The sequence below is a fragment of the Micromonospora sp. WMMD730 genome (assembly GCF_049178955.1).
Classification (GTDB): domain Bacteria; phylum Actinomycetota; class Actinomycetes; order Mycobacteriales; family Micromonosporaceae; genus Micromonospora; species Micromonospora wenchangensis.
Genome location: NZ_JBMHML010000002.1, coordinates 2,582,534 through 2,640,204 on the forward strand (window position 1 = coordinate 2,582,534; position 57,671 = coordinate 2,640,204).

The following is a 57,671-nucleotide window of genomic DNA, read 5'->3' on the forward strand; positions in this document are numbered from 1 at the left end:
GCGTCGGTGAAACCGACGGCGAACCGGTGCGCCCCGGCGACCTGCTGCACCCCCTGCATGATGGTCACCGCCAGGTTGCTCTGCATGCCGTAGAAGACCACCTCGATGCTGGCGTGCGGGGTGCCCAGTTCCGGCCGGCGGTAGCCGTGCTCGCGCAGCAGCGCCTCCACCCGGGCGCGGGTCTCTGCGGCGACCCCCGAGCGGCCGTTGAGGACCTTCGACACGGTGGGCGCCGACACGTCCGCCAGTTGGGCGATGGTGGTCAGCGTGGGTTCGCCCCGCCGGCGGCTGCTCCGCTGCGGCCCCGCCGCCCGCCCGGTCGGCGTGCCGGTGGCCGTGGTGGGGACGGGTACGGGCGCGTCGCGGGTGGGGTCGACGGGGGCGGGCCGGGCGTCGTCGGCCGGGGTGCGCGGTGCCGGCGTGCGCGCGTGCTGCCGTCGTACGGTGTCGAGCAGCCGGCTGCGGACGGATTCGGCGTGCCGCGCGGCGGCCGGCCCGGCGGGTACGGTCTCGGTGAGGTAGCGCCGCCGCCCGGACGCCGGGTCGATGCCGGCGTACACCCGCACCCGCAGGGAGCCGCTGGGCAGCTCCTCGATCTCACCACGGGCCCGTCGACCAGGCCTGGAGCCAACTGACATGGAGCTATCGTATTCGATGTCAGGTGCTCCGGTAGCTCCATGATGGCTCCATGATCTGCTGCTCCCGCGTCCGCCGGCCCGGGTGGCCGCCGCCCGCCGGTGCGCTCCGTCCGTCCCGCCGCCGACCCTGCCGGCGGGGCGGGGCGGTGGGGCGACCCGCAGTTGATCGATGTATGGAAGCAGTTGAATACCCCGAAACGCTTCCGTAACATGGGGGACCATTGTTAGCGCTCACACCGGGTGGTCGAGCGGACGGATTCCCGCGTCCCGCACCGGCCCCGGCCGGGGCGGCGCCACTGATTGGAGACCTCGTGAAGCGATTCGTGCGAGCCCGGAGCTGGGGGCGGGCGGCAGCGGCCGGCCTGCTCCTGGCGGGCGTCCTGGTGGGCGTACGCGCCCCGATGGCGCAGGCGTTGGACAACGGTGTGGCGCGGACGCCGCCGATGGGGTGGAACAGCTGGAACACGTTCGGTTGCAACATCAGTGAGGCGTTGATCCGGCAGATGACCGACGCGATGGTCAGCTCCGGCATGAAAGACGCCGGCTACCAGTACGTCGTGGTCGACGACTGCTGGATGAACCCCAACCGCGACTCCGCCGGCAACCTCCAGGGCGACCCCACCCGCTTCCCCTCCGGCATGAAAGCCCTCGGCGACTACATCCACGCCCGCGGCCTCAAGTTCGGCATCTACCAGGCCCCCCTGGACAAAACCTGCGCCCAGTACTTCAACTCCTACCCCGGCGCCACCGGCAGCCAGGGACGCGAAGCACAAGACGCCCGCCAGTTCGCCAACTGGGGCGTCGACTACCTCAAATACGACTGGTGCTCACCCACCGGCACCATCGACGACCAAGTCCGCGCCTTCGCCAAGATGCGCGACGGCCTCGCCGCCGCCGGCCGCCCCATCGTCCTGAGCATCAACAGCAACAGCATCCACTCCAAAACCGGACCCCAACGCGACTGGGGCGACGTATCCAACATGTGGCGCACCACCGAAGACATCACCAACACCTGGAACAGCGGCCAAACCAACGGCTACCCCATGGGCATCCAAAACATCATCGACGTCACCGTCCCCCTCGCCGCCCGCGCCAAACCCGGCGCCTTCAACGACATGGACATGATGGAAGTCGGCCGCGGCGGCATGACCGACACCGAAATGCGCTCCCACTTCGCCCTCTGGGCCATCCTCGCCTCACCCCTCATCGCCGGCAACGACCTCCGCAACATGAACACCGCCACCCAAACCATCCTGAAAAACGCCAACCTCATCGGCATCAGCCAAGACCCCCTCGCCCTCCAAGCCACCCAAATCTCCTTCGACGGCACCCGCCGAGTACTCGCCAAACGACTCGCCAACGGCGACATCGCCGTCGCCCTGTTCAACCAAGGCAGCTCCACCACCACAATCACCACCACCACCGCCGCCATCGGCAAGTCCGGATCGTCCTTCACCCTGGTCGACGCCTGGACCAACGCCAGCACCACCAGCACCGGCACCATCTCGGCCAGCGTGCCGTCGCACGGCACGGTGGTCTACCGGGTCAGCGGCGGTGGGACCGCCCCGCCGACGACGCCGCCGCCGTCCACGGCGAACGCGCTGTCCAGCGTCTCCTCGGGGCGCTGCCTGGACGTGCCGCAGAGCAACACCGCCAACGGCACCCAGCCGGTGATCTGGGACTGCAACGGGGCGGCCAACCAGCGCTGGACGGCCAACGGCCAGACCCTCCAGGCCCTCGGTAAGTGCCTGGACGCGCCGCTCAACGCCACCGCCGGTGCCAAGGCCCAGATCTGGGACTGCAACGGCGGCACCAACCAGCAGTGGACGTTCAACTCCAACGGCACGATCAGCAACGTGCAGTCCGGCCTGTGCCTCGACGTGAACAACAACGGCACGGCCAACGGCACCACCGTGCTCCTGTGGACCTGCACCGGAGCGTCCAACCAGCGGTGGAACCGGATCTGACCGCGACGTCGTCGGCCACCCGGCACCCCGGGTGGCCGACGACCGGTGGTTGCCGGACCCGGACGGTGTGGTGCGGGCACCGTCCGGGCCCGGTCGTCCGACGCCCCCGTCGACGTGGCGGTGGGCGTCGTCCCGCCCGGACGGACGACCGGCCGGTGGTCGGAAACTCCTCAGCCGGTCGCGGTGGCGGCGGGCGTGCCGACCGGGGTCAGCCCGGTGGAGGCCCGGTAGCGGACCGGGATCGGGTCGGTCAGCGCGCCGACGAACTCCCCGTCGACGTGGTCGAGGAACCCGATCAGGGACCAGTCGCCGGTGGGGCCGGCGACCAGCCGGGGCGCGTACAGGTGCGGGTGCGGGAACGGGCGGGCCGTGGCGATGTCCCACGGGCCGCGTACGTCGTGCCCCTCGACCGCCCAGATCCGGTGGCCGTCGCGGCGGGTGCCGGCGGCGTCGGTGGAGAACAGCAGCAGCGGTTGCCCGTCCACGACGGCGACCTGCGGCACCTCCAGGTGCCCGAACCCGGCGGGCACCGACAGCGGCGGCTGCACGGTCCAGTGCAGCAGGTCCGGTGAGGTGGCGTGCCCGACGACGCCCCGGGCCTCGGTCGGCCCGGTGTTCACCCGGGCGGTGACGAGCATGTGCCATCCGTCGCCGTCCGGGTCGGGGAACACCCACGGGTCACGCCAGGCCTGCTCGTACCAGAGGTTCCGGTCGAGCAGCTCGTACCAGGTGGGGTCGGCCTCCACCAGCGGTCCGGTGCCGTGCCGGTGCCAGGTGGTCAGGTCGTCGGAGACGGCCAGGCCGATCCGCTGCACCAGCCCGTCCTCGGCCCGGCCGACCCCGGTGTAGAACAGGTACCACCGCCCGTCCGGGCCGCGCACCGTGCACCCCGTCCAGGTCGCGAGGTCGTCCCAGCTCGGCGCGTCGGCCGGCACGATCGCGTCGGCGACGAGCTGCCAGGTGCGCAGGTCCGTGGAGACGGCGTGGCCGATCGTGGCGCGGCGGTGCCGGCGGTGCGGGTCGTGCAGGGCGCGGGAGGCGCGCAGGAAGAACGCGTGCCACCGGTCGGTGTCGTCCCGGGCGTACCAGCTGTCCCACACCCAGTGGTCGGGTAGACGTAGCATGCCGGGGAAGCTAGCACTAAATCGTTTTAGCGGCCAGGTCGGCACTCCTGCGACGACCGGTGTGGGCGCGGTTCGGCGGGCGGTGGGGAGGGTTAGGCCGGGGCGGCCAGGGAGCGGCGGCGGCGCAGCGGCATGGGTACGAGCGACGGCGCGGCCCCACCCCCGTCGAGCAGGATCTCGACCGCCCGCCGACCCATCTGCTCGTGCGGCAGCGCGGTGGTGGACAGGCCGGGACGCAGCCAGGCGGCGATCGGGTCGTCGTCGAACGAGACCACCGAGATGTCGTCCGGGACGGTCAGCCCCGCCTCGGCGAGCGCCTGGTAGGCGCCGAAGGCCAACCGGTCGTTCATGCAGATGATCGCGGTGGGTCGGGTCGGTCGGCCCAGCAGCGTCCGCATCGCGGCGTAGCCGTGTTCGGGCAGCCACTCGGCGCAGAAGCACTCGGTCAGCAGGTCGACCCCGGCGTCGTCCAGCGCCCGCTGGACGCCGCGCAGCCGGGCCCGCGCGGCGAGCGAGACCTCGGCGTCGTCCTCCTTGAGCCGGTTGCGGCCGATCAGCGCGATCCGGTCCCGGTGGCCGTGGTCGAGCAGGGCGGTGGTGACCGTACGGCCGGCCCGCTCGTCGTCGGGGAGCACGCAGGGCAGCTCGTCGGGGCTGGTGGCGTTGAGCAGCACCACCGGTCCGCCGAGGATGGCCGGGGGTACGGTCAGCCGGCGGGTGGCCATCGCGGCGTAGATCACGCCGTCGACCTGCCGGTCGAGCATCGCCTCGATGGCGTACTGCTCGAAGGTGGCATCGCCCTGCGTCTCGGTGATGAGCAGCACGTGGTCCCGCTCCCGGGCGGCGTCGAGCGCGCCCCGGATGAGGCCGCCGGCGAACCGGGTGGTGGCGACGATGTCGGAGACGAACGCGATGGTGGCGGTCTTGCGGGTACGCAGGCTGCGGGCCGCCAGGTTGGGCCGGTAGCCGAGTTCCTCGGCGGCGGCGAAGACGCGCTGGTGCGCCTCGGCCGACAGCCGGGTGCCCTCCCTGCCGTTGAGGACCATCGACGCGGCGGTCTTGGACAGCCCGGCCCGCCGCGCGACGTCGGCCAGGGTTGCTCTGTTGCGGCCCATCAGTCCTCCGAATCGCCGGCGGCGTCGCGGCCGCGCTCCCGCCCATCATGATGCGTGGTCCGGCCCGGCCCGGTGCCGGCGGTCACCCCGGGTGTGTGTCGGTCACCACCCGCGACGGCCGGTGGAGCGGGTGGCCGAGCGTGAACCGGATGTTTCCGGACCGTTGCCTTTTGGTCCTTGACAGCTCAGGTCGCCGCGCGCATGCTCTGCTAAATCAGTTTAGCGGCTACTTTTGACAGGTCGGGCGGCACCCTCGGTGACCCTCGGCATGGTCATCGGTAACGAAAACGCGTGCTGCGGCGGCACGCCGACGGCGACGTACTGTTGCGGCTGGTCACCCACCGTAACGGTCTGCCGGCTCGGCCCGCACCGCGGCCGGGGCACGCACGGAAGAGTCGAGGAGTCCTCAATTGGCTACACCACTGGCAAGGTTCTCCCGCCGGACGGCGCTCCTGGCCCCCGTGCTGGCGTTGGGGCTGGCCGCCACGGCGTGCAGCGCCCCCGGGGCCGACGACGCGCCGCGCACCGGCGGCGACGCCACCGTCAGCACCGAGCTGGGCAGCGACCCGATCACCCTGGAGATGTACGCCGAGACCGGCTTCCCGCTGGCCAAGGCGCTGGCCGACGAGTTCACCAAGCAGCACCCGAACGTCAAGTTCAACATCCGTGAGGACCAGTTCACGGTCATCGTGGAGAACGCGCCCCGGGTGATGGCCTCGGACAACTCGCCCGACATCATCCGGCTCCCCACGATGGTCGACCTGGTCAAGGACGACCTGCTCAAGAACCTCGACCCGTACTTCACCGCGTACGGCTGGGACAAGTTCCCCGCCTCCCAGCTGGTGCAGCTGCGGGTCGGCGACGGCGGCACCACCCGGGGCACCGGGTCGCTGTGGGGGATGGGCCTCGGCTACAGCGTCACCGGGGTGTTCTACAACAAGAAGCTGGCCGAGCAGGTCGGGATGACCCAGCCGCCGGCCACCATCGCCGAGTTCGAGGAGCTGCTGGCCAAGGCCAAGACCGCCGGCGTGCAGCCGATCATGCAGTTCAACAAGAACACCGCGGGCATCAACTTCCCGCACCAGGCGTTGCAGAACCAGTTCGGCGACCCGGCCCAGGTGGCCGACTGGATCTTCCAGAAGCCGGGCGCGACGTTCGATACCCCGGCCGCGCTCAAGGCCACCCAGACCATCCAGAAGTGGGCCCAGGCCGGCTACTTCCCGAAGGACGCCAACGCGCTGGACTACGCGAGCATGGTGGGCGAGTTCCAGAAGAACAACGGCCTGTTCATGTTCAACGGTGACTGGGAGTCGGCCAACCTCGACAAGACGATGCCGGGCAACGTCGGCTTCTTCCTGTTCCCGACCGAGTCGGCCGGTGGCAAGCACGTGGCGATGTCCGCCCCGAACACCTTCGGCATCGGCGCCAAGGCCAAGAACCCCGACGCCGCGGCGTACTTCCTGAACTGGGCGCACACCAACGCCACCGCCCGCGAGATCGCGGTCAAGATCGGCGGCTCCAGCCCGGGTGGCCCGAGCGACCTGCCCGTGCCGGCCGCCGCCCCCGGCACCGTGCTGGCCGAGACGCTGAAGGCGTCGCAGCAGCTCGGTGAGGAGAACGGCGCGGTGGACTTCACCGCCAACGCCACCGGTGGCATCTTCGCCGCCGCGATCACGCCCGAGATGCAGAAGCTGATCGCCGGTCAGCAGACCCCCGAGGGGTACGTGAAGGCGGTCCAGGCCGAGTACGCGAAGGAACTGTCCCGATGACGTCTGCCCTCGGCAGCGTACCGACCGGGCAGGGTGGGACGGCGCCGTCGCCGGACCGTCCCACCCGCCCGTCGCCCGCGCGGGCCCCCCGGAAACGGTGGGCCCGCGCGGGCGGGACGGGCTGGCTCTTCGTCCTGCCCGCCGTGCTGATGTACGCGGTGTTCGTGCTGCGCCCGCTCGCGCTGACCATCCAGTACTCGTTCTACAACTGGAACGGCATCGGGGTGGCCCGCTGGGCCGGGCTGGACAACTACCTCACCGTGTTCACCGACAGCGACCTGCTGAAGATCATCGGGAACGCGCTCGTCCTGATCGTCTTCTTCAGCTTCGTCCCGGTCGCGCTCGGCCTGCTGGTGGCCAGCCTGGTCCGCCGGATCACCACAGGCGTGTTCGGCACCGTCGTCCGGACGGTGCTGTTCCTGCCCCAGGTCATCCCGCTGGTCGCGGCGGGCATCGCGTGGAGCTGGCTGCTGTCGTCCAACGGGCTGGTCAACCAGGTGCTGCGCGCGGTCGGGTTGGGCGGGGTGGCCCGCGCCTGGCTCGGTGACTTCGACACCGCGCTGCCCGCCGTCGGCGTGATCGGCGCCTGGGTCCTGCTCGGCCTCTGCACGATCCTGCTGGTCACCGGCATGAGCAAGATCGACCCCGCGCTGTACGAGGCGGCCCGCCTCGACGGTGCCGGCCCGGTCCGCGAGTTCTTCGCCGTCACCCTGCCCAGCCTGCGCCAGGAGATCGGCGTCTGCCTCACGGTGACCATCATCGCCGCCCTGGCCAGCTTCGACATCGTCTACATCTCCACCAGCGGTGGCCCCGGCCTGCAGACCACGGTGCCCGGCCTGGAGATCTACCGGCTGGCCTTCTCGCAGCGTCAGGTCGGTCTCGCCTCGGCGCTGGCCGTCGTGCTGATGCTGCTGGTGGTGCTCTGCGTGCTGCCGATCCAGCGACTGACCCGGGGGGACAAGTCATGAACCTCAGCCGGCGCGAGAACCTGACCGGCCGGGTCTTCCTGCTCGTCCTGGTCGTGGGCACCCTGCTGCCGTTCGTCAGCATGCTCTCCGCGGCGCTCCAGCCCCGGGGCACCGTGCCCAGCGGCCTGGCCTGGCCGTCGGACCCGCAGTGGAGCAACTTCGCCGACGCCTTCACGGTGGCGAACATGGGCGCGCTGCTGCGCTCCAGCCTGCTCATCGTGGCCGGGGTGGTGCCGGTTTCGGTGCTGATCGCCACCATGGCCGGCTTCGGACTGGGTCAGCTCCGGGTCCCCGGTGGCCGGATCGTGTTCGCCCTGCTGCTGCTCGGCCTGACCCTGCCGTTCGAGGCGGTGGTCACCCCGCTGTACTACCAGATGCAGGATCTCGGCCTGCTCAACACCCGCTGGGCGATCATCCTGCCGTTGATCGGGCTCTACATGCCGTTCGCGGTGTTCTGGATGCGGGCCCACTTCAGCAACGTGCCGGTCGAGCTGTCCGAGGCGGCCCGGGTCGACGGCAGCAGCACCTGGCAGCTGTTCTGGCGGGTCCAGGTGCCGCTCGCCCGCCCGGCCATCGCGTCGCTGACCATCCTGATGTTCCTCTGGACGTGGAACCAGTTCCTGCTGGCCATCGTCCTGGTCGACGACCCGGCCAAGCGGACGATGGCGGGCGCGCTCGGGGCGTTCCAGGGGCAGTGGGGCACCGACCTGGTGCTGCTGTGCGCCGGATCGCTGCTGATCCTCACCCCGACCCTGATCGTCTTCCTGATCTTCCAGCGTCAGTTCATCAAGGCCCTGATCCAGGGCTCTCTGAAGGGATAGCAGTGGCCCCGCAGATCCACGGCGACGTCGACGAACGGTACGGGCGGGTGGCCGACGTCTTCCGCGCCAACTTCACCGACCGGGGGGAGGTCGGCGCGGCGGTCACCGTCTACGTCGGCGGCCGCCGCGTCGTCGACCTGTACGGCGGGACCGCCGACCCGCGCACCGGCCGGCCCTGGACGGCGCACACCCCGGTCGTCGTCTACTCCTGCACCAAGGGCATCCTGGCGATCTGCGCCTACCTGCTGGTGCAGCAGGGCCGACTCGACCTGGACGTGCCGGTCACCCGCTACTGGCCGGAGTTCGGCCAGCACGGCAAGGCCGACATCCCGGTGCGCTGGCTGCTCACCCACCAGTCCGGCCTGCCCGCGCTCGACCGCCCGTTGACCCTCGACGAGGTGCTCGCCTGGGACCCGGTGATCACGGCGATCGAGGCCCAGGCCCCGCTGTGGCAGCCGGGCACCGCGCACAGCTACCACCCGATGACCTACGGCTGGCTGATCGGCGAGGTGATCCACCGGATCACCGGCCAGCTGCCCGGCGCATTCTTCCGGGACGCCCTGGCCGCGCCGCTGGGCCTGCGTACCTGGCTCGGGCTGCCGGCCGCCGAACGCGACACGGTCGCCTGGAACATCGCCCCGCCGCCCGAGGCGGAGCCGTTCGTCGACCCGGTGGCCGACCGGGGGATCACCATGGGCGGCGCGTTCGCGTTCCCCGCCGACGCCGCCGGTCTGGTCAGTTTCAACGACCCGGCCATCCAGGCCGCCGGCATCCCGGGCGCGGGCGCGGTGAGCACGGCCGACGGGCTGGCCCGCCTCTACGCCGCCTGCGTGTCGCCGGTGGCGGGACCGCCCCTGCTCGACCGGACGTCGGTCGACGACGCGACCGTCGTACGGTCCCGGGGCCAGCAGCGGCACGGTCCGCCGGACACCGGCCAGCGCTGGGGCACCGGCTTCCTGCTGCACTCCCCGCCGGCCCGGCCGCTGCTGTCCGGGCGCAGCTTCGGCCACGACGGCGCGGGCGGCAACCTCGGCTTCGGCGACGACGCCCACCAGGTCGGCTTCGGCTACGTGGTGAACCAGATGCAGGGCATGGGCGACGAACGCGCCAACCTGCTGACCGCCGCGCTGCGGTCCTGCCTGGACGACTGACCGGCCGGACGCGACACCACGCGCCCCGGGCGTCCCGACGACGGGACACCCGGGGCGCGCTGCCGTCCGCCGTCGGGCCGATCCGACGGCCGGGCCTGCGCCGGGTCGGCGCGTCGGCGGCGACCGTCGGAACAGGTCGGGCCCGGACGCGGCGGGACTGCCGGGTGGGACGAACGCCGGCGGGGTGCTCGGTGTAGCCGACCGGGAGGGCCCCGGTGACCAGCCCGGCCATGGTCCACGGCGGTGGCGCTGACGGAGCTGTCGTAACAGGTCGGAAACCTGGCGTGACGATCCCGCCGGGGGCTCCGGGCCGGTGGTCGGACGCCGTGGCGCACGCGGCGAACCGGTTCGCTGGCCAGGGCCCCGGGTGCCGGTCGGACCCGGCGGACGGGTGATCCACGCGGTGTGCCCCGTTACGAGACCGTGACGTCCGGATTTCCGAGGGACTGTTGACGGCGGCGATGTGAGCGCTAACACTACCCCGAAAGGTGACAGGTGGTCCCCGCAGTCGGCGGGAGTTCTGGAGAGGAGAAACCTGTGCGCAGGAAATTCCTGGTCGCGCTCGGCGGCGCGGCACTGGCGCTCAGCCTGGCCGCGTGCAGCGGCGGGGGCGCGGGCAGCGACGGTGACAGCAGCGACAAGAAGCCCGCCGACCTGACCATCGGCGTCTCCATGCCGACCCAGACCTCGGAGCGGTGGATCGCCGACGGCAAGGCGGTCAAGGAGAAGCTGGAGGCCAAGGGCTACAAGGTCGACCTCCAGTACGCCGGCGACGACATCCCCACCCAGTCCCAGCAGGTCGACCAGATGATCACCCAGGGCGCGGACGTCCTGATCATCGCGGCCATCGACGGCACCGCGCTCAGCGGCCAGCTCGACGCCGCCGCCGCCGCGAAGATCCCGGTCATCTCCTACGACCGGCTGCTGCTGGGCAACAAGAACGTCGACTTCTACGTCAGCTTCGACAACTACAAGGTCGGCGTCGCCCAGGCGACCGCCCTGCTGGTCGGCCTCGGCCTGCAGACCAAGGACGGTGGCAAGGGCACCGCGACCGGCCCGTTCAACGTCGAGCTGTTCGCCGGTTCGCTTGACGACAACAACACCCAGTACTTCTGGGGCGGGGCGATGGACACCCTCAAGCCGTTCATGGACAACGGCACGCTGAAGGTCAAGTCCGGCCAGACCCGCATCGAGCAGGCGGCCATCCTGCGCTGGCAGCAGGAGACCGCGCAGAAGCGGATGGAGGACCTGCTCACCTCCGGCTACAACGACGGCACCGTGGTCAACGGGGTGCTGTCGCCGTACGACGGCATCTCCCGGGGCATCATCACCGCCCTGCAGAACGCCGGCTACGGCAAGGGCGCCAAGAAGCTGCCCGTGGTGACCGGCCAGGACGCCGAGATCGCCTCGGTCAAGCTGATCAACGACGGGGTGCAGAGCTCGACCGTCTTCAAGGACACCCGGCTGCTCGCCGAGCAGGCCGTGATCGCGGCCGAGGCGTTCCTGCAGGACAAGGAGCCGCAGGCCAACGACACCAAGACCTACAACAACAAGGTCAAGGTCGTCCCGTCGTACCTGCTGCCGATCGAGACCGTCTACAAGGACGACATCACCAAGGTGCTCGTCGACTCCGGTTACTGGTCGGCCGACGAGGTCGCCGCCGGTCAGGCCAAGAAGTAAGTCGGTCGTCGGGCGCGGCGGTCACCGGCCGCCGCGCCCGACGCATCGCAAGCCCGCCTCAGGCTTCGACGATCAGGACGCTGACCATGGACGACACCATCCTCGAGATGCGACGCATCACGAAGACCTTCCCCGGGGTGACCGCACTGGCCGACGTCTCCCTCGCGGTACGCCGGGGGGAGATCCACGCCATCTGCGGCGAGAACGGCGCCGGCAAGTCCACCCTGATGAAGGTGCTCTCCGGAGTGCACCCGACCGGGTCGTACGACGGCGAGATCGTGCTGGACGGCAAGCCGGTGCACTTCCGGGGCATCCGCGACAGCGAGTCCCAGGGCATCGTCATCATCCACCAGGAACTCGCCCTGGTGCCGCACCTGTCGATCGCCGAGAACATCTTCCTCGGCAACGAGCGGCGTGGTCCGGGTGGCCTCATCGACTGGAACCGGGCCAACGCCGAGGCCGCCGAGCTGCTGGCCTCGGTGGGCCTGCACGAGAATCCGGTTACCCCGGTGATCCAGCTCGGCGTCGGCAAGCAGCAGCTCGTCGAGATCGCCAAGGCGCTGTCCAAGAAGGTCCGGCTGCTCATCCTGGACGAGCCGACCGCCGCGCTCAACGACATCGACTCGGCCCACCTGCTCGACCTGCTGCGCCGGCTGCGCGACCAGGGCATCACCTGCATCCTGATCTCGCACAAGCTCAACGAGGTCACCGCGATCGCCGACGCGACCACGGTCATCCGGGACGGGCGCACCGTGGAGACGCTCTCCCTGGCCTCCGGCGAGGTCACCCAGGAGCGGATCATCCGGGGCATGGTCGGCCGGGACCTGGACAGCTTCTATCCCGACCGGGTCTCGTCGCCGGGGGAGGAGGTGCTGCGCATCGAGAACTGGAGCGTGCGGCACCCCACCCAGGACCGGCTCGTCGTCGACGACGCCAGCCTGGACGTCCGCGCCGGTGAGGTGGTCGGCATCGCCGGGCTGATGGGTGCCGGGCGTACCGAGCTGGCGATGAGCGTCTTCGGCCGGTCGTACGGCCGGGACGTGCGGGGCCGGCTGTTCGTGCGGGGCCGGGAGGTCCGGGCGCACAGTGTCTCCGAGGCCATCGAGCACGGCATCGCCTACGTCACCGAGGACCGCAAGCGCTTCGGTCTCAACCTCATCGACGACGTACGGCGCAACGTCTCGGCCGCCGCGCTGGGGCGGCTGGCCCGCTTCGGCTGGGTCAACGGCAACGAGGAGATCAAGGTCGCCGAGCAGAGCCGGCGCGACATGAACATCAAGACGACCAGCGTGATGGCCGTGGTGGGCAAGCTCTCCGGCGGCAACCAGCAGAAGGTCGTGCTGTCGAAGTGGCTGTTCACCAACCCGGACGTGCTGATCCTGGACGAGCCGACCCGGGGCATCGACGTCGGGGCGAAGTTCGAGATCTACACGATCGTCAACCGGCTCGTCGCCGACGGCAAGGCGGTGATCCTGATCTCCTCGGAGCTGCCGGAGCTGCTCGGCATGTGCGACCGCATCTACACCCTCGCCGCCGGTCGGATCACCGGCCAGGTGCCGGTGGCCGAGGCGACCCAGGAGAACCTCATGGATCTGATGACGAAGGACAAGGAGCGCGTGGGATGACCAGCGTCAAGACCTCATCGCCGCCGTCCCCGCCGCCCACCGGGAAGAGTCCGGGCGTCGCCCTGCACGCCGGCACCAGCGACCTGCGTTCGCTGATCATGAACAACCTGCGGCAGAGCGGTATCTACGTCGCGCTGGTCGTCATCGTGGGGCTCTTCGCCGTGCTCACCGACGGGGTGTCGCTGAGCCCCGGCAACATCACCAACATCGTGCTCCAGTACTCCTACATCCTGGTGCTGGCGATCGGCATGGTGATCATCATCATCGGCGGGCACATCGACCTGTCGGTGGGCTCGGTGGTGGCGCTCACCGGGGCGGTCTCCGCCGTGCTGGTCATCCGGGAGGGCTTCCCGTGGTGGGTCGGCATCCTGGCCGCGCTGGCGGTGGGGGTCGCGGTCGGCGCGTGGCACGGCTTCTGGGTGGCGTACGCCGGCATCCCGGCCTTCATCGTGACGCTCGCCGGCATGCTGCTGTTCCGGGGTCTGACTCTGCGGGTGCTGGACAACATCTCGCTCTCCCCGTTCCCCGCCGACTACCAGCAGGTCGCGGCCGGGTTCCTCAACGGCCTGCTCGGTGGGGAGGGCTTCGACGCGTTCACCCTGCTGATCGGTGCGATCGCGGTGGCCGGGTACGCGGTGAGCGGTTTCCGGACCCGGGTGGCCCGGGTGCGCTACCAGCAGCCGGTGGAGTCGTTCCCGCTGTTCGTGGCCCGGGTGGTGCTGGTTGGCGCGGTCATCATGTACTTCGCCTGGCAGCTGGCGCACGCCCGGGGCCTGCCGATCGTCCTGATCATCCTGGCCGCACTGGTGCTGGTCTACGGCCTGCTCACCCGGCGTACGGTCTTCGGCCGGCAGGTCTACGCGATCGGCGGCAACCTGTCTGCGGCGATGCTGTCCGGCGTGAAGGTGCGGACGGTCAACTTTTGGATGTTCGTCAACATGGGCTTCCTGGCGGCGGTGGCCGGGGTGATCTACTCCTCGCGCTCCAACGGCGCCCAGCCCGCCGCGGGCAACATGTTCGAGCTCGACGCGATCGCCGCCGCGTTCATCGGCGGGGCGGCGGTCACCGGCGGGGTCGGCACCGTGGTCGGCGCGATGGTCGGTGGTCTGATCATGGCGGTGATGAGCAACGGCATGCAGCTCATGGGCGTCGACCAGTCCATCCAGTCGGTGGTCAAGGGCCTGGTGTTGCTCGTCGCCGTGGCCTTCGACGTCTACAACAAGCGCCGCGCCGGCTCCTCCCGCTGACCGGTGACGCGGCACCCGACCGCGTCTACCCCTTCGCCCGGACACCCCGGGCCGCGTCGGACTATGCCGACCCGGCCCGGGGTGTCGGCATCTGCGCCCGTCGATCGTGTCCGCGCCGTTTCAGCTTGACGAGCATCATGTTATCGCTCACAGTCTATGGATAGCTGAAGCCGTTCCCGCAGCGGCTGGTCGGCAGCCCCGACCTGTCGCTGTGCCGCGTCGTGCGCCATCGCGGACGCGCCGCCGAGTGAACGTTGACATCGGCAGGCTTCGAACAATGCGACGACGGTGGCCCCGGGCCGGACCCGGGGCCACCGTCGATCGACCGTTGGTGAGGGAGGGTCATGGTAGCCATGGGAGAGGTGCCGATCGCGGTCCGGCGACGGCGCGGCTGGTGGTCACGGGTCGTCGCCGCGCTGATGACGCTGCTGGTCGGCGGCGGACTCGTCGTGGTCCAGTCGACCGGCGCGGCGGCGGCGACGGTGGACACCACCGCCTGGTACGTGCTGGTCAACCGCAACAGCGGCAAGGCGCTGGACGTGTACAACTTCGCCACCAACGACGGCGCGCGGATCACCCAGTGGACCCGCGGCGACGGCACCAACCAGCAGTGGCAGTTCGTCGACTCCGGCGGCGGCTACTACCGGTTGAAGTCGCGGCTGTCGGGCAAGGTGCTCGACGTCTACAACCTCTCCACCGCCGACGGCGCGGCGATCGTGCAGTGGACCGACGGCAACGGCTCCAACCAGCAGTTCCGGCTCGCCGACTCGGCCGACGGCTACGTCCGGCTGCTCAACCGCAACAGCGGCAAGGCCGTCGAGGTGCAGAACGCCTCCACCGCCGACGGCGGCAACATCGTCCAGTACGCCGACTGGGGCGGCACCAACCAGCAGTGGCAGCTCGTCCGCGTCGACGGCGGCACCACCCCGACCACGCCGCCGCCCACCACGCCACCGGCGAGCGGCTCGTTCACCAACCCGGTGGTGTGGCAGGACTTCGCCGACGTCGACATCATCCGGGTCGGCGACGCGTTCTACCTGTCCGCCTCGACCATGCACTACTCGCCGGGCGCTCCCATCCTGCGCTCGTACGACCTGGTCAACTGGGAGTTCGCCGGGCACTCGGTGCCCAAGCTGGACTTCGGCGCGAAGTACGACATGTCCGGCGGGCGGGCGTACGTCAACGGGATCTGGGCGTCGACCCTGAACTACCGCCCGAGCAACCGCACCTACTACTGGGCCGGCTGCATCGACTTCGCCAAGACCTACATCTACACTGCCGCCGCCGTCGACGGGGCCTGGAACCAGCACGCCACCATCAACAAGTGCTACTACGACGCCGGCATGCTGGTCGACGACAACGACACCATGTACGTCGCCTACGGCAACAGCCAGATCAGCGTGGCGCAGCTCTCGGCGGACGGTAAGAGCGAGGTCCGCAGCCAGCAGGTCTTCTCCACCCCGTCGAGCGTGGGCACCCTGGAGGGGGCCCGGTTCTACAAGCGCAACGGCAGCTACTACATCTGGCTCACCCGGCCGGCCAACGGCCAGTACGTGCTGAAGTCGTCGAGCCCGTTCGGCCCGTACGAGATGCGTCAGGTGCTGCTCAACATGCCCGGCCCGATCTCCGGCGGCGGCGTGCCGCACCAGGGCGGGCTGGTGCAGACCCCGGCCGGCCAGTGGTACTACATGTCCTTCGTGGACGCCTACCCCGGTGGGCGGGTGCCCGCCCTGGCCCCGATCACCTGGACCGCCGACGGCTGGCCGCAGATCCAGACGGTCAACGGCGGCTGGGGCACGTCGTACCCGAACCCGCTGCCGACCCGACCGGTCAAGCCGCTGACCGGCACCGACACCTTCTCCGGCAGCACCCTCGGCCCGCAGTGGGAGTGGAACCACAACCCGGACAACAGCAAGTGGTCGGTGAACAACGGCCTGCGCCTGCAGACCGCCACCGTCACCAACGACCTCTACAGCGCCCGGAACACGGTCACCCACCGCATCCAGGGGCCGACCTCCACCGCCACCGTCGAACTCGACTACTCGGCCCTGCGCGACGGTGACCGGACCGGGCTGGCGGTGCTGCGCAACTCGTCGGCCTGGATCGGCGTCCGCCGGGACAACGGCGCCACCCGGGTGTCGATGACCAACAACCTCACCATGGACGGCAGTTGGCGGACCACCAACACCGGTACGGAGATCGCGTCCGCTCCGGTCAGCGGGGGACGAATCTGGCTACGGGCCACCGCCGACATCCGCCCCGGCTCCGGCCGGCAGGCCCGGTTCTCGTACAGCACCGACGGGGTCAACTTCACCGCGCTGGGCAACGCGCTGACCCTCGACAGCAACTGGCAGTTCTTCATGGGCTACCGGTTCGCCCTGTTCAACCACGCCACCCAGGCCCTCGGCGGCACCAGCACGATCCGTCAGTTCCAGCTCAGCACCCCCTGACCCGACCCGGGTCACGGCAGCGGAGCAACCGGGCCGCCCGTACCGTCGGCACCGCTGTGCGGGCCGGTCGGTGCAGGCGGCCCGCCACGTCGGTGGCGGTCCGGGACCGCCGCCGGCCGGCACGCACACGACGGGGCCGCCCCCGCACAGGGGCGGCCCCGTCCGTTACACCGCCGGTCCCGCACCGTCTCGCCAGCGGTGCGGGACCGGCGGTGGTCCCTACTGGTTGGCGACGAACCGCCAGCGGTTGTCCGCGCTGCCGTTGTCGGAGTCCTGTACGGCCTGCGCACCCTGCGCGGTCGAGCCGTTGAGGATGCCGAGCAGCTTCCCGCTGTTGACATTGCGGATCTTGTAGGTGCCGTCGCCCTGGTTGAGCAGGGTCCACCGGTGGTCGGCGGTGCCGTTGTCCGCCCACTGCAGGACGCGGGCGTTGTCGGCGGTGGACATGTTCTCCACGCCGAGGACCTTGCCGCTGTTGACGTTGCGGAACCGGACGGCGTCGCCGTCGGTCACCACCACCCAGTTGTGGTCGGCGGTGCCGGTGTCGCCCCACTGCAGGGCCAGCCCGCCGTCGGCAGTGGACATGTTCTGGATGCCGAGGACCAGGCCGCTGCCCACGTTGACGATGCGCGTGCTGCCGCCGCCGGTGCTGCCACCGGTGGTGTTCCAGTAGACCGTGTAGTTGAAGCCGTGGGCGTCGTAGAACGGTCCGAGGTTGACGGTGGAGCCGTTCGCGGTGGCGGTGAACGCCAGGGTGCTGGTGCTCGTCCGGGTCACCGACGAGGTGTTCAACGACGGCAGGGCGCTCAGGCCGGTGTTGCCGTAGTTGCCCGCCAGCACCGCCGGGCCGTACGTGAGGGCCGCGACGTTGGCGTTGTCGTTGCTCGGCTGCACGACGACCTTCATCGGCAGCCGTACGGTGACGGTGTCGCCGGCCGCCCAGGTGCGGGTGACCGTGGCGTAGCTGCCGGGGTTGGTGGCGACGTTCTGCGTCTCGCCGTTGACGGCGATCGTCGCGCCGGTGGCCCAGGCCGGGATCCGGACCCGGATGCTCCACGAGCCGCTCATCGACCCGGAGAGGGTGAGCGTGCTGGTGTCGCTCGCCGGGTAGCTGGTGCTCTGGGTGACCGTGATCCCGCGCTGCGACCAGGTCAGCACCGACGGCACGAACAGGTTCACCGTCAGCGTGGTGTCGTTGTAGAAGTAGATCGAGTCCATCAGCTTGGTGTTCGCCTCGATACCGGTGCCCTGACAGCACCAGAACGAGTTGTAGTCGGTGCTCCAGGTGCCGCCGCCCCAGGCCGGGCCGACCCCCCGGCGACCACCCGGCTTGAGGGGGGTGAAGTAGGTGACGTGGCCGTGGCCGTCGGCCGGGTTCTGCGCGCCGACGACGTGGTTGAGCAGGGCACGCTCGTAGAAGTCGAAGTACGCGACCCGGTTCGGGTCGAGCAGCCACAGCTCCCGGGTCAGCTTGAGCATGTTGTGGGTGTTGCAGTGCTCGCAGGTGTCGTTGGTCAGGTACCCGGCGATCGCGTTCGGCGGCCGGAAGTGCTCGGCCTGGCTGTTGCCGCCGATGACGTAGGTGTGCGCGTTGACGGTCATGTTCCACGCGTTGCTGGCGATGTCCCGGTACCGGGTGGTGCCGGTCGCCTTGAACTCCCGCGCCGCGCCGATCCACTTGGGCACCTGGGTGTTGGCGTGCTTGCCGTTGAGCTGGTCGGAGTTGCTGGCGAGCGGGTTGAACACGCCCGCGTGGTCGAACCGCTGGGCGACGGTGAGCCAGCGCCCGTCGCCGGTGTGCTGGTAGATGTCGGTCAGCGCCTCGTTCATGCCGCCGAACTCGGTCTCCAGCATCGCCTGCATCTGGTTGTAGCTCAGCCGCGACGTGCGGGTGTCGACCCAGCCGGCCAACGCCAGCAGCACCGAGCGGGCCTGCGTGTTGCCGATGTAGCGCCACACGTCGAGCAGCCCCATGAGGGTCTTGTGGATGCAGTAGTAGGGCACGTTGCCGTTGGACAGGGTCCGGGCCTCCAGCGCCGAGAAGTCCGACTCCGGGAAGCCGGACAGGTAACCCGCGGTGAATCCGGCCGCGCCGTTGTTGGCCTGGCACTTCGCCAGCTCGGCCACCATGTAGTTGGCCTTGTCCCGGCAGGTGGTGTCGCCGAGCACCGCGTACGCCTGCGCCCACGCGGTGAGGAAGTGCCCCTGCATGTGGGTGCGGAACGGGAAGGACGGCGCGTCCCAGCCCCCGTTGGTCGCGGCCCCGTTGGTGCCCAGCCGGTGGTTGGCCCGGAAGTTGTAGAGCATCCGGTCGACGTCGACGAACCGCAGGTAGCTCAGCGTCCGGTTCTGGTTGTCCAGCAGCCGGCCGGCGGTCAGCCGGACCTGACCCAGTTCGAACGGGTACGCCGAGACGCCCAGGTCGGCCCGGGCCGGGGGGACCACCAGCGCCGCGCTGGCCGGCCCGGACCCGAGCAGGGTGCCACCTGCGGCGGAGGCGAGCGCGGTGGCGCCGGCGGCCTGGAGAAGTTGGCGTCGGTTGAGGGACGGGAAGGACATGGGAACCTCCAGCGGACCGGATCACGGGCGAGCGCCCGTCCGGGTGGGTCGTACGGATGGTGGTGCCGGGTGGTGGGGTGCCGGCCCGCCCCGGTGGGGCGGAGCGGGCCGGCGCGACCGTCAGCCGCGTGACGCGGTCACGCGGGGGTGCAGGTCAGGTCGGTCGGTGGCTGGTTGCTGCCGGTGGTCGAGCTGATGTAGCCGACGGTGGTGGAGCCACCCGCCCCGAGCTGCCCGTTGTAGGCGGCGTTGGTGACGGTCACCTGGTTGCCCTGCTGGGTCAGGGTGCCGTTCCACGCCTGGGCCACCGTCTGCCCGGTGGGCAGGGTGAAGCTCACCCGCCAGCCGGTGATCGGGGTGGACCCGTTGGTGATGGTCAGCTTGCCCTCGAAGCCGCCCTGCCAGGTGTTGACCACGGTGTTGGTGGCCGCGCAGGTCGTCCCGGAGGGGGTCGTCGGAGCCGGCGTCGTCGGGGCCGGGGTCGTCGGGGTGGGGGTGGGGGTCGTGGTGGGCGTCGTGGTGGGCGTCGCGGTCGGGGTGGGCGTCGGGGTGGTGCCGCTGCCGTTGAACTGCCACCAGTTGACGTTGAACAGGGTGCCGCTGCCGCCGGTGAACCGCAGGTACATGTCGTGGGTGCCGGTCGCGCCGGACACCGGGCAGGAGACGGTCTGCCAGTTCTGCCAGCCGCCGGTGACCGGCACGGAGCAGCTCGCCACCCGGGTGCCGGTGGTGCTGTCCAGCCGGACCTCGATGGTGCCGCCGCTGCCGGCCGAGGCCACCCGGGCGTTGAAGGACGTCGCACCGGTACCGAAGCCGACCCCCTTGACCTTGATGTAGTCGCCGTTCTCGATGAAGCCGACGTTCATCCCGCCCTCGCTGGACGCCTCGGTCTCGATGCCGGAGCCCCAGGCGATCGTCTCGGCCTCCTGCCGCACGTACGGGTTGAGCGTGCCGATCTGCGGTGCACCGGTGCTGCTCATGTTGATCGTCGGGATGGTGCCGTTGGTGCCGTAGGTGAACTTCTCCACCGCGACCGACCGGGTGTAGCCGCCACCGCCGGGCAGCGCGCCGTTGTGGTAGAAGAAGTACGACCCGCCGTTGAAGTCGACGATTCCGGCGTGGTTGGTGAAGCTGCCGCCCTGCCGGGGCATGACCGTGCCCCGGTAGGTCCACGGCCCGGTGGGGCCGGGTGCCGTGGAGTAGCCGATGAACTCGCTGCAGCACTCGGCGGCGAAGACGTTGTAGTAGGTCCCGTTGCGCTTGAAGACCCAGGGGCCCTCCTCGTAGAGGGTGGGGCGGGTGGCGTTGCCGTTACGGGTGCCGAAGCCGGCGGTGGTCAGCGGGATCTTGGTGACACTGCCGGAGTACGAGATCATGTCGGCGTTCAGCTTCACGTACCACAGGTTGGGGTTTCCCCAGTAGAGGTACGCCTGCCCGTCGTCGTCGATGAAGACGGTCGGGTCGATCTCGCCGTTGGCCGCCAGCGGGCGGCCGATGGCATCCCGGAACGGGCCGGTGGGACTGTCGCTCACCGCCACCCCGATGGCCATCGAGTTGGTCGACTTCGCGGTCACCGGCACGTACCAGTAGAACTTGCCGTTGCGGGCGATGACCTGGCCCGCCCAGGCGTCCGCCTTCGCCCAGCTGAAGGTGCTGACGTTGAGCGGCGAGCCGTGGTCGGTCCAGTTGACCATGTCGGCGGAGGACCAGACCCGCCACTCCTTCATGGTGAACCAGGTCGAGCCGTCCTCGTCGTGGCCGGTGTAGAGGTACACCCGGCCGTTGTGCACCAGCGGGGCCGGGTCGGCGGTGTAGATGTGCTGGACGATGGGGTTGTCGGCCTTGGCGGTGCCGGTCGGGAGCAGGGTCGAGACCAGGAGCAGGGCCGTCAGCCAGGCGAGGGTGCGCCGCAGTCGGGTCAGCGGTGGCAGTGCGGGTTTCACCAGTACCTCCCAGTGTGGGCGATGCGTGTCGTGGGGCGTCACGCCTCGGTGGCCTGCCCGGACTCCGCCGACGCCCCGGCCGGTGAGCCGGTGCTGTCGGGACTCGTCCGGACCGCCCGCCGTGCGGGTACGCGGGTGTGGCGTCACGGTCGGCGATCGCGCTCCCGGCCGACCAGGGACGGCACCGCGGTCGGCGCGCGGTCGTGTCAGGACCCCACGGTGGCGGTGGACGACGTGCGCCGGGGGATCCGGGCGCGTCGAGGTGTCGATGCGACCCGGCGGCGCGCAGCGTCCACGGAGGTGCCCGGAGGTGTCCCACCGACGTCGCCCGTGCCCGCACTCCGCTCCGCCGCCCGGATCCGGGGGTGGAGCGGGGGAGGCGTGCCCTTCGCTCCCGCGGCCGACGGTATCTTGTTATCGTTAACACCCGCAAGCCATTGACGTTCGTTGGTTACGCGGGCGTCATCGGGGTCCCTCCACCGGCCCGGTCCGCCGGGCGGGAGCGGCGGGTGATCCACCCGCCGCCGGGGGTCAGCGCACCAGCCGCCCGGTGTCCGGTCCGCCGCGCCGGACCAGCCACGCCTCGGTGATGTGGGTGACCATGGCCTCGGCCGCGCCGTCCGGGTCGTGGGCCGCGATGCGCTCGTAGATCCGCCGGTGCCCCCGGTTGGACGCCACGCACAACGCCCGCTCGGACCGGCCCATGTAGCGGGCGGTGTTGACCACCTGGCTCTCCAGCGACCGCACCACGCCCCGGGCGATCCGGTTGCCGGACGCCTGCATGATCACGTCGTGGAACGCCCGGTCGTGCTCGTGGTAGGCGACCTGGTCGTCGACCAGTTCGTCCATCCGGTCGACCAGGGCGCGCAGCCGGTCGACGGCGTCCCGGTCGGCCAGCCGGGCGGCGACGTTGGCCATGTCGGACTCCAGCACCCGCCGGGTGGCCACCAGGTCGTCGAGGATGGTCAGGCTGTCGTCCTCGGCGATGGTCGCGGCGAGCACGAGTTCGTCGAGCATGTCCCACATCGACGGTGGGGTGACGATGGTGCCGCTGCCCTGGCGGACCTGCACCAGGCCCTTCTCCTGGAGGATCTTCACCGCCTCCCGGACGACCGTGCGGCTGACCGAGAACGCCTCGCACAGCGCCGGCTCGGGCGGCAGTGGGGCGCCGGGCGGGTGAACTCCGCGTACGATGCGTTCCACCAGTTCCGCGGTGACCGCCGTGGCGAGGTTGGCCGGTCGCCGTGCCCAGCTCGGCGGCGCCGACGCGTTCAGGGTGACCTCTCGTGCCGTCATGTCCCCTCCAGTGACTCCCGCGGACCGCGCCACGACCTGACTGCCGCGAATTCTACGTCCCACTGTTGACGTCATACGTCATACGAGTTACTTTTTCGTCAATTCATGCGTCTCGATCAGCGCAATCGACCGAGTTCGAAGGTGAGCAGCGATGAAGCAGCGAGCAGTGTGGTCGGCCGTCCTCGTCGCGACGCTGGCGCTGGCCGGCTGCGGGAGTGCCGGCGGGACGCGGTCCCCGTCCGGCGGGGCGGCCGGGAAGCTGGTCGTCTGGGACTGGAAGTCCGGCGAGGCCTCCGCCGCCGCGTACCTGCAGAAGGCGAAGGCCGACTTCGCCCGCAAGCACCCCGGCGTCACCGTCGAGTTCGTCGCCCAGCCCTTCGAGCAGTACTACACGCTGCTGGGCACGGCGATCCAGGCCGGCAAGGGCCCGGACGTGATCCTGTTCAACGGCGGCGGCCAGATCCGGGACCGGGCCGACGCGCTGCTGCCCCTCGACGAATACCTGGCCGAGGACCGGCAGCGGCTCACCGGCTGGGAGGCGTTCAGCAAGGACGGCAAGACCTACGCCGGCCCGGTCACGTTGCAGGGCCACCCGATCTACTACAACCGGACCCTCTACGACAAGGCCGGCCTCGACCCGGCCAAGCCCGCCACCACCTGGCCGGAGTTCGTCGCCAACTGCGCCACGCTCACCCAGCGGACCGGCGCGAAGTGCCTGGCCCTCGGCAACAAGGAGGGCTTCGGCATCCAGTTCTTCCTCTCCGCCTTCGGCACCGGCGTGCTCACCCCGCAGGAGCAGGACGCCTGGATCGCCGGCAAGCGGGACTGGACCTCCCCCCACGTCAAGCGGATCTTCGCGCTCTGGAGGGAGACCCAGGACGCGAAGCTGAACAGCGACGGGGCGAACTCGACGGCCATGTTCAACGACGCTTTCGCGATCTTCCAGTCCGCGAAGGCGGCCCACGTCATCGGCCTGATGTCGGACGTGGGGCACTGGAAGGACTTCAGCGAGTTCGTCCCGGCCGAGAAGCTGGGCGTGATGCGCGCCCCGGTCGTCGAGCCCGGTGCCACCCCGAACCTGCCCTTCGACGGCGGCATCGGGTACGGCGTCGCCAAGTGGACGAAGGACCCGAAGGTCGCCGCCGACCTGGTGCGCTCGCTGACCTCCACCGACGCGCTGAAGTCGTTCTACGCCGACGCCGGGGCGATCGCCGCCGACACCACCATCGACGTGTCCCAGGGCGGCCCGGCGGTGGGCACCATCGTCGCCGACCTCAAGGCCGGCAAGCCCGCCCTGCACGTGGCGCTCTCCTCGAAGACGCTCGACCTGATGGGCCGGCTCTCCCAGCAGCTGCTCAGTGGCTCGATCACCGTCGACGAGGCGGTGAAGCAGCTGGCCGCCTCCGATCAGGCCGGCTGAGCCGTGCCGGTCGACGAGGCGACGCCGGCGGTCCGCCCGGCCGCAGCCGCCGGCCCGCCGCGACGGGTCGGGTCGGGGGCGCGGGTCACCCCGCGTCGCGGTCGCGGCGGCCGGCGCTCCGAGCGCCTCGCCCCGTACGTGCTGCTGGCCCCGGCCCTGCTGATCCTGCTGCTGCTGCGGTTCTGGCCGCTGCTGCTGGGGGTGAACTTCTCCTTCACCGGCGACGGCGACCGCGACGGGCTGGCGGTGGGGCTGGACAACTACCGGGAGCTGTTCGGGGATCCGCTGTTCCTGGGCGCGCTGCGCAACGTCGGGCTGCTCGTGCTGCTGCTGCCGGTGGCGGTGGCGATTCCCGGCCTGCTGGCCACCTTCATCTACCTGCGGGTCCCCGGGCACCGGCTGTACCGCAGCGTCTACTTCTTCCCGGCCGTGCTGTCCCCGGTCATCGTCGGGGCCATCTTCAACCTCCTGCTCGCCTTCGACGGCCCGCTCAACGCCCTGCTCGGCGGGGTCGGCCTCGGGCCGGTGGACTGGCTGGGCGACCCGGACGTGGCCATGTTCGTGGTGGTCGGGGTGCACGTCTGGGCGACCTTCGGGATGGCGCTGGTGGTGTTCCTCGCCGGCTTCGCGACCCTGGACGCCTCCCTGCTGGACGCCGCCCGGGTGGACGGCGCGTCGCTGCCGCAGACCATCAGGCACGTGATCGTGCCCAGCCTCTCCCGCACCATCCAGTTCGTCGTCGTCACCACCATGATCGGGATGCTGACCTCCATGTTCGGCCTGCTCTACGTGATGACCAGCGGCGGCCCGGAGGGCTCCACCTACCTGCCGGAGTACTACATCTGGATCCAGCAGGGGCAGCTCAACCGGCCGGCACTCGCCTCGGCCGCCTCGACGGTGCTCTTCCTCATCATGCTCGTGGTGGGGCTGTTGCAGATCAGCCTGCTCCGGCGGGCGGTGAGGGAGGCGTGATGTCCCACCTGCGGTGGGGGCGGTGGCTGCTCGCCCTCCCGATGGCCGTCCTGGCCCTGGCGACCGTCTACCCCCTGGCGTTCACCCTCAACGTGGCCATGAAGACCCGCCGCGAGTACGTCCTCGACCGGTTCTCCCTGGCCGACGCCCTACGCTTCGAGAACATCGGCGCGGCGTGGAACAGCGTGGGGATGGCCCGCTACCTGGCCAACTCGGTGGGCGTGGTGACGGCCTCGGTGCTCCTGCTGCTGCTGTTCGGCTCGATGGCCGGTTTCGCGTTGAGCCAGCTACGGTTCCGGGGCTCGTCGGTGCTCTTCCTGTGCTGCCTCGCGGCGCTGTTCGTGCCGTTCCAGGTGATCATGGTGCCGCTGGCCCGGGTCATGGCGGACGCCGGCCTTGTCGACACCTACCCGGGGCTCGTGCTGGCCTACGTGGCGCAGTTCCTGCCGTTCACGATCTTCCTGATGACCAGCTACTACAAGACCATCCCGACCGAGATCATCGACGCGGCCCGGATCGACGGCAACAGCGTCTACGGGGTCTACCGGCGGATCATGCTGCCGCTGGGCACCCCGGCGCTGCTGTCGGTCGGCATCCTCGACGCCCTGTTCTGCTGGAACGACGTGCTGATCGCGCTGCTGCTGATGCCCTCGGCCGAGCACCGCACGCTGATGGTCGGGGTGACCTCGCTGCGCGGCCAGTACTCCGACGACATCCCCACCTTCGCCTCCGGGGTGCTGATCGCCGCGGTGCCCGTCCTGGTGATCTACCTCTTCCTCCAGCGTCAGATCGCCGACGGTGTCGCCGCCGGCGCCACGAAGGGCTGACATGCGGATCACCGGATACCGGACCCTGACCACCGTGCAGGAGTGGGGGCGGCCCGTCGGCGACGCCAACGGCGTGTTCGCCGACGGGGTGACCGCCGTGCCGATCATCCTGGTCGACACCGACGAGGGCATCAGCGGCGTCGGCCTCGGACCGCACACCGACCTCGAACGGATCTTCGCCGCGATCGACGGGGAGGACCCCCGCGCGGTGACCACCCTCTACGACCGGATGCTGCGGCAGACCTTCAAGGCGGGCCACGCCGGCTCGGTGTTCGGCACGATCGGGGCGCTGGACACCGCGCTGTGGGACATCAAGGCCCAGGCGGCGGGGCAACCCCTGTGGCGGCTGCTCGGCGGGCGCGACCGGCGGGTGCCCGCCTACGCCTCCGGCCTGGACATCGGCCTCGACGACGACGCGCTCGCCGCCGCGTACACGGTCTACGCCCGGCACGGGCTGCGGGCCGCGAAGATCAAGGGCGGCCTCGACATCGAGCGCGACCGGCACCGGCTGCACGTGGTCCGGGAGGTGCTGACCGAGGCCGGTCGGGGGCAGCGGCCCGGCCTGATGCTCGACGTGAACGAGGCGTGGACCCGCAAGCAGGCCGTGCGGCACGTGGGCGAACTCGAACGCACCCTGGACCTCGTCTGGATCGAGGAACCCGTCCGCCGGTGGGACGCCGAGGGCCTGGCCGTCGTCGGACGCGGGATCCGGGCGTCGGTGGCCACCGGGGAGAACCTCACCGGCCTGGAGCAGTACCGGCCGCTGATCGCCGCGGCGGCGGTCGACGTCGTGCAGATGGCCGCGGTGTGGGGGATCACCCACTTCCTGCGGGTGTCCGCCCTGGCGCACGCCTACGACCTGCCGGTCAGCCCGATCGGCAACCACCCCGTCGGTCTGCTGCACGCCGCCACGTCGGTGCCCAACCACATGGTCAGCGAGTTGCAGGACCTCCACCCGCCGGTCGGGATCACCCGCGACCTGCACGTCGAGGACGGCGCGTTCGTTCTCGGCGACAGCCCGGGGCTGGGCGTCACGGTCTGCGAGGAGGAGATCGGCAGATACCCGCGCCGCTCCGACGTGCCGACGCCGGACGGTCCCAACGTACGGCCGGAACGGGCCGGCCGCCGGCTGCTGGCCGTGGCCGATCCGGCCGCCACCCCGGCGGACCGGTACGGCACCCCGCTGCCCGACGCCCCGACGTACCACCACCACGACGGCCTGCCGTCCGCCGTCCCGCACTGACCCGACCGCGAGGGAGCACGTATGAAGGCAGTGGTCTACCGCAGCGCCCGGCACCTGGAGGTGCAGCGGCGTGCGCCGGAGCCACCGGGGCCGGACCAGCTGCGGATAGCGGTGGCCTACACCGGGATCTGCGGCACCGACCTGCACGTCTACCACGGGGACATGGACGCCCGGGTGGGCCCGCCGGCGGTGATCGGGCACGAGATGTCCGGCCGGGTGGCCGAGGTGGGTGAGGGCGCCACCGGCTACGCCGTGGGCCAGCCGGTCACCGTGATGCCGACCCGGTTCTGCGGCCGGTGCGCCGCCTGCCGGCGGGGCAACGCGCACGTCTGCCACGCGATGGACTTCCTCGGCGTGGACTCGCCGGGCGCGATGCAGTCCTCCTGGACCGTCCCGGCCGACCTGGTGGTGCCGCTCCCCGACTACCTGCCCCTGGACCGGGCCGCCCTGGTCGAACCGGTCGCGGTGGCCGTGCACGACGTGCGGCGGGGCCGGGTGACCGACGCCGACCAGGTGGTGGTCGTCGGCGGTGGGCCGATCGGCGTGCTCGTCGCCACCGTCGCCCGGCACCGGGGCGCGCGGGTCCTGCTTGTCGAACCGGACCCGTTCCGCCGGTCGGTGGCCGCCGGGATCGGGATCGACGCGGTCGACCCGGCCGACACCGACGTGGTGGCGCTGGTCGACGAGCGTACCGACGGGGCGGGTGCGGACGTGGCCTTCGAGGTGTCCGGGTCCGCCGCCGGGGTCGGCACCGCCGTCGACGTGCTGACCACCCGGGGCCGGCTGGTCATGGTGGCGATCCATCCGCAGCCCCGGCCGGTGAACCTGCACCGGGTCTTCTGGCGCGAGCTGGAGCTGCTCGGCGCGCGGCTCTACCAGCGCGAGGACATGGTGGAGGCGGTCCGGCTGGTCGCCTCCGGTGTGGTGCCGGCCGGGCAGCTCATCTCCCGGGTGGTGCCCGTCGAGGCGGCGGCGTCGGCGTTCACCGCCCTGGAGGAGGGCGGCGGCGTGCTGAAGGTGCTGCTCGACTGGCAGGAGGCCGACCGGTGAACGCCCTGTTCGACCTCTCCGGCCGCACGGCCGTGGTGACCGGCGCGCGCCGGGGCATCGGGCTGGCCATGGCCGAGGCGCTGGCCGTCGCCGGGGCCGACGTCGTCGGCGTCTCGGCGACCATGGAGGCCACCGGCAGCGAGGTGGAGCAGCGGGTACGCGCGGCGGGCCGCTCGTTCACCGCGCTGCGTACCGACCTGGCCGACCGGGCCGCGGTCCGCCGGCTCGTCGCCGACCTGCACGACCTCGGCCCGGTCGACATCCTGGTCAACAACGGCGGCACGATCGCCCGCACCCCGGCCGCGGAGCACCCCGACGAGATGTGGGACCACGTCATCGAGGTGAACCTGACCAGCCAGTTCGTGCTGAGTCGGGAGATCGGCCGGGAGATGGTGGCCCGGGGCCACGGGAAGATCATCTTCACCGCGTCGCTGCTCAGCTTCCAGGGCGGCATCACCGTCCCCGGCTACGCCGCCGCGAAGTCCGGCCTCGCCGGGCTGACCAGGGCGCTGTCCAACGAGTGGGCGGCGCACGGGGTCAACGTCAACGCCATCGCCCCCGGCTACATCGCCACCGACAACACCCGGGCGCTACGCGAGGACCCGGAACGCGACCGGGCCATCCTGACCCGCATCCCGGCCGGCCGGTGGGGGGACGCCACCGACCTCGCCGGCGCGACGGTGTTCCTGGCCGCCCCGGCCTCGGACTACGTCAACGGCATCGTCCTGCCCGTCGACGGCGGGTGGTTGGGTCGATGAGCGCGCCACCGGGCACCGTCGACGCCCACCACCACCTCTGGGTGCGGGCCCGGCACCCGCAGCCCTGGATCGACCCGGCCACCATGGCCGCCATCGACGCCGACTTCACCCCGGACGACCTGGCCCGGGTCACCCGCGCCGCCGGGGTCACCGAGACCGTGCTGGTGCAGGCCAACTCCACCGAGGCCGAGACGGTGGACCTGCTCGGCATCGCCGCCGACCACCCGCTCGTCCGGGGGGTCGTCGGCTGGCTGGACGTCACGACGCCCGACGTCGCCGACCGGCTGGCCCGGCTGCGGGCGGCCCGCGGCGGCCACCTGCTGGTCGGCGTCCGCTACAGCGTGCAGGACGAGCGCGACCCGGGGTTCCTCGACCGGGCCGACGTGCGGCGGGGGATCACCGCGGTGGGTGCCGCCGGTCTCGCCTTCGACCTGCTGGTCCGGCAGCACCACCTGGGCGCGGCCGGCCGGCTGGCCCGCGACCTGCCCGAGGTGCGGTTCGTCCTGGACCATCTCGGCAAGCCCGCCCTCGGCGGGACGGACCTCGACGACTGGGCCCGCGACCTGCGCGCCCTGGCCGCCCCGGCCAACACCACGGCGAAGCTCTCCGGCCTGGTCACCGAGGTGCACCGGGCACCCTGGACACCGCAGGACCTGCGCCCGGCCGTCGAACACGCCCTCGACGCGTTCGGCCCGGACCGGCTGATGTTCGGCTCCGACTGGCCGGTCTGCCTGCTCGCCAGCACGTACGACAGGTGGGTCGACACGCTGGCGGAGCTGCTCGACCCGCTCGGTGACGACGAGCGGGCGGCGATCTGGCGGCACACCGCCCGCCGGGTCTACCGACCGGAGTCGTCGTGAGGGCCCGTCCGCTGCCACGGCGGCCCTCGGTACGCCTCACCGGGCTGGGATTCGGCGCGGCACAGGCCGGCAACCTCTACCGGGCCACCACCGACGAGGAGTTCGCCGCCGCCGTCGACACCGCCTGGGCGGGTGGCCTGCGCTACTTCGACACCGCGCCGCACTACGGGCTCGGACTGTCCGAACGGCGCATCGGCGCGGCGCTGCGTACCCGGCCACGCGACGAGTACGTGGTGTCGACGAAGGTCGGCCGGTTGCTCGTACCGTCGCCGCAGGACGCGCACCGGCGCGACCCGGAAGGCTTCGACGTGCCCGCCGACCACCGGCGGGTCTGGGACTTCAGCCGCGACGGCGTGCTCCGCTCGCTGGAGTCCAGCCTGGCCCGCACCGGCCTGGACCGGGTGGACGTCGTCTACCTGCACGACCCCGACGACCACTGGGAACAGGCCGCCGCCGAGGCGGTGCCCGCCCTGGTGGAGCTGCGCGACCAGGGCGTGGTGGGGGCCATCGGGGCCGGCATGAACCAGTCCCACCTGCTCACCCGGTTCGTCGAGGAGACCGACGTCGACGTGGTGATGTGCGCCGGCCGGTACACGCTGCTGGAACAGGGGGCGCTGGCCGACCTGCTACCCGCCGCCGAGCGCCGGGGCGTCGGCGTGGTGGTCGCCGGGGTCTACAACTCCGGACTGCTGTCGCAGGACCGGCCCCCGGCCGACGCCACCTACAACTACCAGCAGGCCCCACCGGAGCTGATCGACCGGGCCCACCGGATCGCCGACGTCTGCCAGGCGTACGGCGTCACCCTGCCGCAGGCGGCGCTCGCCTTCGTCCGCTCCCATCCGGCGGTCGTCTCGACGGTCGTCGGCCTGCGTAACCGCGCGCAGGTCACGCAGACGCTGACCCGCGCGGACGCCGACGTCCCGGCGGCGCTGTGGCCGGCGCTGCGGGACGTCGGGCTGCTCACCCCGGCCGCCGCATGATTCCACCGCGACGCCGGGCACCCCACCACCCCACCACGATTGGAGTCCCACCCGTGTCCGTCCCGACACCACCCGCCCGGCGCGGGCCGGTGCTGGCCGGCCTGGCCGCCACGGCGCTCGCCGCCACGGTCGCCGTGCTCGCCCCGGCCGGTCCCGCCCTCGCCGCCACCACCACCCTCTACGCGTCCCCCGCCGGCAGCGGCACCGCCTGCTCCACCAGCCAGCCCTGCGCGCTGACCGAGGCGCAGAACGCGGTCCGGTCCCGCACCGCCGGGATGTCCGGCGACATCGTCGTCGAGCTGGCCGACGGCGTCTACCGGCTGGCCGCGCCGCTGCGGTTCACCGCCGCCGACTCCGGCACCAACGGCTACACCGTGACCTGGCGGGCCGCCGCGTCGGCCCGGCCGCAGATCAGCGGGGCGCGCGCCGTCACCGGCTGGTCGCAGGTCGACGCCGGGAAGAACATCTGGCGGGCGAACGTGCCCGCCGGGCTCGACAGCCGGCAGCTCTACGTCAACGGCGCGGTCGCCACCCGGGCCCGCACCGCCGTCAACCGGGCCGACTTCACGTTCACCACCAGCGGCATGCGGTTCAGCAACGGCGCGTTGAGCTACCTCAACAACCTGGGCAACCAGAACCGGGTCGAGGTGGAGAGCGTCGGCTCGTTCACCGACCGGTACTCCCCGGTGCAGAGCATCAGCGGGAACTTCCTCACGATGCAGCAGCCGGCCTGGAACAACAACACCTTCGGCTTCGACACCCTCTCCAAGCCGCACCGCGCCGGCCCATTCTACCTGGCCAACGCGTACGAGTTCCTGGACAGCCCGGGGGAGTGGTACCTGAACCCGGGCAGTGGGCAGCTCAACTACATCCCGCTGGCCGGGCAGAACATGAACAGCGTCAGCGTGGAGCTGCCGCAGTTGCAGTCCCTGGTCAACGTGGGCGGCACGTACGACGCCCCGGCGCACCACATCGCGTTCAGCGGGATCACCTTCACCGGCACCAGCTGGCTCGGCCCGAGCAGCAGCAACGGCTTCGCCGACCAGCAGACCGGCGCGCACATCACCGGCACCTGGGCCCGTCCGGCCGACGCGCTGACCTCCTGCCAGGAGGGCTGCCCGCTGTTCGAGGCGACCCGGCCGAACTGGAACCAGATGCCGGCCGCCGTGCAGGTCTCCGCCGCCAACACCATCACCTTCAGCGACTCCCAGTTCGTCAACCTCGGGCAGACCGCCATCGGCATCGGCAACGACGCCAACGCGCACGCCAGCGGGGTCGGCCTGGGGGCCAGCAACATCACCGTCACCCGTTCCGAGATCGCCCGCAGCTCGGCCGGCGGCGTGGTGGTCGGCGGGGTACGCGCCGACGCCCACCACCCGGGCGACCAGCGGATGGTCAACCGGAACATCACCATCAGCAACAACCGGGTGCACGACCTCGGTCTGGAGTACCGGGGCGTGGTGTCGATCCTGACCACGTACGTCAACACCTCGCTGGTGTCGCACAACGAGGTCTACAACATGCCGTACACCGGGCTGTCGGTCGGGTACGGCTGGGGCGCCAACGACGCGGGCGGCAGCAACCACTACGCCAACCGTGGGCTGTACAACTACCAGCCGCGCTACTCGACGGCCACCACCGCGGCCAACAACCAGGTCGTCGGCAACTACGTGCACGACGTGATGCAGCAGATGACCGACGGCGGCTGCATCTACACGCTGTCGGCCAACCCGGGTGGCAGCATCACCGAGAACCACTGCCTGCGGACCAACGGCTGGTTCGGGCTCTACTTCGACGAGGGCTCCCGCTACTACACCGCCCGCAGCAACGTGTTCGCCAGCACCGGCACCTGGGCCACCGCCAACTACTGGTACGCCGAGAACATGGGCAACTTCACCGTCACCAACAACTGGTCGACCAACAACAGCACCAACGTGACCAACGGTGACCGGGGCAACGTGGTCAACAACAACACGGTGGTCAGCAACAACAACTGGCCCTCGGGCGCGCAGACCGTCATCGCCAACGCGGGCGTGCAGGGCACGAGCAATCCGCCGACGCAGGGCGTGCAGATCGTCGGCGGGCAGTCCGGTCGGTGCGCCGAGATCGGCGGTTCCAGCACGACCAACGGCACCCAGGCCCAGCTCTGGGACTGCACCGGCGCGGCCAACCAGCGGTTCACCCAGACCACCGGCCGGCAGCTCATGGTCTACGGCACCAAGTGCCTGGACGCCTCCGGGCAGGGCACCAGCAACGGCACCCAGGTGGTGATCTGGGACTGCAACGGGCAGACCAACCAGCAGTGGAACGTCAACGCCAACGGCACGATCACCGGCGCGCAGTCCGGCCTGTGCCTGGACGCCAACGGCGCCGGTACGGCCAACGGCACCAAGCTGATCCTCTGGGCCTGCAACGGCGGCACCAACCAGCAGTGGAGCCTGCGCAGCTGACCGCTCGACCGTCGGGGTGCGCGGGCCGCGCGCACCCCGACGTCGCCGCCCGGGTTCGCCGCCGCGCGGCGCGGCAGGTCAGGAGGTGTGCCGGCGGCAGCGGGCGAGTGCGGCACGCAGCTCGCGGCGCAGTGACCGGTCCAGGTCGGGCGCGGCGAGCGCGGCGGTGAAATCCCGGGCGGCGGCATCCCAGCGGCCGAGTCGGACCAGCGCGCTGCCCCGGTTGTAGCGGGGCACCGGTGCCGCCGACAGCGCCACGGCCCGGTCCAGGTCGGCCACGGCGTCGGTCACCGCACCCCGGTCGAACCGGACGGCGGCCCGGTTCGTCCACGCCTCGACCAGCTCCGGATCGCCGGCCAACGCCCGGCTGAACAACTCCTCGGCCCCGGCGGGGTCACCGCGCTCGGAGCGGATCAGCCCGAGGGTGCACAGCAGGGCCGGCTCGTCCGGGTCCCGCGCCAGCCCGGCCCGCGCCCCCGCCTCGGCGACGTCGGGCGCGCCCCGCTCCAGGTGCAGATTGACCAGGGCGACCCGGGCGTCGAGGTGCCCCGGCTCGATGGCGAGCACCCGGTCCAGGTCGTCGCGGGCCCGCCCGGTGCGGCCCCGTTCCTGGTGCAGCACCGCCCGGTTGTAGTACGCCTCCGGCAGGTGCGGACCGAGCCGGATCGCGCTGCCGTAGTCCCGGATCGCGGCCCTGCGCCGTCCGGCGGCCCGGTGCAGTGCGGCCCGGTCCACGTAGTACTCGCAGTTGTCGGGGTCGTGACCGATCACCGTGTCGAGTTCGGCCAGGGCCCGTTCCGGGTCGCCCAGCGCCAGGTGGACCTGGGCCCGGTTGTGCCGCAACCGGGCCACGTCCTGCGGTCGTTCGCCCGGGGCGAGCACCGCCGTCAGCCGGGCCAGCCCGTCGTCGATCAGGCGCAGCGCCCGTTCCGGTTCGCCCGCCCGGCTGTCCAGCAGGGCCACGCCCTGCTCGTAGAAGACTGTCGACAGCACCCGCTGCCGCGCGTCGGGCACCGTGCGGGCGAGCCGGAGCGCCTGCGCCAGCCAGTGCCGCGCCCGCGCCGGGTCCTGCGCGTCGGCGGGCAGGTGGCGCGCGTACAGCATGGCGGTGGCGTACGCGGCCGACATGGTGATCTTCGGATCGTCGGTGACGCTCCGGGTCTCGTGGTAGAGGTCGAGCGCTTCGGTGGCCCGGTCCAGCGCCGCCAGGGCGGTGGCCAGGCCGGTGGTGAACGACCACCAGTGCCGCAGGTCGTCGTGCGGGGTGACCAGGGTGCGTCCGTGCCGGGCGGCGCGGGCCGCGTGGTGGTAGAAGCCGGCGGCCAGGCTCTCGCCGAGGGCGGTGCGCAGGGCCGCCGGGCTCGGGTCGACCGCTGGCCGGGCCGGCCCGTCGTCGCACAGCTCCAGCCGCACCGGGTACGCCCCGAGCCGGCCGGCGAGCGCGTCCAGCAGCTCGCGGGTGGTCTCGTCGGCCGCGCCGACGTGGACGAACCGGAGCGTGACCGGGCGGCGCAGGGTGCCCGCCCAGGCCGCCACGAACTCCGTCGCGCCGTAGGCCAGGGCGGCGGTGCGTCGGGCGGGGTGGAACCGGATCGGCGCCTCGTCGGCGGCGGCGCGGGCCGTCGGGTCGAGCCGGGGCGCGACGGCCCGCAGTTCGGTCCGGTGCCGGGCGGCCAGCCGGGGGCGGTCGGCGGCGATCCGCTGGAGCAGGTCGGCGACCCCGGCGTACGGCCCGAGGTCACGGTGGCAGTCGTACCCCGGCGGCTCGTCGGTCACGGTCGGGCCGGTGCCGCCGAGGGCGGGCGCCCGGGGGCGCCCGCCGGGCCGGCAGTTACCAGCACCACTCGATCCAGAGCCGGCGGGCGCCGGACACCAGACGCAGTGCACTCGTACGACGGACGGTCATCTTCTTCATGGGCACCTCCGTGGTCGTCCACTCCGGACGGGGCAGAGCCTAATCCCGATCAAGGGAAATGCGAAGGGTGCTCGTGAACCTCCTTCCGGGATGGCCCGGCCGGGTGACCGGGGAGTGCACCGGCGGCGTCAACCGGAACCGGCGGGTGCGGCTGGGTCGCCGAGCCGGCGGTGGGCCGGCACCGCCACTAGGATCGGTGTGGAGGTGGGCGAGGCATGAGACTCGGACTGCACTACTGGAACTACTCGACCCCGACCGATCCGGCGGGGATCGCACCGACGCTGATCGAGACCGCGACGATCGCGGAGGAGGCCGGGGTCTCGTCGTTCACCGTGATGGACCACTACTTCCAGATGGAGGCGATGGCCCCGGCCGAGGAGCCGATGCTGGAGGCGTACACGACGCTGGGTTTCGTCGCGGCGCGGACCTCCCGGATGACGCTCGGTGTGCTGGTCACCGGTGTGATGTACCGCTACCCGGGGCTGCTCGCCAAGATCGTGACCACGCTGGACGTGCTCTCCGGCGGCCGGGCCCGGCTGGGCATCGGCGCGTCCTGGTACGAGCGTGAGCAGCGAGGGCTCGGGGTGCCGGTGGTGCCGGTGGCCGAGCGGTTCGAGCGGCTGGAGGAGACGCTGCGGATCTGCCGGCAGATGTGGAGCGACGACAACGGGCCGTTCGAGGGCCGGCACTACCGGCTGGCCGAGACGCTCAACTCACCGCAGCCGCTGCGACGGCCCCACCCGCCGATCATGATCGGCGGCAGCGGCGAGAAGAAGACCCTGCTGCTGGTGGCCCGCTACGCCGACGCCTGCAACCTGTTCGGCAGCAGCCCGGCCGAGGTGGCGCACAAGCTGGACGTGCTACGCGGGCACTGCGCCGCCGAGGGCCGCGACTACGACACCATCGACAAGACGGTCATCATGATCCGGCCGCCGCTGGCCGACGTGGACGCGTTCCTCGCCGAGGTGGCCGAGTACGCCGCGCTCGGGGTGACCGAGGTGCAGGTCACCCCGGACCGGCACCCGGTGGAGTTCACCCACCGGATCGCCGACGAGGTGCTGCCGAAGTTGACCACGATCGGCTGAGGGCCGAGCCGCCCGCCGCCGCGCTGCCGGCGATCCGGCCGGGGCGGGATGCGCCGGGGGCGCACACCGCCCGCCGGTCGTGGTCCGCCGCCGGTGTCGTCCGCCCGCCGCCGAGCCGGCGGGCGGACGACCTTGACGGTCACTGACTGAGCCGGGCCACCTCGTCGGCGGTGAGCCGCGGTCCGGCCGGGGCCGCGCTGCGCCCCGTCGCCGGGGTGGTCGGCGGGTCGACCGGCCGGCGCAGGTGCCAGTCGGTGACCGCCTGGTAGGCGGCGACCACCGACAACAACCGGTCCTCGCCGTACGGCAGGCCACCGAGGATGGTGCCGATCGGCAGGCCCGCGCCGGTGAACCCGATCGGGAAGCCGATCTCGGGCAGGCCGAGGATGTCGAACGGCACCGGACCGGTCTGCACCACGACGTCGCAGTGCGCGAAGAGCTGGTCCAGCACCCGCTCCATCAGCAGCAGCTTGGCCCGCTGACCGGTGATGAACTCACCGCCGCCCAGCAGCGCCCCCTGCAACCAACCGGTCACCGACACCCCGAAACCCCGCAGGTCGGTACGCAGGTAGGGCAGGAAGGGCTCGGTGCGCTCGGGCAGCCGCACGTTGTTGAACGCGCTGCCGGTGAGCAGGTCCCACTCGTCGGGCAGCGGCACGTCGACGATCGTCGCGCCGGTGATCGCGGCGAGTTTCGCCAGGTAAGCCTGCCGGGCCAGCGCGGTCTCCGAGGTGCCGGCGGTGAAGCCGGGCAGCACCCCGATCCGGGTCTTCCACCGCAGTTTGAGCTTGCCGCCCTGGTAGGTGGGGGTGGCCGCGTCGATCAGCTTGGGCACCGCGGGCAGGCCCTGGCTGCGCGGGTCGGCCGGGTCCTCACCGGCCATCGCGGTGAGCATGATGGCCGCGTCCTTGGCGTCGCGGGCCAGCGGGCCGGGGTGGTCGCGGGTGTAGCTGAGCGGGATGATCCCGTGCAGCGACACCCGTCCCATCGTCGGCTTGAGCCCGGTGAGGTTCTGCGCGTTGGACGGCGCGGTGATCGAGCCGCCGGTCTGGGTGCCGGTGCCGCAGGCGGCGAGCCGTCCGGCCACGGCGGTGGCGGTGCCGGTGGACGATCCGCCCGGGTCGGTGGCCGGATTGGTGGGGGTCCAGGCGTTGACCGTGGTGACCACCCCGGCGGGGGTGGTGGCCCGGGTGGTGGCCAGCGGGCCCATCTGGGTCTTGCCCAGCACGATCGCCCCGCCGCCGGTGACCAGCCGGGTCACGGCCGTGGCGTCGTACGGGGGCCGGAAGTCGGCGAACAGGTAGGAGCTGGCGGTGGTCGGCACCCCGGCGGTGTAGTAGTTGTCCTTGATGGCCAGCGGGATGCCGTGCAGCGCGCCCCGGTGCGGCTTGCGGGCCATCGCGCGGGCCGCCTTGACCGCCTGCTCGGCGAGCACCAGGTTGAACGCCTGGTAGGTCGTCTCGTAGCGGCTGATCCGGGCCAGGTACGCCTCGACCAGCTTCTCCGGGGTGAGTTTCCCGGCCCGGATCAGCCAGGCGGCCTCGGCGACGGTCAGTTCGGTCGGGTCGGCCACCGCCTCCGGGCGTGGCTTGACGTAGGCGTTGGGCACGGCCAGCGCCGGGTTGTAGCGGCCGGGCGGGGCGGCCGCCGCGCGGCTGACGCCGGCCGCCGAGGCGACGGCGGGCAGCCCGACGACGCCACCTACCGCCGAGGCGGTGGCCAGCGCGGCGGTCCGGGCGAGGAAGGCGCGACGGTCGACGCCGCGGTCGGCAGGTGCTGTGCTCATCACTTCCGCCATTCCGTGCTGATCGAGGGGTAGAGCATCGGCGCGGGCTGCTGGGACAGCGCCATGGCCACGGCCGGGTCGGTGCCGGCCGGCGCGGGCGGCTGGTAGGCGGCGAGGGTGCCGACGGTGCCGCGGACGAAGGAGCGCAGCGAGGCCAGCACGGAGTCCCGGCCGGGGGAGCCGGTCTGCGGGTCGGCGGTGGTTCCGGGGGGAAGCTGGTCGAGGTCGATGCCGAGTGACGCGAGCCGGGCGCGGATGAGGACGTCCAGTTCCGCGTCGGTCGGTGGGGTGGGGGCCATGACGCTCCTTGAGGGGTGGGCGACGATGCCCCACTGTCGAGCCAGATCGTGTCGCGGACGTGACATGTTGATCTCGGCATCGTGAAGCCACGCAGGTCAATGCCCCTGTACGGGGGCACGACAGTGGACGGCCGGGCCGATGCAGCGGGGCCGCGCCGCCGGCCGGCGTTGGCTAGGGTGCTCGGGTCGCGCGACCGCGTCCCGGAGGAGAACATGCTCGCCCCACTGCGGTACGCCGCCTTCCGTCGCCTGGCCGCCGGCCGGTTGGTCAACATGGTGGGCAACGCGGTCGCCCCGGTGGCACTGGCCTTCGCCGTGCTCGACCTGACCGGTTCGGTCCGCGACCTGGGGCTGGTCGTGGGCGCCCGCTCGCTGATGAACGTGCTGTTCGTGCTCTTCGGCGGCGTGCTCGCCGACCGGGTCCCCCGTCGGCTGGTGCTGGTCGGCTCCAACCTGCTCGGCGCGTCGACCCAGGCGGCGGTGGCCGCCCTGGTGCTCACCGGCACGGCGACGATCCCGTTGCTGCTGGCGCTCGGCGCGGCCAACGGGGTGGTGAGCGCCCTGGCCCAGCCCGCCTCGGCCGCCGCGACGCCGCAGACCGTCCCGGCGGAACTGATCCAGCCGGCCAACGCGATCATCCGGCTCGGCATGAACGCCGGCATGATCGGCGGCACGGCGCTCGGCGGCCTGCTGGTCGCCGCGGTCGGCCCGGGCTGGGGGCTCGCCGTCGACGCGGTCACCTTCGCCGTCGCGGCCGTCGCCTTCGCCGGGGTCCGGGTGCCCGCCGCGCGCGGCGGTGCCGTCCGTACCGGCGTCGTCGCCGACCTGCGGGAGGGCTGGACCGAGTTCGCCGCCCGGACCTGGGTGTGGGTGGTGGTGCTCGGGTTCATGGTGCTCAACGCGGCCCTCGCCGGTGGGGTGAGCGTGCTCGGCCCGGCCGTCGCCGACGCGACGATCGGCCGCAGCGCCTGGGGCCTGGTGCTGGCGGCGCAGACCGTCGGGATGGTCGTCGGCGGCGTCGTCGCACTGCGGCTGCGGGTACGCCGGCTGCTGCTGCTCGGGGTGGTCTGCATGGTCGCCGAGTCGTTGCTGCTGCTGGCGCTGGCCCTGACCCCGACGCTGGTGGCGCTGCTGGCCGCCGCGCTGGTGGTCGGGATCGCCGTGGAACAGTTCTCGGTGGCCTGGGAGACGTCGATCGCCCAGCACGTCCCGGCCGACCGGTTGGCCCGGGTCTACTCGTACGACATGTTGGGCTCGTTCGTGGCCATTCCGCTGGGGCAGGTGGCGGTCGGGCCGGCCGCCGCGGTGGTCGGTACCCGCGACACCCTGCTGATCCTCGCCGCGCTGGTGGTGCTCTCCGTGCTCGGGATGGTGTCCAGCCGGGCGGTCCGCCGGCTGGAGGCGTCGACGACCGGGGCCTGAGGCGTACGGCGGCCCGGCCGGCGTCGACGTCGGCCCGTTCGGGAACCGGTCGACGGACCGGCGCGTGGTCGGACGTTTCGCGGAGCCGGTGCCCGGCCGGCCCGCTCCGGTGGTGTGCCGCCCGCCCCGGTCGGGCGACCGGCGGGGACGGCGGTGGCCGGACGGCTGTCGGCAGCGGCCGGGCCCAGCGCCGGTCGGGGGTACGCCGGACCGCGCACCACCACGCGGGGGACCGGGTCGCGCCGGCCCGACAGTTACCGCGGGGCATTCCCGTTCGACGATGCGGAATGGGCGGAACATCAGATCAATTGCCCGCCGGAGTCGCCATGCCCGTCACAATCGAACCCGTTCCGCACCCCATTACCCGGTGGTCGTCCGTCGCCGGGAACGACTCAGTCGTGGAGCGTGACGTCGGGCAGTGGGCGGCCGGTGGCGTCGAACAGCGCGGTTCCGCAGTCACAGTGCTCGTCGGCGAGGCTCCCGGTCGCCGGCAGTTGCCAGACCAGCATCGCCCCGCAGCCCGGGCAGTCGAGGCTGACCAGGGTCTCGGTGGGTGGCGAGGCCCAGTCCCGTACCGGCTGGCCCTGGTGGGTCAGCCCGGTCGGCGGCTGCCCGCCGGTCCGCAGGACCAGCACCGGGTAGCTGTCGGTGCCGTCGTCGTGCACCGCGAGGGTGAAGCCGAGCGGTGCCAGCACGCCGGACAGGTGGTCGAGTTGGCGGATCGGCAGGTCGCCCCGGCCCAGCGTCGGGTCGGCCTCGGCGGCCCGCTGGACGACGTCGGTGTCGACGCCGTCCGGCTGTGCCCCGAAGACCCGGACCCGCCCGGCCACGAACGCCGCCAGGTCGCCGGGCTCCTCCTCGCCGGTCCAGTCCATCACGAACAGCACGCTGTCGACCCCGATGCCCCGGGCCCGCTCGTCGGGGGTGAGGGCCAGGTCCGCCAACTCCGTCACGACGGTCACGCTAGCAACCGTCGGGTGGCCGGCCGTGCGCGCCGGTCGCCCACCGTCGCCGCCCGCGTCGTGGCGGTGTGCGACGACCACCGGACGCGCGGGATCGGTGCGGACCCGGATGCGGCCGGCGTGCTTGACCCCTATGGAAGGGGAAACTAAACTCCGGCCGTTAACGTTCACAATCATTACAGTCGATATGTGCTGTCGAAACGCCGACGGTGACGTCCAGGTCATCCCCGTGGCGGCGCAGCAGATCGGTGCCGACCGGCTCGATGGAACCGGCAGGGCGCGTATCACCACCACCAGGAGGACGAAAGAAATGACGCAGGATCAGAATGGGCCGGCCGCCGGCGAGCGGAAAACACTGAGCCGTCGCGTCGTCCTGACGACGCTGGGCGCGCTGCCCGTCGCGGCGGCCACGGCGGCCCTGGGGGCCACGGAGGCCTCGGCCGCCCCGGCCAGCATCAACCTGTCGGCGTCCCGGCAGACGATCAAGGGCTACGGCGCGATGACCCACGCCGGCTGGATCGGCGACCTGACCGCCGCCCAGCGGGAGACGGCGTTCGGCACCGGTGAGGGCCGGCTCGGCTTCTCCGTGCTGCGCATCCCGGTCGGCGAGAGCCAGGCGGACTGGAGCCGTGACCTGGCCACGGCCAAGCGCGCGGCCGAACTCGGGGTGACCGTCTTCGCCTCGCCGTGGAACCCCCCGGCCAGCATGATCGAGACGTTCACCCGGGGCAGCCAGACCAACGCCAAGCGCCTGCGGGCCAGTTCCTACGCCGCGTACGCGCAGTACCTGAACGACTTCACCGTGTACATGCGCAACAACGGGGTGAACCTCTACGCCATCTCCGTGCAGAACGAGCCCGACTACGCCCACGACTGGACGTGGTGGACCTCCGGCGAGATCGTCAAGTTCCTCAAGGAGAACTCCGGGGTGATCAGCACCCGGGTGATGGCACCGGAATCGTTCCAGTACGTCAAGTCGATGTCGGACCCGATCCTCAACGACGCCACCGCGCTGGCCAACGTCGACATCATCGGGGCCCACCTCTACGGCACCTCGTACTCGAACTTCCCGTACCCGCTGTTCAAGCAGAAGGGGGCGGGCAAGGAACTGTGGATGACCGAGGTCTACTACCCGAACAGCAACGCGAACTCGGGTGACGCCTGGCCGGAGGCGCTCGACGTCGGCGAGCACATCCACCGGTCCATGGTCGACGCCGAGTTCCAGACGTACGTCTGGTGGTACCTGCGGCGCAGCTACGGCCCCATGCGCGAGGACGGTCAGATCAGCAAGCGGGGCGCGATCATGGCCCAGTACGCCCGGTTCGTGCGGCCCGGATACGTCCGCGTCGACGCCACGGCCAACCCGGCGTCGAACGTCTACGTCTCGGCCTACCGGGGCGGCAACACCGTGGTCATCGTCGCGGTCAACAAGAACACCTCGGCGGTGAGCCAGCAGTTCACCCTCTCCGGCGCCACCGCGTCGGGCAGCGTGCAGAACTGGCTGACCGACGGCAGCCGTAACGTCGCCCCGCAGAGCGCGCTGACCATGTCCAACGGCTCGTTGACCGTCAACCTGCCCGCGCGCAGCGTGATGACGTTCGTGACCAGCGTCAACGGCACCACGCCGACCCCCACCCCGACCGTGACGCCCACGGGCACCCCGACGCCGACCCCGACCCCGACGCCCACCCCGACCCCCACCCCCACGGCGGGCGGCAGCGGACCCCGGGTCGTCTACACCATGAACACCTGGGCCTCGGGTTTCACCGCGAACATCGCGATCACCAACACCGGCACCTCGACGATCGACGGATGGACGCTGGCCTTCACCCTCCCGTCGGGGCAGACCATCACCTCGGGCTGGAACGCCACCTTCTCGCCGTCCAGCGGCCAGGTGAGCGCCCGCAACGTCAGCTACAACGGCACGATCGCCCCGGGCGGCACCGTCGAGGTCGGCTTCCAGGCCGACCACACCGGCAACACCGCGGAACCGACCGCCTTCACCCTCAACGGCATCCCCTGCACGGTGGCCTGACCGGTCGACCGGAGCAACCCCGTACGGCCGCCGCGGACACCGCGGCGGCCGTACCCGTTGCGGGTGCTTGCTCCTCACGCGGCGTGAGGGCAGATAGTCGGTGCCGTGGACGAACACCTGACCGTGGGACGGGTGGCGGAACTGGCCGGGGTCACCGTCCGGACGCTGCACCACTACGACGAGATCGGCCTGCTGACGCCGTCCGCGCGGACGGCGGCGGGACACCGCGCGTACTCGCCCGCCGACGTCCGGCGGCTGCGCGAGGTGCTCGGCTACCGGCGACTCGGGTTCGGACTCCGGCAGATCGCGGACCTGGTGGACGATCCGGCGACCGACCCCGTCGCACACCTGTGCCGGCTGCGCGGCCTGCTGACCGACCAGCGCGACCGGGCCGCCGCCCTGGTCGCGGCGATCGACCGGGAGTTGCATGCGCGGGCGCTGGGGATCGCCACCACCCCGGAGGAGCAGCTACGGGTCTTCGGCGGCCGGTTGTACGACACCATCGGCAGCGCCTATCCGGCGACCCGGCGCACCGACCCCCGGATCGCCGCCCGCATCTGGGCGGCGTTGGGCGACGCCCGGACCGTGCTGAACGTCGGGGCCGGCACCGGCTCCTACGAACCCGGCGACCGTGCGGTGACGGCGGTGGAGCCGTCGGCGGTGATGCGGGCGCTGCGTCCGGCCGACGCCGCGCCGTGCGTGGCCGCCGCCGCGGGGGACCTGCCGTTCGCCGACGGCTCCTTCGACGCGGCGATGGCGGTCAGCACCGTCCACCACTGGCCGGACCCGGTCGCCGGGCTGCGGGAGATGCGTCGGGTGGCCCGGCGGGTGGTGGTGTTCACCTACGACGCCGACGGCGCCGGCTGGCGGGAACGGTTCTGGCTGACCCGCGACTACCTGCCGGAGTTCGCCGGCCTGCTGGTCGACTGGCCCCCGCTGGGCGAGCTGACCGCCGCGATCGGTGGGCGCGCCGAGCCGGTGGACGTCCCGTGGGACTGCGCCGACGGCCTGTTCGAGGCGTACTGGCGACGGCCGGAGGCGTACCTGGACGAGCGGGTGCGGCGCGCGGTGTCGGTGTGGACCCGGGTCGGGCCGCAGGCCGAACGACGGGCCGTCGGGATGCTCCGGGAGGACCTGGAGTCGGGCCGGTGGGCGCAGCGCAACGGGGACCTGCTGCGTCGCGACACCGCGGAGCTGGGCCTGCGCCTGCTCGTGGCCTGAACAGCCCGGCCGGGGTCGCCGCGTGGCGCGGCCGACGTGGCAGTGCCGGTAGCTCCGCCGGATGCCCGGGTGGGACCGGCCGGGCCGCCGCCACGGTCAGCCCTGGCGGGTCGGTCGGATGGTGAGGTCGCCGATCTCGACGTCGTCGGGTTGGTCGACGGCGAAGGCGATCGCGCGGGCGACCGCGTCGGGGTCGAGGCCGATGTCGGCCATGGTCCGCTGCGCCTCCGCGCGTACCGCGGGGTCGTCGATGGCCCGGTCGACGAACTCGGTACGGACGTAACCGGGGGAGATCGAGGTCGTCCGCAGCGCTCCGCTCGTGCTCTCCTGCCGCAGGCCCTCCAGCAGGGTGCGCACCGCGTTCTTCGTCCCGGCGTACACCGCCTGGGTGGGAACGATCTTCAGGCCGGAGGTCGAGACGACCGTGACGAGGTGACCGCTGCCCTGGCGGGTGAAGACGGGCAGGGCGGCGGCGATCCCGTGCAGGACGCCCTTGACGTTCACGTCGACCATCGCCGACCAGCCCTCGACGTCCAGCTCGGCGACGGTGCCGAGCCTGCTGATCCCGGCGTTGCCGACCAGGACGTCCAGCCGCCCGAACCGCTGCACGGCGAGGGCGACCAGGGACCGCAGGTCGTCCGGGGCGGTGACGTCCACCCGGGTGGCGACCGCCCTGCCGCCGGAGCCCTCGATCTCGGCGACCAGGCGGTCGAGCCGGTCGGTGCGGCGGGCACCGAGCACGACGGACGCGCCGAGCGCGGCGAGGTGGCGGGCGGTCGCCGCGCCGATGCCGCTGCTGGCGCCGGTGATCGCGACGACCTTTCCGGGGATGGTCATGATTCTCCTCGGGGTAGAGTGGACACATGTCCGGTTACCCCGACGAGCTTAGCGGACACGTGTCCGCTTCTGTCAAGGGCGCGGCGGCGGCCCGCGCCGACGCGCGGCGCAACCGCGAACGCATCCTGCGCGCGGCCCGCGACCTGGTGCACGAGCCGGGCGAGCTGAAACTCAACGCGGTGGCGAAGGCCTGCGGCATCGGGCAGGGCACCCTGTACCGGCACTTCCCCACCCGGGAGGACCTGCTCGTCGAGGTGTACCGGCACGAGGTCGACGACCTGGTCGCCGCGGCCCCGCAGCTGCTGGCCACCCACCCGCCGGTGGCGGCGTTGGCGGCCTGGTTCGACCGGGTGGCCGCCTACGCCCGGGTCAAGCGGGACGTGTTCGCCGCCGTCGAGGCGGCGACCTGGCGTGACCTCGCCGCGCACAGTCTCGGCCCGATCGGCGAAGCGGTGGAACTGCTGCTCGCCGCCGGCCGCTCGGCCGGCAGCATCCGCGCCGACGTCGAGGCCCGGGACGTCATCGTCCTGATCAGCTGGCTCTCCCGACTGGACGACACCGAGCTGGACAGCCGGGGGTCGCGCCTGCTGGCCGTCCTCGTCGACGGCCTCCGCGCCCCCGGCGGGATTGTCACCGGTAGCGGCTAGCCTGCCGTCATGGCGAGCGCGGAACTGGATGAGTTGGTCGTCCCCGACGCGGACGCGCTGCGCGCCTGGCTGTCGGCCCACCACGACACCTCCCCCGGGGTGTGGCTCGCCCTGACCCGCAAGGGCGGCACGGTCACCACCCTGACCTGGCAGCAGGCGGTCGACGAGGGGCTGTGCTTCGGCTGGATCGACGGGCAGGCCCGCAAGCGGGACCAGGAGAGTTCCTGGATCAGGTTCACCCCCCGCCGGGCGCGCAGCATCTGGTCGCAACGCAACGTCGCCCACGTGGCCCGGTTGGAGGAGCAGGGCCGGATGCAGCCCTCGGGCCGGGCCGCCGTGGAGGCCGCCAAAGCGGACGGACGGTGGGCCGCGGCCTACGCCCCGCCGTCGGAGGTCGAGGTGCCCGCCGACCTGCTCGCCGCGGTCGCCGCCGACCCCGCCGCGCAGGCCATGTTCGACGTGCTCACCCGGACCAACCTGTTCGCGCTCGTGCACCGGCTCAACGCGGTGAAACGGGCGCAGACCCGGGAGCGGAAGATCGCCGAGTTCGTCGCCATGCTGGCCCGCCACGAGACGCCCCACCCGCAGCGGGCCCGGCCGCCGCAGGTCCCGTGACCGGTGCCGCCCGACCTGCCTACCGGGGCGTCGGGGGCCGGTCCCCGGCGCACAGGGCGTAGGTGTAGCCGTCCACCCAGCCCCGTTCGGCGTGCCACGAGTCGCCGACGCCGTGCTGCTCGCGGCGCATGCCGACCTTCTCCAGCACCCGCACCGAGGCGAGGTTGTCGGCGAAGCACCCGGCGGTGATCCGGCGGACGCCCAACCGGGTGAACGCGTACGCCACCATCGCGGCGACCGCCTCGGTGGCGTAGCCCCGCCCGCCGTGGGCCGGGTCGAAGATGTAGCCGAGCTGGGCCTCGGTCCGGGTCGGCATGCCCGGCTGCCCCATCCCGTCCAGCACGTCGAGCGAGACCGTGCCGATCACCAGGCCGTCCAGGACGACCGCCCGGCTGTGGTCGTCGGGGTCGTCGGCGGCGCGCCGCCAGGCCGCCCGGAACGCCGCCGGCTCCACCTCGGTCCGCAGCAGCCAGTACGTCACCTCGGGCAGGTTGCGGTACTCGAGGATGCGGTCGACGTCGCCGTCACCCACCGGGCGCAGGGTCAGGCGGGGCGTACGCAGCGTGGTGCCGTCCATGCGGCCGGACTCTAACGCATCGTGGGCCCTGCCCCCGTCGTCGACGGGTCGCCCACCCGTCGGGTGGGGCGCGCCCGCTGAGCTGCGCGCCCGGCCGGGCCGGCGGCCCTCGGGCGTGTTTGGATGGTCCGGTGGATCTGACTGTGACGGACGTGCCGGACCGGGAGCGGTTCGAGGCGCGCGACGAGACCGGGGCGCTGGCCGGGCTGGTCACCTACCAGTTGACCGGTGCCATCATCGCCTACACGCACACCGAGGTCGACCCGGCGTTCGAGGGGCGGGGCGTCGGCTCGACGCTGGCCCGCGCGGTCATGGACGACGCCCGCGCCCGGGGCCGTACGGTGGTGCCGATCTGCCCGTTCCTCGCCGACTGGCTGGGCCGGCACCCGGAGTACGCGGACATCGTGGCCCGCTCCACCCGCCGGATCAAGTAGCCCGGCGGCCCGGGGGCGGCCCCCCGGGTGGTGAGCGGGCGGGTGCGCAGCGCATCGGCGGGCGGCGCATCCTTGACGGCGTCTGATTGTTGCGTTGACAATTCCAGCCTGTTAACGCTCACATGACGCCGAGGAATCCCCCCATGCCCTCAGCAGTTCCCCGGAACCACCACCCCACCCCCCGCCGCACCCGTACGGTCGTCGCCGCCACCGTGCTCACCCTCCTCGCCGCGCTGGCCCCCGCCACCGCGGCCCCGGCCGCCGCCGACGACGTCACCGACGGTCTGCTCCTGCGCTACGACCTCGACCAACGCACCGGCACCACCGTCGTCGACACCTCCGGCCGCGGCAACGACGGCACCCTGGTCGGCGGCGGCACCTGGACCGGCACCGACGGGCTGCTGCTCGACGGCGTCGACGACCACGTCAAACTGCCCGACAACCTGCTGGCCGGCCGCTCCTCGCTCACCGTGGCCCTGGACGTCATGGTCGACCCGGCACAGCAGACCCCGTACTTCCTCTGGGGCCTGGGCAACCCGGCCACCTCCGCCGCCGGCACCGGCTACCTGTTCGCCAGCGGTGACGCCTTCCGCGCCGGCATCACCACCACCAACTGGGCCGGCGAGAAGGTCACCGGCACCGGCGGCAACCTGGCCCGGGGGGTGTGGAAGTCGGTCGTCTACACGCAGACCGGCACCACCGGCACCCTCTACGCCGACGGCGTGCAGGTGGCCCGCAACACCGCCGTCACCGTGCCGCCCGGCGCGGTCGGCAACGGCGTCACCACCGCCAACAACCTGGGCCGGTCGAACTACGCCACCGACCGGTTCCTCAAGGGACGGGTGGCGAACTTCCGGATCTACGACCGCGCCCTCACCGCCGCCGAGGTCGCGGTGGTCGCGCAACCCGGTGAGTCCGACCAGACCCGGGCCGAGGCGGCCGCCGCCGCCCTGACCCTGGTGCACGCCGAGGACGTCCGTGGCAACCTGACCATGCCCGCCACCGGCCGGTACGACGCGACGGTGCGCTGGCGCTCGGCCCGACCTGAGGTGGTCGCCGCCGACGGTGTGGTGCGTCGTCCCGCGCACGGCGCGGGCGACACGACGGTGCCGGTGACCGCCACGGTCACCGTCGGCGCCGCCACCGTCGAGCGGACCATCACGCTGACCGTCCGTGAGCTGCCGGCCCCCGCGCCGTACGCCGGCTACGCGTTCAGCTACTTCACCGGCAACTCGATCGCCGGGGAGAAGATCTACTTCGCCGCCAGCCGGGGCAACAACGCCCTGCAGTGGACGGAGGTCAACGGCGGCCAGCCGAAACTGGAGTCGACCCACGGCACGTTGGGCCTGCGCGACCCGTTCCTGATCCGCAGCCCGGAGGGGGACCGGTTCTTCCTGATCGCCACCGACCTGTCGATCGGCCGCAACGGCGACTGGGACGCCGCCCAGCGCCGGGGCAGCCGCTACCTGGAGGTGTGGGAGTCCACCGACCTGGTCAACTGGTCGGCGCAGCGCCATGTCGAGGTCTCCCCACCCACCGCCGGCAACACCTGGGCGCCGGAGGCGTACTGGGACGCCGAACGCGGTGAGTACCTGGTCTTCTGGGCCTCGAAGCTGTTCGCCGAGAACGACCCGGACCACACCGGCAACACGTACAACCGGATGCTGGCCGCCACCACCCGCGACTTCGTCACGTTCAGCCCGGCGACGATCTGGCAGGACCGGGGCGAGTCGCGGATCGACTCCACGATGATCCGCGAGGGCGACACCTACTACCGGTTCACCAAGGACGAGGGCGGCGGCGGCACCGGCTGCTCCGACATCATCCAGGAGAGGTCCCCCTCGCTGACCGCCGTCGACCTGCCCGGCCGACCGTCGTGGACGATGCTCGACTCGTGCATCGGCCGCGACGCCGGCACCTCCGCCGTGGAGGGACCCACCGTCTTCAAGGCCAACCCCGGCGACACCTCCGGCTCGCGGTACTACCTGTTCGTCGACGAGTACGGCGGCCGGGGCTACATCCCGCTGGGCACCGACGACCTGGCCAGGCCGAACTGGAAGGTGCCGACGTCCTACCGGCTGCCGGCCAGCCCACGGCACGGCACGGTCATCCCGGTCACCCGCGCCGAACTCGACGCGCTGACCGACGCGCCGCCCCCGGTGGACGCTAACGCCGACGGGGTGGTGGCCCACTACCGGCTCGACCAGGCAGCCGGCGGCACGGTCACCGACGACTCCGGCAACGGCCACCACGCCACCCTGGCCGGCGACGCCCGCTGGGATGCCGGCAGCCTGACCCTCGGCGGCACCAACGGCCACGTCGACCTGCCCGACAACATCATGTCCGGGCTGGACGAGATCACCGTGTCGATGGACGTGAACATCGCCGCCGACCAGGCCACCCCGTACTTCCTCTGGGGGCTCGGCAACACCGACTCCGCAGGCGTCGGCAACGGCTACCTGTTCACCACCGGCAACGACTACCGGACCTCGATCAGCCTGGGCAACTGGACCGGCGAGCAGACCGTCACCGGCGGCCGGGCGTTGCCCCGGGGGGTGTGGAAGACCCTGACGTACACCCTGAACCGGGCCGGCACCGCCCGGATCTACCTGGACGGGGTGCGGGTGGCCGAGAAGACCGGGCTGACCGTCGCACCCGGTGACATCGGCGGCGGCCGGACCACCGCCAACTACCTGGGCCGCTCCCAGTACGCCAGCGACCGCTACCTCAAGGGCCGCATCCGCGACTTCTCCCTCTACAACCGGGCGCTCAGCGACGCCGAGGTGGCCGCGTTGGGCAGCAACGGCACCAGCGTCGTCGCCGTCGAACTCGACAGCCTCAGGGTCCCGGCCATCGTGGACGCCGGCAGCGGCACGATCACCCTGCCGGTCCGGCCGGGCACCGACCTGACCAGGCTCGCCCCGCGCTACCTGGTCGCGCCCACCTCGACGGTCAGGCCCGCCGGGCCGCGCAACTACACCCGACCGGTGACGGTCACCGTCACCAGCGCCGCCGGGGCCAGCCGGGCCTGGACGGTGCGGGCGGTGCCGATGAACACCCCGGTGCTGCCCGGGTACAACGCCGACCCGAACATCGTCCGGTTCGGCGACACGTACTACATCTACGGCACCACCGACGGCTTCCCCGGCTGGGGCAGCTCGACGTTCACCGTGTGGTCCAGCCGCAACCTGGTCGACTGGACCGCCCACGACACCATCCTCGACCTCGGGCCGGACGTCAGCTGGGCGGACACCAACGCCTGGGCGCCGGCCGCCATCGAGAGGAACGGGAAGTACTACCTGTACTTCTCGGCGCAGCAGAACATCGGCGTCGCGGTGGCCGACTCGCCGCTCGGGCCGTTCGTCGACCCGCTCGGCCGGCCCCTGGTGAGCAAGGCCGACTACGGCAACGCGCAGCAGATCGACCCGGCGGTGTTCACCGACGACGACGGGAAGAGCTACCTGTACTGGGGCAACGGCACCCCGTACGTGGTCCCGCTGAACGACGACATGATCTCCTATGACGTCACCCGGCGGGTCCGGCTGACCGGGCTCACCGGTTTCCGCGAGGGCCTGTTCATGCACAAGCGCAACGGCGTGTACTACCTGTCCTGGTCGATCGACGACACCGGCAGCGAGAACTACCGGGTCGGCTACGGGACGGGCAGCAGCCCGCTCGGGCCGTTCACCAGCAAGGGGGAGATCCTCACCAAGGACCCGGCCCAGGGCATCCTGGGCACCGGGCACCACTCGATCGTCCAGGTGCCCGGCACCGACGACTGGTACGTGGCGTACCACCGGTTCGCCATCCCGGGCGGCGACGGCACCCACCGGGAGACCACCATCGACCGGCTGTACTTCGCCGACGACGGCACCATCGAACCGGTGGTGCCCACCCTGACCGGGGTGGAGCCGCTGCGCTACCGGGGCGGGCAGCCCCGGCTGCGGATCACCGACCCCGGCGCCGACGGCTGGTACGGCGCGAACGCCGCGCTCACCCTGGCCCACGGCGAGCTGATCAGGCTGGTGGAGTACCAGATCGACGGGGGCGGCTGGTTCCCGTACCGGGAGCCGGTGGCCCTGCCCGCCGGCCGGCACACGATCGAGTACCGGGCGCAGGGGGTCAACCTGCTCTGGAGCACACCCTGGGCGACGTCGGTGCAGGTGGACGGGGTCGCCCCGACCGCCGAGGCGACGCTGGTCGACCGGGCGCTGGTCGTCACCGGCCGGGACGCCGACTCCGGGGTGGCCCGGGTCGAGTACCGCCTCGACGGTGGCCAGTGGACCACCTGGACCGGGCCGGTGCCGCTGGGCGACCGGGCGCACGGGGTCCGCTACCGCGCGGTCGACGTGGCCGGCAACGTCGGCGAGGTGGCCGTGCTGCGGGTGCCGGCGGTCCGGTAGCCGCCGGCCGGACGCGCCGCCCGACGCACGGTCGGGCGGCGCGTCCGCGTCCCGGGGTTCCCGGCCGGGGCGCGATGCGACTCCGTCATCTCACATGCCGGTAGTCGGGGTGGGCGGGCGACCGACTGCCTGTCAGTCGACCGATGTCGATGCGCCCGAAGTCCGTTCATGATGTCGGGCCCGCGCCCGGCGGATCTCCTCCGCGCCGGCCACCCAGCGCGCCGCCGTCTGACCGGTGGCCTGCCCGGCACCGGGTCCGGGGCTGTCGGCGCTGCGGGCGACCGGCCCTGCGGCGTGGCCCGGTGGCGGCCCGGCGGCCACCGCAGCACGGTCGGCGAGCAGGCGCGACCAGCGGTGGACCTGCCCGGCCCAGGCGTCACCCGCCGGCAGCAGGTGCAGGCGGAAGCGGGGGTGTCGGGTCAACCAGCCCCGGACCACCGGGGCGTCGTGCAGCGCCGGATCGTCGGCGACCAGGTGCACCTCCAGGTCGGCGGGCACCGCCCGGTCCACCGCCACCAGGAACCGCCGGTACGCCCCGGCACGCCGGTGCCGGTCCGGGGTGGCCTCGCCGGCGGCCACGAGCTGCTCCGGCCGGCGCGGGGCGATCACCGGCCGGTGCGCCGGCGGTGGTCCGTCGGCCGGTGCCCGGTCCGGGGCCGACGCCGGGCCGGCCGGGTCGCCGCTCGCCGGTCGCTCGTCGCGGGGTGCGGCGCACAGCGCCAGGGTCTGGCCCGGCGGCTGGCGGTAGAGCCCGACCAGGGCCACCACCGTGGCGACGAACCCCGGGTCGGTGGCCAGGGTGAGGCCGTCCTGGAGGTGGGGACGCAGGTCGAACCGACGCCAGATCCGGCCGACCGTGGACGCCGACAGACCGCTGTGGACGGCCATCGACGCCCGGGACCACCGTCGTGCCGGGGCCGGCGTGGCGTCGAGGGTGGCCGCCACCACCCCGTCCACCTGCTCGGGCCGGACCGAGCGGGGCCGGCCGGCACGCGGGTCGTCGGCGAGCCCCGGCAGCCGCGCGGCGGCGAACCGGGAACGCCATTTCCCGACCGTCGCCGGTGAAACGTTCAACCGGGTCGCGACCTCGATATTCGTGGCCCCCTCGGCGCAGGCCAAAACGATTCGGCAGCGAATGGCGAACGACTGCGTCGAGTGGGCCGCGCGGGCCCCCTTCGTGAGCTGTTCCCGTTCCTCGTCGGTGAGCACCAGCCTGGCCTTCGGCCGCCCCTTCCCCATGCCACGATCCTATCCGGATATGACATGGACTAATGGCGCATCGCGATCGTGGGAGCGGTCACGGTCGATTGCTCGGACGGTTGCCCTGGACGGTTCACGACGGGACTGAGTATGGTCCCGACGAGTCCCGGACTTGGGGGAAGGGGCCGCTACCGCAACGTTGCCGTGGCCCGTGTGGTGATCTGACATGGGGGGACCGCTTCAGTGACCACGACCGATCTGCACGAGAACATGACGTCGATCTGCGCCGAAGTCCTCCACCGACCCACCGTCGGTCCCGACGACGACCTCGTCGAACTCGGCATGGACTCGGTGGGCGCGGTGGAGATCGTGACCCGGGTCGAGGCGGCGTACGGCGTGGACGTGGTCGACGTCATCTTCGACACTCCCACGGTCAACCGGCTCTGCGCGGTCGTGGAATCCGCCGCCGTCCGCGACGAGTCGCATGCCTAGTCCGCTGGCCGAGCCGAACCTCGCCGACACGGCGAACCTGCTGGATCTCGTCACCCAGGCCGCGGCGGCCTACGGGGACGACCCGTACCTGCTCCCGGCGGAACCCGGTGGCCGCCAGATCAGCTTCACCGACGTGCTGACCTTCACCCGGGGCTGCGCGGCGCTGCTCGACGAGCACCGGGTGCCGCCGGGCGGCCGGGTGGCCGTGGTCCTGCACAACTCGTCGCTGGCCGCGCTGCTGTTCCTCGGCGTCATCGCCGCCGGGCGGATGCTGGTGCCGCTGAACCCGAAGTCCGGCCCGGCCGAGTTGGACACCCTGCTCGCCCACGCCGACGTCGCGCTGGTGCTCGGCCCGTCGTCGACCGCCGCGAAGGCGTCGCCGGGCCGGCGCTGGCTGACCGTGGACGACGCGGAGGGGTTCCTCACCGCGGTCCTCGACCGGGGCGTCGCCCACCGGGGGAAGCTGGTCGCGCCCCCGGACGGCGGGGCGGCCGACGCCGAGATCGTCTACACCTCGGGGTCGACCGGCGCGGCCAAGGGCGTCGTGCTGTCCCACCGGGCCCTGCTGGCCAATTCGCTGGCGATGGTGCGGTGGGCCGACGCGGGCCGCGACGACGTCTTCCTCAACGTCATCCCGATGCTGCACGTCGGCGGGCAGGGCCTGCCCACGCTGACCCCGCTGTGGTCCGGGGGGCGGACGGTCTGTGTCCGCTCGGAGGTGGCGCTGGCCCGGTTCTGGAACTACGTGGACCGGCACCGCCCGACCTGGACCCTGGTGGTCAACGCCTACCTCGCGCACCTGGTCGAGCGGCCGCAGCGACCGGCCGACAGCCGGCTCAAGGGGGTCCTCGCCGGCGGCTCGGCGCTCAGCCCCGACCTGATCCACCGGTTCGAGAGCACCTTCGGCATCCCGGTGTTCCAGGTGTACGGGATGACCGAGATGACCTCGCTGACCGTGGTGGAGCCCCGCGACCGCCAGCCGGGGGACCGGCGCACCACCGGCCTGCCGGTGCCGTTCGCCCGGGTCCGGGTCGTCGACGCAGACGGGCGGGACGTCGCGCCGGGGGAGAGCGGGGAGGTCCTGCTGAGCGGCCCGAGCATCTTCACCCGGTACGAGGCCGCGCCGGAACTCACCGCCGGGCGGCTGGTCGACGGCTGGGTGCGCAGCGGCGACCTCGGCCACCTCGACGAGCGTGGCGAGCTGACCATCGTGGACCGGATGGACAGCATGGTCATCGTCAGCGGCGAGAACGTCTACCCGGCCGAGATCGAGAACGTCGTGCCGCAGCTCGACGGGATCGCCGACGCGGTGGTCGCCGCGCTGCCGCACCCGGTGACCGGGGTGGAACTGGTGCTGGTCTACACCCTGCTGCCCGGCGCGGTCGCCCGGGAGGACGACTGGCGCGCGCTGTTGCTCAAGCAGCTCAGCGCGTTCAAGGTGCCGCGCCGGTTCGTCCCGCTGGCGCAGTTCGGGGTCGACAGTTTTCCGCGTACCCCGCTCGGCAAGATCCAGCGGTCGGACGTGCGGCGGTTGGCGGTCACGAACCTGACCTGAGTCACCGTCGGTGTCGGACGAGGAGGAACGGGGGGTCTGCCAGGAGATCGGTTCACCGGGGGCACCTGCGGGTCCGTCGTCGTACCGCGCCAGTGTCGGTGTCCCTTTTTCCATAATTCGCGGGCGTGAATGCCAACAGGAGGCGAGCTGCGTTATGCCGGTGGAGATCTTTGACGACGAAGAAGTGGTGGTACGTACCCCCGACGAGCTGAAGCGCATGCCCCGGGCTTACCAGAAGGCGCTGATCAGCCAGATCATGATCAACACGGAGGGTGAACTCTCCGGCGGAGACGACTACACCATGATGTTCCTGCCGCTGGCGCCCAACGCCGAGGAGCGTCAGGTGTGCGCGGAACGGGCCGCCGAGGAGTACGACCACTACAAGATCGGTAAGCGGGTGCTGGCCGAGATCGGCATCGACACCTCGCACATGGAATCCCAGTCCATCGAGGAGCGTCGGCTCTTCGCCGACAAGCGACTGCACCAGTGCACCACCTGGGCCGAGCGGGGGATCTACTCGTACATCGGCGAGGAGAGCGCCCTGATCATGATCAAGGAGTTCGCCCAGGGCAGCTACAAGCCGTGGGCGGACGCGGTCCGGACGATCATCCTGGACGAGAAGATCCACATCGCCCACGGCGCCCGGGTCTGCCGCAATCTCGCCGCCACCGACGAGGGCCGCGAGCAGTTGCAGGCCGCGCTCGACCGGCTCTGGCCGGTCTTCCGCGACCTGTTCGGCACCCCGGAGTCCGAACGGTCCAAGCGGGCGGTCCGCTACGGCCTGCGACGCACCACCAACGGTGAGGCGTTGCAGCAGTGGGAGAACACCGTCATCCCCCGGATCCACGCGCTGGGGCTCGTCGTCCCCGCCGTGGCCACCTGAGAGGACGCCCCGCCCATGCCCACCCCCATCGCGATCAATCCCCGTCCGCTGTCCCGGCGGGAGGCCAAGGTCCGCCTGGCGTCCCTGCTGGCCGACCGACCCGACCTGGCCGCGCGGTTGCAGGTCGTCCGGGACATGGGCCGCCGGGTCAGCGCGACCGAGGTGCACCTCACCACCACCTGCAACATCCGGTGCAAGGGGTGCTGGTACTTCGAGGGCGGCTTCGACGCGGCCGTCCCGGAGACCTCCGACCCGGCGTTGATCTCCCGGTTCGTGGACTCGCTGGTGGCCAAGGGTGTCACCCAGGCGACCCTGATCGGCGGCGAGCCGACGCTGGTCCTGCCCCGGGTCGTGCCGTTCGTCGAGCGGCTGCCGTACGTGACCATCTCCACCAACGGCATCCGGCCGCTGCCGATGAGCGGCTTCGAGCAGGTCGCGGTCGCCATCAGCCTGTTCGGCGGCGGCCCGCTGGACGACGCGCTGCGCGGCTACCGGGTCAACGGCTCGTCGTTCTCCGGCCTCTTCGAGACCGCCCTCGGGCACTACCGAAACGACCCCCGGGTGATCTTCGTGTACGCCCTGTCCGAGGAGGGCCTGCAGTACGTCGAACCGACCGTGCGGGCCATCCAGGACAACGGCAACCAGGTCACCTTCAACTTCTACTCCGCCCACGGCAGCGACCACGCCCTGCGGATCGAGAACGAGCAGCGCACCCTCGCCGAGGCGCTGCGGGTCAAGCAGGCGTACCCGGAGACGGTGGTCTGCCACCCGTACTTCATCGAGTCGCTGATCACCGGCCGCACCCACTGGGACGGCCAGTTCGGCTACGACGTCTGCCCCAGCATCAGCGTGGACCACCCGGACCACGCCGAACGGATCCGCAACGGCAACCCGGTCCTGGACGGCTTCGCCGTCTACGGCGCCGACTACCAGACCCTCCAGTTCTGCTGCACCTCCGGCAACTGCGCGGACTGCCGGGACAGCCAGGGCGTCTACAGCTGGCTGCTGGTCAGCATGAACCGGTTCCTCGACGACACCGGCCGGCTGGAGACCTGGCTGGAGCTGGCCGAGAGCTACTGGCGTCAGTGGTACTGGGCGCAGCGGCACCACACCAACTTCGCCCGCCGCGCCCCGTTGACGGCCTGACCGATTCCCCTGCGAGACAAGGAGCACCCGGATGTCTTCTCCATCGACCGAGATCACCGCCCCCGCCGTCGAGGAGCGCCTGCGCGCCGAACTGATCGACCTCGGCGTCGAGGACGACGCGATCAGCGCCGACGCCAAGTTCGACGCGCTGGACATCGACTCGCTCGACGTCGCCGACCTGATGGCCATGGTCGTCAAGGAGTACGGGGTGGAGATCCCGCGCAGCGAACTCGCGGACGTCACCATCGGTCAACTCGTCGAGCGGATCGTGGCGGGCGCGTCGAGTTGAGCTCGTCGCTGAGCCTGGACAAGCGCACCTACCTGGTCACCGGGGTCCTCAACAACGAGTCCATCGCCTGGCACGTCGCGGCGGCCCTGCAACGCGAGGGCTGCGAGGTCATCCTGACCTCGTACGGGCGGGTCGGCCGGATCACCCGCCGGGTGGCCGACCTGCTGCCGTCCCGCCCCGAGGTGCTCGAACTGGACGTGATGTCCGACGCGAGCGTCGACGCGCTGGCCGAGGCGATCGGCAGCCGCTGGGGGCAGCTCGACGGGGTGCTGCACAGCATCGCCGCCGCCCCGCCGGACGCGTTGGGGGCCGGGTTCGCCACCGCCGGGGCCGACGGGGTGCTCGACGGGTTCCGCGCGTCGGCGTACTCGTTGCAGCAGCTCACCTCCGCGCTGTCGCCGCTGCTGAGCCGGGCCCCCGGCGGCGGCGCGGTGGTCGGGCTGACCGTCGACTCGACCCGGGCGCTGCCCGGATACGGGTGGATGGGAGTCTACAAGTCGGCGCTGGAGGCGGTCTGCCGCTACCTGGCGCTGCACCTCGGCCCGGCCGGGATCAGGGTCAACCTGGTCGCCGCCGGGCCGGTCGAGACCGTGTCGGCGCGCGGGGTGCGCACCTTCTCCGCCCTGGCCGACCAGTACGAGCGGTGGGCACCGCTGGGCTGGGACCGGGCCGACCCGGCCCGGGTGGTCGGGGCGGTGCTGTTCCTGCTGTCGGACCTGTCCCGGTACACCACCGGGCAGGTGGTGCACGCCGACGGCGGCATGCACGCCGTCTTCGGCGGCGTCCCGGCCCCCGGCCCCGCTGCCGCCCCGGGCCCCGCTGCGGGACCGGAGTCGGGCCCAGCTCCGGCGACACCGTCGCCACCAGACACCGCCGGCTGACACACACTGCGGGGAGGGACTGTGCGTCTCGTCATCAAGGGCACGGCCGAGCCACTCGTGGGCGAGTTCGACGT

46 protein-coding genes (2 of these 46 running past the window's edge) are annotated in these 57,671 nt (G+C 71.9%); 33 read left to right on the plus strand and 13 right to left on the minus strand.

Going from position 1 to position 57,671, the window contains the following annotated elements:
• Positions 1-638: the 5' end (the start) of a LacI family DNA-binding transcriptional regulator gene (locus ACN265_RS11270; RefSeq protein ID WP_421407270.1), read on the minus strand. Its footprint begins 727 nt before the window's first position; only the first 638 of its 1,365 coding nucleotides appear in the window; the start codon lies at positions 636-638; the stop codon falls past the left edge of the window.
• Between the two features lie 401 nt (positions 639-1,039).
• On the opposite strand from ACN265_RS11270, the gene ACN265_RS11275 reads away from it, so the two are divergent.
• A complete protein-coding gene (locus ACN265_RS11275) occupies positions 1,040-2,605 on the plus strand; it encodes a glycoside hydrolase family 27 protein (RefSeq protein ID WP_421411451.1) in 1,566 nt (521 codons plus the stop codon).
• Positions 2,606-2,775: 170 nt separating this feature from the next.
• Here the strand turns inward: ACN265_RS11275 and ACN265_RS11280 are convergent, their stop codons facing one another.
• Both ACN265_RS11280 and ACN265_RS11285 read right to left on the minus strand, forming a co-directional pair.
• Positions 2,776-3,729 carry a family 43 glycosylhydrolase gene (locus ACN265_RS11280; protein WP_421407272.1) on the minus strand — a complete coding sequence of 318 codons (954 nt, stop codon included), beginning with the start codon at positions 3,727-3,729 and terminating at the stop codon, positions 2,776-2,778.
• Between the two features lie 92 nt (positions 3,730-3,821).
• A complete protein-coding gene (locus ACN265_RS11285) occupies positions 3,822-4,844 on the minus strand; it encodes a LacI family DNA-binding transcriptional regulator (protein ID WP_420119720.1) in 1,023 nt (340 codons plus the stop codon).
• A 410-nt stretch (positions 4,845-5,254) separates the two neighbouring features.
• On the opposite strand from ACN265_RS11285, the gene ACN265_RS11290 reads away from it, so the two are divergent.
• The 8 genes from ACN265_RS11290 (at position 5,255) to ACN265_RS11325 (ending at position 16,555) form a co-directional block, all read left to right on the plus strand.
• Positions 5,255-6,613 (plus strand): ABC transporter substrate-binding protein, encoded by a 1,359-nt coding sequence (locus tag ACN265_RS11290; RefSeq protein ID WP_357935967.1) that lies wholly within the window; start codon positions 5,255-5,257, stop codon positions 6,611-6,613.
• The gene (locus tag ACN265_RS11295; protein WP_204923136.1) at positions 6,610-7,581 is read left to right on the plus strand and encodes a carbohydrate ABC transporter permease; all 972 of its coding nucleotides are present in this window, start codon (positions 6,610-6,612) and stop codon (positions 7,579-7,581) included. Before ACN265_RS11290 ends, ACN265_RS11295 begins: the two co-directional genes overlap by 4 nt.
• A complete protein-coding gene (locus ACN265_RS11300) occupies positions 7,578-8,402 on the plus strand; it encodes a carbohydrate ABC transporter permease (protein ID WP_421407275.1) in 825 nt (274 codons plus the stop codon). Before ACN265_RS11295 ends, ACN265_RS11300 begins: the two co-directional genes overlap by 4 nt.
• 2 nt (positions 8,403-8,404) lie before the next feature.
• Complete coding sequence (locus ACN265_RS11305; protein WP_421407277.1) at positions 8,405-9,553, plus strand: serine hydrolase domain-containing protein; 1,149 nt, start codon at positions 8,405-8,407, stop codon at positions 9,551-9,553.
• Positions 9,554-10,090: 537 nt separating this feature from the next.
• Positions 10,091-11,233: a multiple monosaccharide ABC transporter substrate-binding protein gene (gene chvE, locus ACN265_RS11310; RefSeq protein WP_357935959.1), complete on the plus strand. Its 1,143-nt coding sequence runs from the start codon at positions 10,091-10,093 to the stop codon at positions 11,231-11,233.
• A gap of 86 nt (positions 11,234-11,319) precedes the next feature.
• Positions 11,320-12,858, plus strand: a complete 1,539-nt coding sequence (mmsA, locus tag ACN265_RS11315) for a multiple monosaccharide ABC transporter ATP-binding protein (RefSeq protein ID WP_421407278.1) — start codon at positions 11,320-11,322, stop codon at positions 12,856-12,858.
• The gene (gene mmsB, locus ACN265_RS11320) at positions 12,855-14,105 is read left to right on the plus strand and encodes a multiple monosaccharide ABC transporter permease (RefSeq protein ID WP_204923132.1); all 1,251 of its coding nucleotides are present in this window, start codon (positions 12,855-12,857) and stop codon (positions 14,103-14,105) included. The genes mmsA and mmsB overlap by 4 nt, the downstream gene beginning before the upstream one ends.
• A gap of 344 nt (positions 14,106-14,449) precedes the next feature.
• A complete protein-coding gene (locus tag ACN265_RS11325) occupies positions 14,450-16,555 on the plus strand; it encodes a family 43 glycosylhydrolase (RefSeq protein ID WP_421407280.1) in 2,106 nt (701 codons plus the stop codon).
• A 219-nt stretch (positions 16,556-16,774) separates the two neighbouring features.
• Here the strand turns inward: ACN265_RS11325 and ACN265_RS11330 are convergent, their stop codons facing one another.
• The 3 genes from ACN265_RS11330 to ACN265_RS11340 form a co-directional block, all read right to left on the minus strand.
• Positions 16,775-19,114 (minus strand): beta-L-arabinofuranosidase domain-containing protein, encoded by a 2,340-nt coding sequence (locus tag ACN265_RS11330; RefSeq protein WP_421407283.1) that lies wholly within the window; start codon positions 19,112-19,114, stop codon positions 16,775-16,777.
• A 137-nt stretch (positions 19,115-19,251) separates the two neighbouring features.
• Positions 19,252-21,057: a family 43 glycosylhydrolase gene (locus tag ACN265_RS11335; protein WP_421407285.1), complete on the minus strand. Its 1,806-nt coding sequence runs from the start codon at positions 21,055-21,057 to the stop codon at positions 19,252-19,254.
• A gap of 531 nt (positions 21,058-21,588) precedes the next feature.
• On the minus strand, positions 21,589-22,353 hold the full coding sequence (locus ACN265_RS11340; protein WP_232376999.1) for a FadR/GntR family transcriptional regulator: 765 nt from the start codon (positions 22,351-22,353) through the stop codon (positions 21,589-21,591).
• Positions 22,354-22,504: 151 nt separating this feature from the next.
• Between ACN265_RS11340 and ACN265_RS11345 the strand changes: the two genes are divergently transcribed.
• From ACN265_RS11345 to ACN265_RS11385, 9 genes are read left to right on the plus strand one after another with little or no spacing between them, the layout of a single operon-like run.
• Positions 22,505-23,773 carry an ABC transporter substrate-binding protein gene (locus ACN265_RS11345; protein ID WP_421407288.1) on the plus strand — a complete coding sequence of 423 codons (1,269 nt, stop codon included), beginning with the start codon at positions 22,505-22,507 and terminating at the stop codon, positions 23,771-23,773.
• A gap of 3 nt (positions 23,774-23,776) precedes the next feature.
• Complete coding sequence (locus ACN265_RS11350) at positions 23,777-24,745, plus strand: carbohydrate ABC transporter permease (protein WP_421407290.1); 969 nt, start codon at positions 23,777-23,779, stop codon at positions 24,743-24,745.
• Positions 24,745-25,572 (plus strand): carbohydrate ABC transporter permease, encoded by an 828-nt coding sequence (locus ACN265_RS11355; protein WP_204923126.1) that lies wholly within the window; start codon positions 24,745-24,747, stop codon positions 25,570-25,572. The genes ACN265_RS11350 and ACN265_RS11355 overlap by 1 nt, the downstream gene beginning before the upstream one ends.
• A 1-nt stretch (position 25,573) precedes the next feature.
• Positions 25,574-26,815, plus strand: a complete 1,242-nt coding sequence (locus ACN265_RS11360; RefSeq protein ID WP_421407292.1) for a mandelate racemase/muconate lactonizing enzyme family protein — start codon at positions 25,574-25,576, stop codon at positions 26,813-26,815.
• A 21-nt stretch (positions 26,816-26,836) separates the two neighbouring features.
• The gene (locus ACN265_RS11365; protein ID WP_421407294.1) at positions 26,837-27,865 is read left to right on the plus strand and encodes a zinc-dependent alcohol dehydrogenase; all 1,029 of its coding nucleotides are present in this window, start codon (positions 26,837-26,839) and stop codon (positions 27,863-27,865) included.
• A complete protein-coding gene (locus tag ACN265_RS11370) occupies positions 27,862-28,623 on the plus strand; it encodes an SDR family NAD(P)-dependent oxidoreductase (RefSeq protein ID WP_421407296.1) in 762 nt (253 codons plus the stop codon). Before ACN265_RS11365 ends, ACN265_RS11370 begins: the two co-directional genes overlap by 4 nt.
• Complete coding sequence (locus tag ACN265_RS11375) at positions 28,620-29,483, plus strand: amidohydrolase family protein (protein WP_421407297.1); 864 nt, start codon at positions 28,620-28,622, stop codon at positions 29,481-29,483. Before ACN265_RS11370 ends, ACN265_RS11375 begins: the two co-directional genes overlap by 4 nt.
• Positions 29,480-30,463, plus strand: coding sequence for an aldo/keto reductase (locus tag ACN265_RS11380; protein ID WP_357934334.1), 984 nt, complete (start codon positions 29,480-29,482; stop codon positions 30,461-30,463). Before ACN265_RS11375 ends, ACN265_RS11380 begins: the two co-directional genes overlap by 4 nt.
• A 53-nt stretch (positions 30,464-30,516) precedes the next feature.
• On the plus strand, positions 30,517-32,913 hold the full coding sequence (locus ACN265_RS11385) for an RICIN domain-containing protein (RefSeq protein ID WP_421407300.1): 2,397 nt from the start codon (positions 30,517-30,519) through the stop codon (positions 32,911-32,913).
• Positions 32,914-32,991: 78 nt separating this feature from the next.
• Here the strand turns inward: ACN265_RS11385 and ACN265_RS11390 are convergent, their stop codons facing one another.
• The gene (locus tag ACN265_RS11390) at positions 32,992-34,689 is read right to left on the minus strand and encodes a tetratricopeptide repeat protein (RefSeq protein ID WP_421407302.1); all 1,698 of its coding nucleotides are present in this window, start codon (positions 34,687-34,689) and stop codon (positions 32,992-32,994) included.
• 354 nt (positions 34,690-35,043) lie between these two features.
• Here ACN265_RS11390 and ACN265_RS11395 point away from each other — a divergent pair, with 354 nt between their 5' ends.
• Complete coding sequence (locus tag ACN265_RS11395) at positions 35,044-35,913, plus strand: LLM class F420-dependent oxidoreductase (RefSeq protein WP_421407305.1); 870 nt, start codon at positions 35,044-35,046, stop codon at positions 35,911-35,913.
• Positions 35,914-36,052: 139 nt separating this feature from the next.
• Here the strand turns inward: ACN265_RS11395 and ACN265_RS11400 are convergent, their stop codons facing one another.
• Positions 36,053-37,699 (minus strand): amidase, encoded by a 1,647-nt coding sequence (locus ACN265_RS11400; protein ID WP_377686533.1) that lies wholly within the window; start codon positions 37,697-37,699, stop codon positions 36,053-36,055.
• On the minus strand, positions 37,699-37,998 hold the full coding sequence (locus ACN265_RS11405) for a hypothetical protein (protein ID WP_204923113.1): 300 nt from the start codon (positions 37,996-37,998) through the stop codon (positions 37,699-37,701). Before ACN265_RS11405 ends, ACN265_RS11400 begins: the two co-directional genes overlap by 1 nt.
• Positions 37,999-38,211: 213 nt before the next feature.
• Here ACN265_RS11405 and ACN265_RS11410 point away from each other — a divergent pair, with 213 nt between their 5' ends.
• Complete coding sequence (locus ACN265_RS11410; protein WP_421407307.1) at positions 38,212-39,420, plus strand: MFS transporter; 1,209 nt, start codon at positions 38,212-38,214, stop codon at positions 39,418-39,420.
• 392 nt (positions 39,421-39,812) lie between these two features.
• Here the strand turns inward: ACN265_RS11410 and ACN265_RS11415 are convergent, their stop codons facing one another.
• Positions 39,813-40,382, minus strand: a complete 570-nt coding sequence (locus ACN265_RS11415) for a hypothetical protein (protein ID WP_421407310.1) — start codon at positions 40,380-40,382, stop codon at positions 39,813-39,815.
• A gap of 310 nt (positions 40,383-40,692) precedes the next feature.
• Here ACN265_RS11415 and ACN265_RS11420 point away from each other — a divergent pair, with 310 nt between their 5' ends.
• The gene (locus tag ACN265_RS11420) at positions 40,693-42,417 is read left to right on the plus strand and encodes a cellulose binding domain-containing protein (RefSeq protein WP_357934318.1); all 1,725 of its coding nucleotides are present in this window, start codon (positions 40,693-40,695) and stop codon (positions 42,415-42,417) included.
• 105 nt (positions 42,418-42,522) lie between these two features.
• A complete protein-coding gene (locus ACN265_RS11425; RefSeq protein WP_421407312.1) occupies positions 42,523-43,638 on the plus strand; it encodes a MerR family transcriptional regulator in 1,116 nt (371 codons plus the stop codon).
• A gap of 96 nt (positions 43,639-43,734) precedes the next feature.
• On the opposite strand, the gene ACN265_RS11430 is transcribed toward ACN265_RS11425, so the two are convergent.
• Entirely contained in the window at positions 43,735-44,475 is a 741-nt protein-coding gene (locus tag ACN265_RS11430; RefSeq protein WP_421407314.1) for an SDR family oxidoreductase, read from the minus strand.
• 26 nt (positions 44,476-44,501) lie between these two features.
• On the opposite strand from ACN265_RS11430, the gene ACN265_RS11435 reads away from it, so the two are divergent.
• Positions 44,502-45,122 carry a TetR/AcrR family transcriptional regulator gene (locus ACN265_RS11435; protein ID WP_421407316.1) on the plus strand — a complete coding sequence of 207 codons (621 nt, stop codon included), beginning with the start codon at positions 44,502-44,504 and terminating at the stop codon, positions 45,120-45,122.
• A gap of 9 nt (positions 45,123-45,131) precedes the next feature.
• Positions 45,132-45,737, plus strand: a complete 606-nt coding sequence (locus ACN265_RS11440; protein WP_204923108.1) for a YdeI/OmpD-associated family protein — start codon at positions 45,132-45,134, stop codon at positions 45,735-45,737.
• Positions 45,738-45,756: 19 nt separating this feature from the next.
• Here the strand turns inward: ACN265_RS11440 and ACN265_RS11445 are convergent, their stop codons facing one another.
• Positions 45,757-46,314, minus strand: a complete 558-nt coding sequence (locus ACN265_RS11445) for a GNAT family N-acetyltransferase (RefSeq protein WP_204923107.1) — start codon at positions 46,312-46,314, stop codon at positions 45,757-45,759.
• A gap of 131 nt (positions 46,315-46,445) precedes the next feature.
• Here ACN265_RS11445 and ACN265_RS11450 point away from each other — a divergent pair, with 131 nt between their 5' ends.
• Positions 46,446-46,748, plus strand: coding sequence for a GNAT family N-acetyltransferase (locus ACN265_RS11450; RefSeq protein ID WP_204923106.1), 303 nt, complete (start codon positions 46,446-46,448; stop codon positions 46,746-46,748).
• 143 nt (positions 46,749-46,891) lie between these two features.
• On the plus strand, positions 46,892-51,151 hold the full coding sequence (locus ACN265_RS11455; protein ID WP_421407319.1) for a family 43 glycosylhydrolase: 4,260 nt from the start codon (positions 46,892-46,894) through the stop codon (positions 51,149-51,151).
• A 132-nt stretch (positions 51,152-51,283) separates the two neighbouring features.
• Here ACN265_RS11455 and ACN265_RS11460 read toward each other — a convergent pair whose 3' ends face one another.
• Positions 51,284-52,390, minus strand: a complete 1,107-nt coding sequence (locus ACN265_RS11460) for an IS630 family transposase (protein ID WP_421407321.1) — start codon at positions 52,388-52,390, stop codon at positions 51,284-51,286.
• Between the two features lie 204 nt (positions 52,391-52,594).
• On the opposite strand from ACN265_RS11460, the gene ACN265_RS11465 reads away from it, so the two are divergent.
• The 7 genes from ACN265_RS11465 to aroA all read left to right on the plus strand — a co-directional run.
• Complete coding sequence (locus ACN265_RS11465) at positions 52,595-52,843, plus strand: acyl carrier protein (RefSeq protein ID WP_204923103.1); 249 nt, start codon at positions 52,595-52,597, stop codon at positions 52,841-52,843.
• On the plus strand, positions 52,836-54,398 hold the full coding sequence (locus ACN265_RS11470; protein ID WP_421407323.1) for a class I adenylate-forming enzyme family protein: 1,563 nt from the start codon (positions 52,836-52,838) through the stop codon (positions 54,396-54,398). The genes ACN265_RS11465 and ACN265_RS11470 overlap by 8 nt, the downstream gene beginning before the upstream one ends.
• A 160-nt stretch (positions 54,399-54,558) precedes the next feature.
• On the plus strand, positions 54,559-55,281 hold the full coding sequence (locus ACN265_RS11475; protein ID WP_204923101.1) for a Phenylacetic acid catabolic protein: 723 nt from the start codon (positions 54,559-54,561) through the stop codon (positions 55,279-55,281).
• A 15-nt stretch (positions 55,282-55,296) separates the two neighbouring features.
• Positions 55,297-56,427 carry a 4Fe-4S cluster-binding domain-containing protein gene (locus tag ACN265_RS11480; RefSeq protein WP_421407325.1) on the plus strand — a complete coding sequence of 377 codons (1,131 nt, stop codon included), beginning with the start codon at positions 55,297-55,299 and terminating at the stop codon, positions 56,425-56,427.
• A 31-nt stretch (positions 56,428-56,458) separates the two neighbouring features.
• Positions 56,459-56,716: an acyl carrier protein gene (locus ACN265_RS11485; RefSeq protein ID WP_204923099.1), complete on the plus strand. Its 258-nt coding sequence runs from the start codon at positions 56,459-56,461 to the stop codon at positions 56,714-56,716.
• Positions 56,713-57,597, plus strand: a complete 885-nt coding sequence (locus ACN265_RS11490; protein ID WP_377683007.1) for an SDR family oxidoreductase — start codon at positions 56,713-56,715, stop codon at positions 57,595-57,597. Before ACN265_RS11485 ends, ACN265_RS11490 begins: the two co-directional genes overlap by 4 nt.
• Before the next feature lie 21 nt (positions 57,598-57,618).
• On the plus strand, positions 57,619-57,671 hold the 5' portion of the coding sequence (aroA, locus tag ACN265_RS11495; protein WP_421407328.1) for a 3-phosphoshikimate 1-carboxyvinyltransferase. Its footprint extends 3,160 nt past the window's final position; the window shows 53 of its 3,213 coding nt (coding positions 1-53); it begins with the start codon at positions 57,619-57,621; its stop codon lies beyond the right edge, outside the window.

Excerpts from the sequence above, each read along its gene's own strand:
- ACN265_RS11440 (WP_204923108.1), top strand. The coding sequence starts at position 45,132 with ATGGCGAGCGCGGAACTGGATGAGTTGGTCGTCCCCGACGCGGACGCG.
- ACN265_RS11480 (WP_421407325.1), top strand. The coding sequence starts at position 55,297 with ATGCCCACCCCCATCGCGATCAATCCCCGTCCGCTGTCCCGGCGGGAG.
- ACN265_RS11275 (WP_421411451.1), top strand. The coding sequence starts at position 1,040 with ATGGCGCAGGCGTTGGACAACGGTGTGGCGCGGACGCCGCCGATGGGG.
- ACN265_RS11420 (WP_357934318.1), top strand. The coding sequence starts at position 40,693 with ATGACGCAGGATCAGAATGGGCCGGCCGCCGGCGAGCGGAAAACACTG.
- ACN265_RS11300 (WP_421407275.1), top strand. The coding sequence starts at position 7,578 with ATGAACCTCAGCCGGCGCGAGAACCTGACCGGCCGGGTCTTCCTGCTC.
- ACN265_RS11405 (WP_204923113.1), bottom strand. The coding sequence starts at position 37,998 with ATGGCCCCCACCCCACCGACCGACGCGGAACTGGACGTCCTCATCCGC.
- ACN265_RS11410 (WP_421407307.1), top strand. The coding sequence starts at position 38,212 with ATGCTCGCCCCACTGCGGTACGCCGCCTTCCGTCGCCTGGCCGCCGGC.
- ACN265_RS11455 (WP_421407319.1), top strand. The coding sequence starts at position 46,892 with ATGCCCTCAGCAGTTCCCCGGAACCACCACCCCACCCCCCGCCGCACC.
- mmsA (WP_421407278.1), top strand. The coding sequence starts at position 11,320 with ATGGACGACACCATCCTCGAGATGCGACGCATCACGAAGACCTTCCCC.
- ACN265_RS11460 (WP_421407321.1), bottom strand. The coding sequence starts at position 52,390 with ATGGGGAAGGGGCGGCCGAAGGCCAGGCTGGTGCTCACCGACGAGGAA.
- ACN265_RS11485 (WP_204923099.1), top strand. The coding sequence starts at position 56,459 with ATGTCTTCTCCATCGACCGAGATCACCGCCCCCGCCGTCGAGGAGCGC.
- ACN265_RS11325 (WP_421407280.1), top strand. The coding sequence starts at position 14,450 with ATGGTAGCCATGGGAGAGGTGCCGATCGCGGTCCGGCGACGGCGCGGC.
- mmsB (WP_204923132.1), top strand. The coding sequence starts at position 12,855 with ATGACCAGCGTCAAGACCTCATCGCCGCCGTCCCCGCCGCCCACCGGG.
- ACN265_RS11375 (WP_421407297.1), top strand. The coding sequence starts at position 28,620 with ATGAGCGCGCCACCGGGCACCGTCGACGCCCACCACCACCTCTGGGTG.
- ACN265_RS11345 (WP_421407288.1), top strand. The coding sequence starts at position 22,505 with ATGAAGCAGCGAGCAGTGTGGTCGGCCGTCCTCGTCGCGACGCTGGCG.
- ACN265_RS11280 (WP_421407272.1), bottom strand. The coding sequence starts at position 3,729 with ATGCTACGTCTACCCGACCACTGGGTGTGGGACAGCTGGTACGCCCGG.
- ACN265_RS11295 (WP_204923136.1), top strand. The coding sequence starts at position 6,610 with ATGACGTCTGCCCTCGGCAGCGTACCGACCGGGCAGGGTGGGACGGCG.
- ACN265_RS11285 (WP_420119720.1), bottom strand. The coding sequence starts at position 4,844 with ATGGGCCGCAACAGAGCAACCCTGGCCGACGTCGCGCGGCGGGCCGGG.
- ACN265_RS11355 (WP_204923126.1), top strand. The coding sequence starts at position 24,745 with ATGTCCCACCTGCGGTGGGGGCGGTGGCTGCTCGCCCTCCCGATGGCC.
- ACN265_RS11470 (WP_421407323.1), top strand. The coding sequence starts at position 52,836 with ATGCCTAGTCCGCTGGCCGAGCCGAACCTCGCCGACACGGCGAACCTG.
- ACN265_RS11395 (WP_421407305.1), top strand. The coding sequence starts at position 35,044 with ATGAGACTCGGACTGCACTACTGGAACTACTCGACCCCGACCGATCCG.
- ACN265_RS11340 (WP_232376999.1), bottom strand. The coding sequence starts at position 22,353 with ATGACGGCACGAGAGGTCACCCTGAACGCGTCGGCGCCGCCGAGCTGG.
- ACN265_RS11430 (WP_421407314.1), bottom strand. The coding sequence starts at position 44,475 with ATGACCATCCCCGGAAAGGTCGTCGCGATCACCGGCGCCAGCAGCGGC.
- ACN265_RS11435 (WP_421407316.1), top strand. The coding sequence starts at position 44,502 with ATGTCCGGTTACCCCGACGAGCTTAGCGGACACGTGTCCGCTTCTGTC.
- ACN265_RS11445 (WP_204923107.1), bottom strand. The coding sequence starts at position 46,314 with ATGGACGGCACCACGCTGCGTACGCCCCGCCTGACCCTGCGCCCGGTG.
- ACN265_RS11365 (WP_421407294.1), top strand. The coding sequence starts at position 26,837 with ATGAAGGCAGTGGTCTACCGCAGCGCCCGGCACCTGGAGGTGCAGCGG.
- ACN265_RS11360 (WP_421407292.1), top strand. The coding sequence starts at position 25,574 with ATGCGGATCACCGGATACCGGACCCTGACCACCGTGCAGGAGTGGGGG.
- ACN265_RS11330 (WP_421407283.1), bottom strand. The coding sequence starts at position 19,114 with ATGTCCTTCCCGTCCCTCAACCGACGCCAACTTCTCCAGGCCGCCGGC.
- ACN265_RS11400 (WP_377686533.1), bottom strand. The coding sequence starts at position 37,699 with ATGAGCACAGCACCTGCCGACCGCGGCGTCGACCGTCGCGCCTTCCTC.